At 39.4% G+C, this 57,671-nt stretch carries 55 protein-coding genes and 4 pseudogenes (1 of these 59 running past the window's edge); 26 read left to right on the top strand and 33 right to left on the bottom strand.

All coding sequences use genetic code 11. From position 1 onward, the window contains the following. The 8 genes and pseudogenes from leuB to arr all read left to right on the top strand — a co-directional run. Positions 1-147, top strand: the 3' end of a protein-coding gene (gene leuB / locus B154_RS0110555; RefSeq protein ID WP_026260105.1) for a 3-isopropylmalate dehydrogenase. The gene continues 924 nt to the left of window position 1, outside the view; the window shows 147 of its 1,071 coding nt (coding positions 925-1,071); its start codon lies off the left edge, out of view; the stop codon is at positions 145-147. A gap of 990 nt (positions 148-1,137) precedes the next feature. Further along, positions 1,138-2,238 (top strand): NAD(P)-dependent alcohol dehydrogenase, encoded by a 1,101-nt coding sequence (locus B154_RS0110545; RefSeq protein ID WP_018614016.1) that lies wholly within the window; start codon positions 1,138-1,140, stop codon positions 2,236-2,238. Between the two features lie 7 nt (positions 2,239-2,245). After that, positions 2,246-3,022, top strand: a complete 777-nt coding sequence (locus B154_RS0110540) for an SDR family NAD(P)-dependent oxidoreductase (protein ID WP_018614014.1) — start codon at positions 2,246-2,248, stop codon at positions 3,020-3,022. 103 nt (positions 3,023-3,125) lie between these two features. Next, a complete protein-coding gene (locus tag B154_RS0110535) occupies positions 3,126-3,521 on the top strand; it encodes a (R)-mandelonitrile lyase (protein WP_018614012.1) in 396 nt (131 codons plus the stop codon). Between the two features lie 691 nt (positions 3,522-4,212). Next, a complete protein-coding gene (gene uvsE, locus B154_RS0110530) occupies positions 4,213-5,127 on the top strand; it encodes a UV DNA damage repair endonuclease UvsE (protein ID WP_018614010.1) in 915 nt (304 codons plus the stop codon). A gap of 281 nt (positions 5,128-5,408) precedes the next feature. Further along, complete coding sequence (locus B154_RS30675; RefSeq protein ID WP_018614009.1) at positions 5,409-6,653, top strand: 5'-3' exonuclease; 1,245 nt, start codon at positions 5,409-5,411, stop codon at positions 6,651-6,653. 69 nt (positions 6,654-6,722) lie between these two features. Continuing rightward, complete coding sequence (locus B154_RS30100; protein WP_157580657.1) at positions 6,723-8,018, top strand: DNA polymerase; 1,296 nt, start codon at positions 6,723-6,725, stop codon at positions 8,016-8,018. An 803-nt stretch (positions 8,019-8,821) separates the two neighbouring features. Then, positions 8,822-9,199 (top strand): annotated as a pseudogene (arr, locus tag B154_RS33840) (NAD(+)--rifampin ADP-ribosyltransferase); the annotation flags it as partial. A 270-nt stretch (positions 9,200-9,469) separates the two neighbouring features. Here the strand turns inward: arr and B154_RS33835 are convergent. Beyond that, entirely contained in the window at positions 9,470-9,727 is a 258-nt protein-coding gene (locus tag B154_RS33835; RefSeq protein WP_425423109.1) for a DUF4130 domain-containing protein, read from the bottom strand. A 486-nt stretch (positions 9,728-10,213) separates the two neighbouring features. After that, the gene (locus B154_RS0110500; protein WP_245542582.1) at positions 10,214-13,900 is read right to left on the bottom strand and encodes a HEAT repeat domain-containing protein; all 3,687 of its coding nucleotides are present in this window, start codon (positions 13,898-13,900) and stop codon (positions 10,214-10,216) included. A gap of 443 nt (positions 13,901-14,343) precedes the next feature. Here B154_RS0110500 and B154_RS31825 point away from each other — a divergent pair, with 443 nt between their 5' ends. The 7 genes and pseudogenes from B154_RS31825 (at position 14,344) to B154_RS0110470 (ending at position 16,981) form a co-directional block, all read left to right on the top strand. Beyond that, positions 14,344-14,574, top strand: coding sequence for an Arm DNA-binding domain-containing protein (locus B154_RS31825; RefSeq protein WP_018614000.1), 231 nt, complete (start codon positions 14,344-14,346; stop codon positions 14,572-14,574). A 21-nt stretch (positions 14,575-14,595) separates the two neighbouring features. Then, a complete protein-coding gene (locus tag B154_RS31820) occupies positions 14,596-14,808 on the top strand; it encodes a hypothetical protein (RefSeq protein ID WP_018613997.1) in 213 nt (70 codons plus the stop codon). A gap of 89 nt (positions 14,809-14,897) precedes the next feature. After that, positions 14,898-15,020 (top strand): annotated as a pseudogene (locus B154_RS33830) (hypothetical protein); the annotation flags it as partial. 12 nt (positions 15,021-15,032) lie between these two features. Next, entirely contained in the window at positions 15,033-15,656 is a 624-nt protein-coding gene (locus B154_RS33025) for a site-specific integrase (RefSeq protein WP_425423108.1), read from the top strand. Further along, positions 15,631-16,095 (top strand): class I SAM-dependent methyltransferase, encoded by a 465-nt coding sequence (locus B154_RS30095; protein WP_018613992.1) that lies wholly within the window; start codon positions 15,631-15,633, stop codon positions 16,093-16,095. The genes B154_RS33025 and B154_RS30095 overlap by 26 nt, the downstream gene beginning before the upstream one ends. A 141-nt stretch (positions 16,096-16,236) precedes the next feature. Next, positions 16,237-16,665 carry a universal stress protein gene (locus tag B154_RS0110475; RefSeq protein ID WP_018613991.1) on the top strand — a complete coding sequence of 143 codons (429 nt, stop codon included), beginning with the start codon at positions 16,237-16,239 and terminating at the stop codon, positions 16,663-16,665. A 67-nt stretch (positions 16,666-16,732) separates the two neighbouring features. Next, positions 16,733-16,981, top strand: a complete 249-nt coding sequence (locus B154_RS0110470) for a DUF2061 domain-containing protein (protein WP_018613989.1) — start codon at positions 16,733-16,735, stop codon at positions 16,979-16,981. A 78-nt stretch (positions 16,982-17,059) separates the two neighbouring features. Here B154_RS0110470 and B154_RS0110465 read toward each other — a convergent pair whose 3' ends face one another. Continuing rightward, a complete protein-coding gene (locus B154_RS0110465; RefSeq protein WP_018613987.1) occupies positions 17,060-17,446 on the bottom strand; it encodes a DUF302 domain-containing protein in 387 nt (128 codons plus the stop codon). Positions 17,447-17,673: 227 nt separating this feature from the next. On the opposite strand from B154_RS0110465, the gene B154_RS0110460 reads away from it, so the two are divergent. Then, the gene (locus tag B154_RS0110460) at positions 17,674-18,741 is read left to right on the top strand and encodes a cytochrome-c peroxidase (RefSeq protein ID WP_018613985.1); all 1,068 of its coding nucleotides are present in this window, start codon (positions 17,674-17,676) and stop codon (positions 18,739-18,741) included. 717 nt (positions 18,742-19,458) lie between these two features. Here B154_RS0110460 and B154_RS0110455 read toward each other — a convergent pair. The 18 genes from B154_RS0110455 to B154_RS0110370 all read right to left on the bottom strand — a co-directional run bounded on the left by B154_RS0110455 (position 19,459) and on the right by B154_RS0110370 (position 35,816). Continuing rightward, positions 19,459-20,655 carry an NAD(P)/FAD-dependent oxidoreductase gene (locus B154_RS0110455; RefSeq protein WP_018613982.1) on the bottom strand — a complete coding sequence of 399 codons (1,197 nt, stop codon included), beginning with the start codon at positions 20,653-20,655 and terminating at the stop codon, positions 19,459-19,461. 118 nt (positions 20,656-20,773) lie between these two features. Continuing rightward, complete coding sequence (locus B154_RS0110450) at positions 20,774-21,337, bottom strand: TlpA family protein disulfide reductase (protein WP_018613981.1); 564 nt, start codon at positions 21,335-21,337, stop codon at positions 20,774-20,776. A 54-nt stretch (positions 21,338-21,391) separates the two neighbouring features. After that, complete coding sequence (locus B154_RS0110445) at positions 21,392-21,976, bottom strand: TlpA family protein disulfide reductase (RefSeq protein ID WP_018613978.1); 585 nt, start codon at positions 21,974-21,976, stop codon at positions 21,392-21,394. 117 nt (positions 21,977-22,093) lie between these two features. After that, positions 22,094-23,191 (bottom strand): efflux RND transporter periplasmic adaptor subunit, encoded by a 1,098-nt coding sequence (locus B154_RS0110440; protein WP_018613977.1) that lies wholly within the window; start codon positions 23,189-23,191, stop codon positions 22,094-22,096. A gap of 111 nt (positions 23,192-23,302) precedes the next feature. Beyond that, positions 23,303-26,506, bottom strand: a complete 3,204-nt coding sequence (locus B154_RS0110435; RefSeq protein ID WP_018613975.1) for an efflux RND transporter permease subunit — start codon at positions 26,504-26,506, stop codon at positions 23,303-23,305. Positions 26,507-26,523: 17 nt separating this feature from the next. Then, complete coding sequence (locus B154_RS0110430) at positions 26,524-27,909, bottom strand: TolC family protein (RefSeq protein ID WP_026260102.1); 1,386 nt, start codon at positions 27,907-27,909, stop codon at positions 26,524-26,526. Between the two features lie 319 nt (positions 27,910-28,228). After that, on the bottom strand, positions 28,229-28,567 hold the full coding sequence (locus tag B154_RS0110425; RefSeq protein ID WP_018613972.1) for a hypothetical protein: 339 nt from the start codon (positions 28,565-28,567) through the stop codon (positions 28,229-28,231). Positions 28,568-28,658: 91 nt separating this feature from the next. Next, entirely contained in the window at positions 28,659-29,207 is a 549-nt protein-coding gene (locus B154_RS0110420; RefSeq protein WP_018613971.1) for a DUF6691 family protein, read from the bottom strand. Positions 29,208-29,222: 15 nt separating this feature from the next. Further along, positions 29,223-29,786: a YeeE/YedE family protein gene (locus B154_RS0110415; RefSeq protein WP_018613969.1), complete on the bottom strand. Its 564-nt coding sequence runs from the start codon at positions 29,784-29,786 to the stop codon at positions 29,223-29,225. A 113-nt stretch (positions 29,787-29,899) separates the two neighbouring features. Continuing rightward, positions 29,900-31,306 (bottom strand): OprD family outer membrane porin, encoded by a 1,407-nt coding sequence (locus B154_RS0110410; protein WP_026260101.1) that lies wholly within the window; start codon positions 31,304-31,306, stop codon positions 29,900-29,902. A 359-nt stretch (positions 31,307-31,665) separates the two neighbouring features. Beyond that, on the bottom strand, positions 31,666-31,983 hold the full coding sequence (trxA, locus tag B154_RS0110405) for a thioredoxin (RefSeq protein WP_018613967.1): 318 nt from the start codon (positions 31,981-31,983) through the stop codon (positions 31,666-31,668). Further along, positions 31,964-32,179 carry a DUF6132 family protein gene (locus B154_RS0110400; protein ID WP_018613966.1) on the bottom strand — a complete coding sequence of 72 codons (216 nt, stop codon included), beginning with the start codon at positions 32,177-32,179 and terminating at the stop codon, positions 31,964-31,966. Before B154_RS0110400 ends, trxA begins: the two co-directional genes overlap by 20 nt. Beyond that, a complete protein-coding gene (locus B154_RS0110395) occupies positions 32,154-32,396 on the bottom strand; it encodes a hypothetical protein (protein WP_018613965.1) in 243 nt (80 codons plus the stop codon). The genes B154_RS0110400 and B154_RS0110395 overlap by 26 nt, the downstream gene beginning before the upstream one ends. Position 32,397: 1 nt before the next feature. Then, positions 32,398-32,706 carry a rhodanese-like domain-containing protein gene (locus tag B154_RS0110390; RefSeq protein ID WP_018613964.1) on the bottom strand — a complete coding sequence of 103 codons (309 nt, stop codon included), beginning with the start codon at positions 32,704-32,706 and terminating at the stop codon, positions 32,398-32,400. 6 nt (positions 32,707-32,712) lie between these two features. Next, the gene (locus tag B154_RS0110385) at positions 32,713-32,979 is read right to left on the bottom strand and encodes a rhodanese-like domain-containing protein (protein WP_157580655.1); all 267 of its coding nucleotides are present in this window, start codon (positions 32,977-32,979) and stop codon (positions 32,713-32,715) included. Between the two features lie 85 nt (positions 32,980-33,064). Further along, positions 33,065-34,486, bottom strand: a complete 1,422-nt coding sequence (locus tag B154_RS0110380; protein ID WP_018613962.1) for an MBL fold metallo-hydrolase — start codon at positions 34,484-34,486, stop codon at positions 33,065-33,067. Between the two features lie 226 nt (positions 34,487-34,712). After that, positions 34,713-35,528, bottom strand: a complete 816-nt coding sequence (locus tag B154_RS0110375; RefSeq protein ID WP_245542581.1) for a sulfite exporter TauE/SafE family protein — start codon at positions 35,526-35,528, stop codon at positions 34,713-34,715. 72 nt (positions 35,529-35,600) lie between these two features. Next, positions 35,601-35,816 (bottom strand): hypothetical protein, encoded by a 216-nt coding sequence (locus B154_RS0110370; RefSeq protein WP_018613960.1) that lies wholly within the window; start codon positions 35,814-35,816, stop codon positions 35,601-35,603. Positions 35,817-36,390: 574 nt separating this feature from the next. On the opposite strand from B154_RS0110370, the gene B154_RS0110365 reads away from it, so the two are divergent. The 3 genes from B154_RS0110365 to B154_RS33340 all read left to right on the top strand — a co-directional run bounded on the left by B154_RS0110365 (position 36,391) and on the right by B154_RS33340 (position 38,724). Continuing rightward, entirely contained in the window at positions 36,391-37,542 is a 1,152-nt protein-coding gene (locus tag B154_RS0110365) for a YdcF family protein (RefSeq protein WP_018613959.1), read from the top strand. 26 nt (positions 37,543-37,568) lie between these two features. Next, positions 37,569-38,201, top strand: coding sequence for a hypothetical protein (locus B154_RS30090; RefSeq protein WP_245542580.1), 633 nt, complete (start codon positions 37,569-37,571; stop codon positions 38,199-38,201). Positions 38,202-38,472: 271 nt separating this feature from the next. Further along, entirely contained in the window at positions 38,473-38,724 is a 252-nt protein-coding gene (locus B154_RS33340; RefSeq protein WP_018613958.1) for a hypothetical protein, read from the top strand. Here B154_RS33340 and B154_RS0110350 read toward each other — a convergent pair. The 4 genes and pseudogenes from B154_RS0110350 to B154_RS28245 form a co-directional block, all read right to left on the bottom strand. Next, a complete protein-coding gene (locus B154_RS0110350; RefSeq protein ID WP_026260099.1) occupies positions 38,708-39,070 on the bottom strand; it encodes a TraM recognition domain-containing protein in 363 nt (120 codons plus the stop codon). The genes B154_RS33340 and B154_RS0110350 overlap by 17 nt on opposite strands. A 25-nt stretch (positions 39,071-39,095) precedes the next feature. Continuing rightward, positions 39,096-39,260: pseudogene (locus B154_RS33825) on the bottom strand (helix-turn-helix domain-containing protein); the annotation flags it as partial. A gap of 158 nt (positions 39,261-39,418) precedes the next feature. After that, on the bottom strand, positions 39,419-40,570 hold the full coding sequence (locus tag B154_RS0110345; RefSeq protein WP_018613955.1) for a DNA polymerase domain-containing protein: 1,152 nt from the start codon (positions 40,568-40,570) through the stop codon (positions 39,419-39,421). Next, positions 40,567-41,046, bottom strand: a complete 480-nt coding sequence (locus tag B154_RS28245; protein WP_018613954.1) for a DNA polymerase ligase N-terminal domain-containing protein — start codon at positions 41,044-41,046, stop codon at positions 40,567-40,569. The genes B154_RS0110345 and B154_RS28245 overlap by 4 nt, the downstream gene beginning before the upstream one ends. A 274-nt stretch (positions 41,047-41,320) precedes the next feature. Between B154_RS28245 and B154_RS0110335 the strand changes: the two genes are divergently transcribed. Together B154_RS0110335 and B154_RS30080 are read left to right on the top strand one after the other, a co-directional pair. Then, entirely contained in the window at positions 41,321-42,592 is a 1,272-nt protein-coding gene (locus B154_RS0110335; protein ID WP_018613953.1) for a hypothetical protein, read from the top strand. A gap of 518 nt (positions 42,593-43,110) precedes the next feature. Then, on the top strand, positions 43,111-43,545 hold the full coding sequence (locus tag B154_RS30080; protein WP_018613952.1) for an MFS transporter: 435 nt from the start codon (positions 43,111-43,113) through the stop codon (positions 43,543-43,545). Positions 43,546-43,906: 361 nt separating this feature from the next. Here the strand turns inward: B154_RS30080 and B154_RS28240 are convergent, their stop codons facing one another. After that, complete coding sequence (locus tag B154_RS28240; RefSeq protein ID WP_018613951.1) at positions 43,907-44,461, bottom strand: 5'-3' exonuclease H3TH domain-containing protein; 555 nt, start codon at positions 44,459-44,461, stop codon at positions 43,907-43,909. A gap of 259 nt (positions 44,462-44,720) precedes the next feature. Between B154_RS28240 and B154_RS30075 the strand changes: the two genes are divergently transcribed. The 4 genes and pseudogenes from B154_RS30075 to B154_RS33595 all read left to right on the top strand — a co-directional run. Further along, positions 44,721-45,257 carry a helix-turn-helix domain-containing protein gene (locus B154_RS30075; RefSeq protein ID WP_211217481.1) on the top strand — a complete coding sequence of 179 codons (537 nt, stop codon included), beginning with the start codon at positions 44,721-44,723 and terminating at the stop codon, positions 45,255-45,257. Between the two features lie 10 nt (positions 45,258-45,267). Further along, on the top strand, positions 45,268-45,510 hold the full coding sequence (locus B154_RS33600) for an SDR family NAD(P)-dependent oxidoreductase (RefSeq protein WP_211217480.1): 243 nt from the start codon (positions 45,268-45,270) through the stop codon (positions 45,508-45,510). A 53-nt stretch (positions 45,511-45,563) separates the two neighbouring features. Then, positions 45,564-45,764, top strand: coding sequence for an SDR family NAD(P)-dependent oxidoreductase (locus B154_RS33820; RefSeq protein ID WP_425423107.1), 201 nt, complete (start codon positions 45,564-45,566; stop codon positions 45,762-45,764). Next, a pseudogene (locus tag B154_RS33595) lies at positions 45,713-46,099 on the top strand (SDR family NAD(P)-dependent oxidoreductase); the annotation flags it as partial. The gene B154_RS33820 and the pseudogene B154_RS33595, both read left to right, overlap by 52 nt. Before the next feature lie 107 nt (positions 46,100-46,206). Here B154_RS33595 and B154_RS28225 read toward each other — a convergent pair. From B154_RS28225 to B154_RS30060, 7 genes are all read right to left on the bottom strand, one after another. Then, on the bottom strand, positions 46,207-47,049 hold the full coding sequence (locus tag B154_RS28225) for a class I SAM-dependent methyltransferase (RefSeq protein ID WP_169337658.1): 843 nt from the start codon (positions 47,047-47,049) through the stop codon (positions 46,207-46,209). Positions 47,050-47,884: 835 nt separating this feature from the next. Then, positions 47,885-48,307: a DinB/UmuC family translesion DNA polymerase gene (locus tag B154_RS33710; protein WP_026260098.1), complete on the bottom strand. Its 423-nt coding sequence runs from the start codon at positions 48,305-48,307 to the stop codon at positions 47,885-47,887. Further along, positions 48,283-48,522: a hypothetical protein gene (locus tag B154_RS33705; protein ID WP_018613948.1), complete on the bottom strand. Its 240-nt coding sequence runs from the start codon at positions 48,520-48,522 to the stop codon at positions 48,283-48,285. Before B154_RS33705 ends, B154_RS33710 begins: the two co-directional genes overlap by 25 nt. A 93-nt stretch (positions 48,523-48,615) precedes the next feature. Next, on the bottom strand, positions 48,616-48,876 hold the full coding sequence (locus tag B154_RS33700) for a Y-family DNA polymerase (RefSeq protein ID WP_018613947.1): 261 nt from the start codon (positions 48,874-48,876) through the stop codon (positions 48,616-48,618). Positions 48,877-49,204: 328 nt separating this feature from the next. Further along, the gene (locus B154_RS0110280; protein ID WP_018613944.1) at positions 49,205-51,055 is read right to left on the bottom strand and encodes an alpha-1,3-galactosidase-related protein; all 1,851 of its coding nucleotides are present in this window, start codon (positions 51,053-51,055) and stop codon (positions 49,205-49,207) included. 139 nt (positions 51,056-51,194) lie between these two features. Continuing rightward, on the bottom strand, positions 51,195-53,180 hold the full coding sequence (locus B154_RS0110275) for a hypothetical protein (RefSeq protein ID WP_018613943.1): 1,986 nt from the start codon (positions 53,178-53,180) through the stop codon (positions 51,195-51,197). Positions 53,181-53,609: 429 nt separating this feature from the next. Beyond that, positions 53,610-55,766, bottom strand: a complete 2,157-nt coding sequence (locus B154_RS30060; RefSeq protein ID WP_018613942.1) for a carbohydrate binding family 9 domain-containing protein — start codon at positions 55,764-55,766, stop codon at positions 53,610-53,612. Positions 55,767-56,153: 387 nt separating this feature from the next. Between B154_RS30060 and B154_RS33005 the strand changes: the two genes are divergently transcribed. Then, positions 56,154-57,179 carry a hypothetical protein gene (locus tag B154_RS33005; protein WP_018613941.1) on the top strand — a complete coding sequence of 342 codons (1,026 nt, stop codon included), beginning with the start codon at positions 56,154-56,156 and terminating at the stop codon, positions 57,177-57,179. Positions 57,180-57,671 lie beyond the last annotated feature (492 nt).

The following is a 57,671-nucleotide window of genomic DNA, read 5'->3' as shown; positions in this document are numbered from 1 at the left end:
AAGGAAGAATCTGAGGCTGTAATCAATGCAGTTGACAAGGTTTTAAAAGAAGGGTACCGCACACGCGATATTGCGGATGCTCAGACTGCTACAAATAAAATACTTGGTACGGATGCCATGGGTGAGCAAGTATTGAAGTTTATTTAGATTTTGTAATGATTTAATAAGTTGCATTTGTAAAATAACAAAGACTAACAAGTTAAAGATAAACGACTTGAACCAGGCAAAGTTACAATGTGTGATGGCTCTTTAAAAAAGAGCCATTTTTAGTATTTATCGTTAGCCTTACGGCATTAAACAATTCATAAGTTTTTAAAATACCGGTACGACAAACTGAGGTACTGGATTCCTAGTCCAACCTTTAAATCAACAATTTGCTTGGCCTTTTTAACGTTGGTTTTGCAGAAATTCATGTGTTAAACCCTTGCATTTGTAACATTGCTTATTTTGCTGCTTCTCACCTTTAGCCTCTGAACCACCACACCATATTTGAAGTCTGCACAGTATGGTTTCTGATGTAATGCGGTCTCTTTCCAGTTTCTTTACCGGCATATCAGCAGCTCAGTGTTGTCTGGTCTGTTATTGGAAGAAAGAGCCATTGTATCCACGACTTTTTAGAGAATGAGGTTAGTTGGGCAAGTATGAGAAGAATCTATGCCTTGTAACAATCACGCAAAAATAGATGTATGAGTCAATCTGCTAAAGACATATTTGATAGACTAAAATCAGGAGAACTTATCGACTTGGATGACCCTGAATACCCCAAAGTATGGGAGGTTGTATTTATCACATCGGCGACCCTTTAGGATTAGCTGCCGCTTTGGGTTCACAAAATGTAACAATCACGTTAGAATTGGAATAAATGTAAATCAATTGACAATAATGGCAGTCGTCTGAGTGATGTTAAGACAGGCTCGCGCTAGGTGTTTGGTTGTGGAAACACAGCTATATCACAAGAATGTAACACTACAGCAAACTGTCAAACTATAACAGCAGGTAAAAATGAAATCTTTGTAGAATTAAGTAAATAAAAAAAGCAGTTAAAATAAAAGGCAGTACGGTTATTGGAGAGATTTACAGTGCAAGCATTAATGATTTGAAATTGTCTTTTTACATCAAACAACAAAAACCTTTTATATGGAAGCAGTAAGAACAACCGCAGAAGGAGTAATTACCCTTAAAACAAAAAAAGTAAACGCATTTGGCACAGAAGCAGCCGACGCACTATTGGAACAGTTACATATTCAAAGAAGAACACCTAAGTCTCACGACGTAGAAATTGAAATATTGTACTGCGGTGTTTGTCACTCAGACCTGCACACAGTACGAAACGAGTGGCATGGTACAATCTATCCTTGCGTACCGGGTCACGAAATCGTTGGACGAGTTATAAGTGTTGGCAATTATGTTTCAAAATTTAAAGCAGGTGATTTGGCGGCAGTAGGTTGCATGGTTGATAGCTGCCGCGAATGCGATTATTGCAAAGAAGGCCTCGAGCAATATTGCGAAGAAGGAAACACCGGAACGTATAATTCGCCTGATAAACACTTGGGCACACAAACTTATGGCGGTTATTCAGAAAGCATAGTTGTGGATGAAAGCTTTGTTTTACGCGTACCTGAAAATCTTGATTTGGCAGCTACTGCACCGCTGTTGTGCGCAGGCATCACAACTTATTCACCGCTTAAGCATTGGAATGTTGGTCCCGGCAAAAAAGTAGGTATTGTTGGTATCGGTGGTTTAGGACACATGGGTGTAAAACTTGCTAAAGCTATGGGCGCAGAAGTAATTGTATTTACTACATCAAGTTCAAAATTTGAAGATGCAAGGCGTTTGGGTGCTGATGATGTGGTGCTCTCAAAAGATGAAGACCAAATGAGCCGTTATGCAGGCAAGCTTCACTTTGTTCTCGATGCTGTTTCTGCACAACATGACATCAATGCTTACCTAAGCCTACTAAGAGTAGATGGTTCACTGGCACTGGTAGGTGCACCTGAGCATCCGCTTCCTGTTGCAGCATTCAGTCTCATTCCTTACCGTAGAAGTTTCGCAGGTTCAATGATTGGAGGCATTGCTGAAACGCAGGAAATGCTTGATTTCTGCGGCAAGCATAATATCGTGTCAGACATAGAGATGATCAACATTCAACAGATTAATGGAGCATACGAACGTTTGCTGAAAGGTGACGTGAAATATCGCTTTGTAATTGATATGGCATCTCTAAAAAAACAGGCTTAGACAATATATGGCAAGAATATTTATCACTGGATCGGCAGATGGACTTGGTCAGTTGGCAGCAAGGGAATTAGTTAAGTTGGGGCACCAGGTTGTGCTTCATGCGCGCAATGCAGAGAGGGCAAAGCAGGCATTAGATAAAGTACCTGGCGCTGAAGATGTATTGACGGCTGATCTTTCCAGTATTGAGGAGACAAAAGCATTGGCTTCAAAAGCCAATGCGTCAGGAAAGTTTGATGCGGTTATTCATAACGCAGGGGTTTATATCGTACCCAAAAATAGTGTGAGTAAAGACGGTTTGCCATTAGTATTTGCTGTAAACAGTCTTGCGCCCTATATCTTAACCTGTCTTATAGTAAAGCCGAAACGTCTTATTTACATGAGTTCCGGAATGCATCGGGGAGGTAATTCAAACCTTAACAATTTACCGGTTAGTGCAAATGATGGAAATCATCATGTAAGTTATTCTGACACGAAACTTCATGACGTGATCCTGGCTATGGCTGTAGCACGTAAGTGGACGGATGTGTATTCCAATGCAATTGATCCTGGCTGGGTACCAACAAAGATGGGCGGTGCCGGTGCTCCCGACAATCTTGAAAAAGGTTTTCAAACACAGGTATGGCTGGCTGTAAGCAATGATGCTGAAGCCAAAGTAAGTGCTTGTTATTTCCACCATAAAAAACAAGACCGGTACTTGACAGCAGCTTCAGATGCTGTGGTACAGGATAAATTTCTTGCACTATGTCAACAGATTACGGGAGTTAGCTTTAATAATATTCATTAAGCTACATCCACCAACCCCGAATTCTAAACTTTCAAAAAAATTACTAATTATATTTCATCAAGTCCATCTTTTCCATTAAAAGATGAGGACAAAGCAATAAACAATGCAAATAACAAGAATGGGCTCAAAGCCTTCAGCTAAAGGACCGGAGGATTGGTTCACCGGAGCAGTACGTGTAGATATGTTATTCGAAGCAAATGATGCAAGACGAGGTGCTGCAGCAAGCGTTACATTTGAACCGGGGGCAAGAACCGCATGGCATACACATCCGCTTGGACAAACATTAATTGTGACATCAGGTTGCGGGTGGACGCAACGTGAGGGTGGAGCAATCGAAGAAATTCACCCAGGCGATATTGTTTGGTTTGAACCAAATGAAAAGCACTGGCATGGTGCTACAGCAACAAATGGCATGACACATATAGCCATACAGGAAAATCTAAATGGTAAAATGGTAGAATGGATGGAAAAGGTTACAGATGAAGAGTATAAGCCGTAAATAAGAATTTGCCACAGGTGTAAACTTAATAAGCCGTTATGCCGAAAGCCCAAGACAACTGGGCCAGAAAGGTTTCCGGTTATAGTTACGAAATAAGGAACAAGTGTAGCACACCGCTCACAACGGAAACGCCTGAACTAGCAGCTGTTCGACTTCTGTTAGCATGACAAAAACAATTTAAACGTAAATTTTTAAGAAGGGCATCTTTGTAAAAAGATTAAAAAAGATGCATAATAAATAAATTATTCAGACTGTAAAAAGGTTGATCCATATCAGCTGCGTTTCTTTTTTAGAGTACAACAACAAAGCCGATATTATTCTTAACCTAAAAGGTACCGTTTTAATAATTCTGTATTTTACACTATTAATTTCAATATTAAAAAACGTAGTAAAAAACTTTTATTACTACTTGAAAGTTTCTTTATTTATCTGTTTCATTTGCCGGAACAGTAAAATTCAATATTACAAAAACTTTCGCGGACAGTTTGATTTACCGTTTCAGATGAATTTACTAGTGATTTGATGTTTATATATTAAAGGGTTTAAAAAAACTAAAAAAATGAATTTGATCAAAAGAAGGCAATTTTTAGCTGTTCGCGCTTGTATGTAGAGAACCTTAAACACTAAGACAACTTAAAATAGCCCTCGTCTAACGCGTTTCATTAAGGTATGATTTTTAACGGGGTACTATATGCGATATGGATATGCAGCAATTAACCTGACACTTGGCGCCCAGAAAATTGTGGTAAACCGTTCGATGATGAAGGCAACATTCACAGCGAAAGGGATAGCTTATGCATCAGAACTTGCGCTAGCTAACTTCATTGATCTTGAAAAGTTTATTGATTGGAATATACAGAATAACATCCTCTTTTACAGGATGAGCTCGGATATGATTCCCTGGATGAGCGAGTATGAAATCAGTGACCTGCCGGACTATGAAGCCATCAAAATTATTCTTACCCGTTGCGGGGAAAAAGCAGCGGAAGCTTGCCTCAGGCTCACCTTTCACCCAGGCCCATTTAATGTTTTAGCAACCAATACGCCAACTGTTTTAACCAAAACAATTAAAGAGCTGCGGCAACATGCTGAGATCATGGATCTGCTTAACCTTCCTGTTTCACCCTTTGCTAAAATAAATATACATGTTGGCGGAGCGTTTGGCGATAAGGTTTCTGCCCGGGCAAGGTTTGCTGAAAGTTATGTCCGCTTACCCGCAACTACAAAACAAAGGCTTACTGTCGAAAACGATGATAAGGCAAATATGTTTGCCATTAGTGATCTTCTGTGGCTGTATGAACAAACAGGTATTCCTGTTGTTTTTGATTATTTTCATCATGAGTTTTGTACAGGTGGACTAACTGAACAGGGAGCATTGTTTGCAGCAATTGGTACCTGGCCGGCTGGTATAACACCGGTAGTGCATTTCTCAAGTTCTAAGAAAAAGTATGAGGATCCATCTTCGTCGCCAACGTCTCATGCAGATTATGTATACGATGAGGTAAAAACGTATGAGCAGGATATTGATATTATGTTTGAAGCTAAAGCAAAAGAAATGGCAGTGATAAAGTATATGGAAATGCACAGGATGTTGAATGAAGTCTGACTTCTCATCAGTCCGGAAATTGCGAGGAACGAAGCAATCTGCTTTTTGCTCTTTATGCTTTTAAATGAATAATAAAGCTATTGCCGTTGTTGATCATCTTTTCTTTTTTGCTTGTCCAAAAAAGAAACAAAAAAAGACCCCGGAATACGATAAGAGCCCGTTTCCGGTTGGTATTTGAATGTAGCTTTTGTACTACTGTGGTGAAGGACACTCCTCCTGATGACCAATAGATTTCCAGATGCTGGTTACAAAAAATAAATTACAAACAAGATATTGTCCCTATGCAAGATAAACGCCTCTTCCTTTTCGACGTGATGCCCTTATTATACCGGGCGCATTTTGCGACTATGGGTAAAACGTTTGGCACGACCACGGGTATTGACACACGAACAACGCTAGTGTTCTACAATTATATTTTCCAGGTATTAACCGAGGAAAAACCTGATGCTGTTGGTGCGGCGCTTGATTCAAAACCGAAAGGTAGGGTAGAGGTATCTTCCACTTATAAAGCAAACCGTGAAAAGATGCCGTCAGAGATCTATAATGCATTTCCTTACGCAATGCAGCTTTTAGATGCCCTGCAAATACCCGTATTAAAAGAAGAAGGACTTGAAGCGGACGATATAATTGCTTCACTTGCAAAAAAGGACGCAGCCTTGGGTTACACGGTTTTTATTGTAAGTCCGGATAAGGATTTTGCACAACTGGTAAACGACAACATTTTTCTTTTCCGTCCTGCTTATAAGGGAGCGACAATGGAGACCCTCGACGTTGAGGGCGTGAAAAATAAATATGGCGTAGCACCCCACCAGATTGCCGATTACCTTGCCCTGAGAGGTGACAGCGTAGATAATATTATTGGCGTAAAGGGGATTGGCGACAAAACTGCTGCACAGCTTTTGTCACAATATCAATCTGTTGAAGAACTGATCGGGCAACTAGAATCTATAAAGCAACCGAAGATTAAAGAGTCGATATCAGCCTACAAAGACCAGTTGTTAGAAAATAAGCAGCTTGCAATTTTAACCGATGATGTGGATGTTGCCGTTGATTGGGAGGACATCAAAGTAAAAAAGCCAGACGAAGGCAAGTTGCTGCCGTTGTTGGAAGAATTACAATTCGTAAAGATCAGGGAGCGGTTGGCGAAGCTGAATTTTATTAATGCTGTAGAGAATGTAAATGCTGCATCTGAAACATCGGACGTAGCTGTTGAGCCAGTAAGTTTGGAGGCATTTAAAAAAGTGGCCGCATCAAAAGACATGGCAGTCGGGTTTTTAGAACAGCATGCTGTTCGTTTGTTTGTAATGCAAGCCAGCAATAAAACAATTCATGAATTGGTTGTCGCCGATGATGCAACATGGAAGGAGCTTATCCAATTTCTAGACCAGCCCCATTTTACAAAAGTTGGCTGGCAGCTAAAGCCCTTATTGAAAGTTATCAGCCGCTTAGGTATCCACTTAAAAACGCATTGGATCGACCTGACACTTGCTGCTTACCTGCTCGAACCTGACTTGAAGATAGAGTGATCGTTTATTAAAGACAAGTACCAGTTACCCGCATTTACTGTTGCCGCACCACATACTGATTTAGCTTATTTGCCTTCATTAATTGAAGCACATGAAAAGATAATAAGGAGGATCAATGAGATAGAGCTCTCCAAATTACTCTTCGAAATTGAACTGCCTCTACAGTCGGTCTTAGCTGATATGGAACTATATGGAATAAGGATTGACTTAAATGCATTGATCGAGATTGACAAAGTACTTTCGGTACAATTGAAAGACCTGGAGAATACATTGTATGAAATGGCAGGAATGAAGTTTAACATTAATTCTCCATCGAAGACAGCGGAGATTCTTCAAACGATTTGTGATTCTTCAGAACTTAAAAAGACAAAAACAGGACAGGTGTCCACTGCTGAACCGCACGTTGCAGACCTTGCTCCAAAGTATCCTTTTGTAGCCTATTTGCACAATTACAGGAAACTCAATAAGATCATTACCACGTATGTTTATTCGTTGCCAAAATATGTTGATGCCCGCACCAATAAAATTCATCCAACCTTTTCACAGCTTATTTCAGGTACGGGCAGATTAAACTGTACAGAACCAAATCTTCAAAATCTTCCCATACGCAGTGATGCTGGCCGGGAAGTTCGCAGAGCCATCGTTCCTTCGGCTGCTGGTTACAGTATTTTGAGTGTAGATTATAACCAGATCGAACTTCGCCTGCTTGCCGCCTTAAGCGAAGATAGAGTGATGGTGGAGACCTTTAGAAGCGGAAAAGATATTCACACAACCACAGCCAGCCGCGTTTTTCATGTTGACGAAAGCGCAGTTACAAAAGATATGCGGGCCAAGGCAAAGGGCGTAAACTTTGGTATCGCTTATGGCATTATACCCTGGGGACTTGCCACACAAATACGTATCTCCCAAAAGGAAGCAAAGCAAATCATCGACGCTTATTTCGAAGAGTTTTCCTCTGTAAAGAAATACCTTGAGAGATCCATCAATGAAAGCCGTGAAAGAGGCTTTACCAAAACGAAGTATGGACGCATCAGGTATATCGAAGGCATCGATTCGAAAAATGGCACGACTCGTAAGATCGCCGAACGTGTGGCGGTGAATGCGCCTATACAAGGCCTCGCTGCCGACATTATAAAAGAAGCTATGGTGTCTATTCACCGGTACATAGTCGATCACAACTTACAATCGCGTTTAATTCTGCAGGTGCATGATGAATTGGTGTTTGATGCTGCCGATGATGAACTCCATCTGCTTGCTCGAGAGGTTATCAAAATCATGGAAATGAAGTCAGACTTATTGGTACCACTAAAAGTGAACGTAACGGTTGGTAAAAACTGGTTGGAGCAGACGGAGTATGAATTGTGAATTATAAATATGAATTATAAGTGATGTTATTCACTTTCCCCCATAGTCCGTTGCCGTGGTTTGCTTTGTTTTTATGTAACTAACAGGAGAGTCTTAATTCAGCATCGCGCGAGGTCCCGCGCTTGTACTGTAGCAGTTGTTGGCATCGAATAAATTTCAAAAAAGCAGGATTGGTTTTTCAAATGCGAGACAAAATCTGCATTTCATTTGCCTCCGTAGGCGTCTTGTGGAATACAACGGATGGGCGGCTACAATTTAGGTTTTATCGGCATAGTTGATCACTAAAATATGTTTTGTACTTTAGTTATTCGGTTTCAGTGGTCGGCTGACGTAACCGGAATGCTGCTATGGCAGTGATCCCTGTTAGTTGTCTTTCATTGGGAGCATTCTAACAGTCTAAGGACAAGCAACTAAATTGATTTTAAAATAAACAGTAAATGGAATTCGATCCAAACAACCACGTAATAAAACTGTGTGTTCAAGGCATGGGCATGGAAGAAAAAGGCAAACCCGATGAAGCGAGCAGACTATTTCTTCAAGCCTGGAACGAAGCGACAAATGACTTTGAAAAGTTTACTGCTGCTTATTTTGTGGCTCGACATCAAATGAATGTTTACGGCCAATTAAAATGGCTCGAAACATCTATGCAGTTTGCATTAAAAATAAATGATGTCACTGTTAAGGCGGCTTTTCCTTCCCTTTATTTAAACATTGCGAAATGTTATGAGGACTTAAACGACCTTGCCAACGCAAAAAAGAATCACGAGTTAGCAAATTCATTCACTGATAATCCAGCTGACAATGGTCCCTTTTATCACGGAACGAGAGCAGATTTGCAGGTGGGCACTTTGCTCACGGCAGGGTCCAAGTCTAACTACAATTCAAAAATTATAATGAATCACATTTATTTCACAGCCCTGATGAATGGGGCGGGGCTTGCCGCAGCATTAGCTAAAGGTGATGGACGTGAACGTGTTTATATCGTTAAGCCCATGGGAAGTTTTGAAAATGACCCAAACGTTACCAACAAAAAATTTCCGGGCAATCCAACTCGTTCCTACCGCAGCAAAGCACCATTGAAAATCGTTGGCGAAGTCGCCGACTGGGTAAGACAAACACAAGAGCAACTTCAACAATGGCGCGAAAAGTTGGCCAATAACAAAGGAGAGATCATTAATTGATTTGACTTAACAGTCGGCAAAAAATTGGTTGGAGCAGGTGGAGTATGAGGGAACGATGAGTAATAAATGATGTGTTTTTTATGTAGCAGACAGAAGAGATGCAATTAGACATCGTTGCCATAAAAACAATTTCTGATAACCAAAAAAGAAAAAAACACCTTTTACCGGTTCAACGCATTCATAAACATTTCGTGATAACGCTGCCTGATACAATGCCTGCCAGCATAATGCCTTCGATACTTTGTGGGACGTTTAGCGATAAGATGACATTTATCGCGGTCGCTTTTCAGGTAAGAACTTCCAATACCTTTTGGGCATGTGCTGTACGTGGAGTTTTATATTTTTCCCGGCGGCAATGTTAACACTTGTAAAGTATTGTCGCCGCAACTTTTGATAGAGCTTTTCTTTTTTATCGGCAATAACGGCGCTGTTTTTTCCATTATTGGTTTGCTCGTCAAATGACAACTGTATTGTTTCAACCTTAGTAAGATCGTAGTAAATGCCATACTTCCTTTGGCTGTCGCAAATCAGCCAACGCTGGTCGGCGAACCTGTTTTTAAAATGTTTTTCAATAAGGGCAAAACATTAAAATCGGGTTGACAAATGGCATACTAAAAATTATCTCAAGTAAGTTGAAACCTGATGAAAACTTCCATCAGGTGCTTTTCTCGGTTCTCTTTTTTGCAGTCTGAACTAATTGTAACTGCTTATAGCAACAGAGTGACAACCGTTTAATTGTCAAGACTTTTTAGTATCCGCCTCAACCGACAGATTTCTTCCTTTTCTTAAATTTGACTTCAATTAATCCAGTAAACTTACACAGCCGTCTTTTATTGTAGCATGGTCAACTGTTAATTCCCAGGTTGATAATGATTCTTCTCACTTCAATAGCTGAAGCTACATCATAATTCAGAAGGTACAGCTTAAAGAATAATGTCTTTAGGAAAACAATCACCCTTAAACTTCCCAATATTTAGACCGAAGACTAACAAGATCAATTGCTCATTCTGCCGGTCACTTATTCTCCTTCAACGTAGATAAAAAACTTACCACGTCTCTGATTTCTTTTTTGGTAAGTATATATCTCATCTCGGGCATGCTGGAGGCAGCATTGGTCCTTTTCTCAACCTGACCTTTCGCTACAGCTATATTTTGCCGGTCACCTGCTTTAAGTATAAGGCTGTCTTTGGTCTCCGTTTGAAGCACGCCAGACGTTGTTTTTCCGTCTTTAAGTTTGAGCGTTACAACGCCAAAGCCAGGTGCAAGCCGGGCACTTGGATTGATTAACGCTTCGAGTATTTGAGCTCGCGTTATTCTTGATGCAACACCGTTTAAACGTGGGCCTGCATTACCCCCCATGTCGTCATAAGAATGACACCTCATACATTGCGCAGACTCGTGGCCAAAGAAAATTCTTTTTCCACGTTCAGGATCACCGCCAAATAAACTTCCTGCATACGCGGCAGTTAAATCATCTTTAGAAAGTTTAGAACTGATCTGTTTAAAACGGCTAATCAATTCAGGCGAGCGTGTACTATCAATTGCATCGGCCAATTCCAAATAGACATCCGAAGAAAGTTTTCCATTATCCATTTGTTGCAGTAAGTTTTGAAAAACTTTTCCGGAATTTTCAACCGGTAACCTACCAAGTGTTAGCAGCGCTGCTTGTTTTTCTTCCGGTGTTTTTGTATTTATCACATTCGACAATAAAGAAACCATCAGGTCTTTTGGTATGTTCAATTTTTCTATAAGGTCTACACCCGCAATCCGAACAGCTTTGTCCTTATCGGTGAGTGCTCGCTTTATGGCTTCACTTATATGTTCATCCTGCATAGACGCTAAAGCTTTAAGCGCTTCTACCCGAACAGTAGCCTTTGGGTCATTTTTCAAAAGTGCAAGTAAAGCGGGAGAAGCTTCGCTTATATGAAGCCTGTTAATTGATTTAACAGCACTTACCCGTACACTTGAATCCTTATCGTTTAACAACCGAGCAAGCACATTACCGGCTTTGTTTTTTAAAGGTGCAGCATCTCTTTGGATAACGCCCCTGTATCTCCCGTCTACTCTATCTACAACAGAAGGCTTTGACCAGGTGCTTAAAGCATCTACCGCTTCCGCACGCATCTTTGCCGGGTTGCCGGATGCCGATGCATAGCTAACCAGGTTTTGCATTGCTTCCTCACTTCCTACCCTTAAGTTAGCATTGATGGCGCGTCTGATGAGCGCCTCGTTCGTAAACCTGGTATTTTTAAGTAAATTTCCTAATGCCGGAATGGCATCTTTAATGGAAAGATCATCGTTGATAGCACGAGCAGCTTCGGTAACAATGTATTCGTCCTTATCATTCAGGAACGTGGAAACACCGGGATGGCTCATCCTTCTGAGGGCTACGACAGCTGCAATGCGCACCTCCCGGTATGGGTTGTTTGCTAGGGCAATGATGGGATCAGCTTTTCCTATTCGCGCAAGCGCTAAACTTCCTGCATGCCGCAAATAAGTATCAACATCATTATTTTCTTTTAGCATTTCAATAATGGGATTGATGGCAGGTTCAAACGCTATTCTACCCAAAGCTTCTGCAGCAAAAAAGCGGGCACGGCTAGATGTATCTTTTAATAAAGGAATTAAATTGCTGGCGGCTTTCTTATAGCGAATATCGCCCAGCCATTTAGCAGCCTGTGCCCTTATTTCCGGATCGTTATCCCTAAAAAGGGGTAATAACAAATCTGCATACTTTTCTTCCTGCCTTGCTAACTGGCTGATGCCCCAGATGGCATGAACTCTTGCCAATTGGTTGTTTGTTTGTGCTAAGGCTTTCTGAAATGTGGTTGCTCCGTCCGTACCACGTTTTACCAATTCAAATTGTGCTTTAAGCCGAACGCGCATATCCTCATTCATCAATAATGAACCAAGGTCATCTTCCTTACGCTTACTAAAGTCAGCAGCTAGTAAAGCTTTCGTTTGCGTGCGTTGGGGCAGTGCTGCTCCCCTCTTATCGTCCATTTTCCAGATACGTCCATAACTTTTTGTACCCCACCCGTCAATCCAGTCAGCTACATATAGTGTTCCATCCGGAGCAAAATCCATTCCCGTAGGTAAAATGCCGCCAAGAACTTTTTTGTTTTCGCCCAACTCAAAAGTGGCTCCCTTAGGATTTAATTTAAAACCATATACACCTGATTGAGCCGGGTTGCCGACAAACTCAGCAACAAAAAAAGTATTTTTATATTTAGGGCTTAACGCAGTACCAGGATTATATACGAACCCCGCCGGACCGCTAACATAATTGGCGATGCAGGGCGTGATATAAGCCGCCTGTCCTTCAAACCTCGGCATCCACATTTTTTCATCCATCCATACTTTGTATTTGTTATTGTCCGGGTCCCTGTATTTGCCGTATTGCCAATTGCTACGCCAACCTGCATCTGATCCGTTTACAACATATACGAGCCTTTCCTTTTCGCCAGGGTGGTCGCCATCGTTGTCTTCGCTGATCAGGTTGCCATATTCGTCAAAAGCAAACTCATGTACGTTTCGAAGCCCCGAAGCAAATATTTCAAAATCACTTCCGTCCGGATTTGACCGCGCAACAACGCCGCTGTTGGGATATTCCCATTTTTTGCCGTTCTTATCTGTACCATTAAATCCAATGTCGCCGATTTGCCAATAGATCCTACCATCAGGTCCCATTTCAACGCCGGACATTCCGTGACCGGAAAATCCAATGTGCACACCATACCCATGAGAAAGTGAGGTTTTCTCGTCTTCTATACCATCACCATTTTTATCTTTCATTCGCCATAAGTCTGGACCTACCGCTACAAACAGGTTATCGTCATGTGCAAGAACGCCACCGGCAACATCCGTTACCTCATCGTGAAAGTCATCTACTACTAACTGCGACTGGTCAGCTACGCCATCGCCATTGATGTCTTCTAAACGATAGACATTTTCTTTTTCCACCGTCATATCCCGCCAGTCGTGCGAACTATCTCCGTTAAGATCTTTCAGCCAGGTATTTTTTTTACTGTTTTCGGGCGATAGTTCCTTATGCAAAAATGCCCGTTTGTCTTCTACTGTCTGCAGTTGTATAGAAGGTATCTCCCAATCAGGATGAGCGCGGATATCAAACTCAGAATTCTTTTGCCGGTTTGTAGTAGTATAATAAAGTCTTCCTAGGTCATCTATATCAATAGCGATTGGAGAAACAACAAGTGAATCTATACCCCATAAGCGCAAAGTAAGGCTGTCGGCAAGTTCAGGTTTGACAAGGGACTCAATGGATGTAGCCAACTGTGCAGTCCGGACTGTATCCATCTGTTTTAGCTTTTTATCAGGCGCTTCTTCTTGTTTGCACGAAGGCAAGGTTGCGGAAACCGCCACCACGATAAGAACGAGGAAATTGAGGAGGTTTTTCTTTGCAGCAATGTTATTTATCATTGTCGATCTTTTAACGAACGTTTTTATAAAAATAGGTTCAAAACTTATAGCTGGCTCACGTTTAGCAAAATAATTCAAAGAAAAGATCAATTGAAGCGATCGCTTATTCATGAGGGATAAAAATGCGGGTTTACTGCCTCCTGGTTCGATTTCGTTAAATCCAATCATCTTGTATGGCTTTTTGAAAAAAAGCTTGTTCCCGGTTGCATAGCTCTTGGTGGTTAGGTTCGTCACAAAAATTAGTCCTCGGATCCTGCTCATAGACTGATCGTTCTTATTTAAATCCGCATGTTGGAATCTTAGGATATTTTCTTTGTATGAGATTCGACCTGGCTTTCCCGGCGAAATCATTCATCCTTAATCTCTTTTTTCAGGTCGTCTATTGCAAGGTAGTTCTCCTTTTAAATTGTCTGTTATAGCCTCGGAAAGATAGTTTTTGAAAATCAAGGAGTAAAAGTAAGGCTGAGTAAAAATAAATAAGGATCACATTTCTGTAATCCTTATTTCAGAGGTCCCGAGCGGACTTGAACGTTTGTTAGTTTCGTTTAGTTAGAGTTACTTATAAATATTCTAATTCCTTAAAATACAAACCTTTATATAAAAACTATATCTACAAGCCCTATCCTGACTAAAGATAAATTTGCTACCTTTTTTGCTACCCTTTTTCTGAAAACTTGTAACTTTAATGTTAAACAATAGTGCTAATGAGAACGATACATTATGTGCTTTGCGCTGATAAGCCATTAAAGAATGGCACTTCTCCAATTGATTTAATTTACCAAGTATCCAGCCAGAGAAGATATTATCGAACAAATATTCGGTTATATCCACAGTCATGGGACTCTGATGCGCAAAAAACAATTTATTTCGATAAAAAGCAGGCAAAGAAGCTGCGGCCCGAAGTGCACTATGATTCTTTTCCGACCTATAAATAAGTTGAAGTTATTGAAGCGACGATGAAAGCATTTTCTTTAAAAATAGCTGAAATTGAAAAACGTTTTGAGCTGGATAAAATACCATACTCATCACAAATGGTAGTTGATAAGCTAAAAGAACAAACTAAGGTTGCCACCAAAAAAGAAGTAGTGTCAAACTTGCTTTTTGATTTTATGGACAACTTTATTGAGGAAAATAAAAGTTCCCGCGAAAGGGGGAGTCTTTCTGTTTAAAAATCTGTAAAAAAACATTTAGAAAATTATCGTAGCTTAACCGGTAAAAAAATAGATTTCGGCGATATCGATTATTTTTTCTCCAGTCCTTTCAGAGTTTTCTTATTGATGTTGAAAAACTGAATAATACAACTACTGCAAAACCACTTAGTACCCTAAAAACGTATCTTAATTATGCTCGGAAAGCAGGGCATGTAGTTTCTGAAAAGCATAAAGACTTTAAAATAAGGCGTGAAACTTTAGAAGTAATTGCACCTACTAACGAAGAATTTGAATGTCTATATAATCTTGACCTTTCTAATAATAAAAGACTTGCACAAATTAGAGATGTTTTTTGTTTTGCCTGTGTTACCGGGCTTAGATATTCAGATTTAAATCTATTGAAACGAGAACATATAAAAAAGGATGAAATAAAGATTACTGTTAAGAAAACAAAAGATTTGCTTACAATACCATTAAATCATTATTCTAAAGCAATATTGTCAAGATATGCAGGGATGCTTAGGCCTTTACCCGTTATATCCAATCAAAATATGAACTATGCTGTAAAAGACGTATGTAAGTTAGCCGGCATCGGTGAACCAACGGAAATAGTTCGTTTCAGAGGAACAAAGCGCGAAGCGATTACTTATCCAAAATATCAATTAATTGGTGTACATACTGCCAGAAAAACGTTTTGTACATTATCGTTAGAAAAGGGGATGTCAGCAGAAGAGGTAATGTCAATATCGGGACATTCTGATTATAAAAGCTTCAAGCGATATGTAAAAATCACCGAGCAGCGTAAAAAAGTGGTTATGGTTAAAGCGTGGGGAGGATTAAATGAAGAACATCGTTTATGCCGCTAAAAAAGGTTGGAAAGTCGACGCATTTGATTTTAGCCCGGTTGCACAACAAAAGGCTTTGCTGAGGGCAAAACAGGAAAAGGTACATATCGATTACATGGTAATGAATATTGAAGCGTTTAAAGCCGCAAAACAGTATGATGCGGTCGCCCTCATTTATGTTCATCTTGAGCCCAACCTGAGAAAAAATTTTCATGCTGAAATTGCCCGGTCGCTTTCACCTGCCGGCTATTTAATTTTTGAAGCTTTCGCTAAAGAACAAAAAGACAAGACATCCGGCGGACCAAAAGAAGAGGCTTTATTATATGATGCTCCCTCTATTTGTAATGACTTTCAATATTTACACATTTTATCGTGCGGACAGAAAGAAGTTGAATTAAATGAAGGAGCCTTCCATCAAGGAAAAGCGCATGTACTGAGATTAATAGCTCAAAAAATATAAATGGAAATGGATTGGGGAAACTTCCCCCTCTTCTGTATTCATGATCATGCAAGGTTGATATCTCTCAGTGCACTTGCTAATTTATATCATAACATTTTCCTGGTACAGATGATAACTTCATTTTAATAAAAGCTTAAATAGATGGAAATAAAGAAAATCTTAATAGCCATCGATGAAGGCCCTACTTCTGAAAAAGTAATGTCGGATGGTTTTCAATTAGGCCAGTCACTTAAAGCCTCCATGGCTTTATTAAGTGTTGTGGATAATACTCTGGTTTTTACTGATGGAGGAGTAACGCCTCAGGAAATGATTGCGCTTACAAAAAATGACTTCAAAGAACGCCAAAAGAAGCTTATAAAGGAGATCTGTGACGGTGAAAATATCTGGACATTTGTGGAAGAAGGGAAGCCTTACGAGGTTATTCTTAAAGTAGCTGATGAATGGGATGCGGACCTGATTGTATTAGGTACGCACGGTCGTACCGGAGCTTCTCATTTATTGGTGGGCAGCGTAGCTGAAAAAGTAATACGTCATTCTCCAAAGCCAATTTTAGTTATTCCTACGCGGTAATAGTTTGCAGGTGATTATGTGCACCTTTCTATCAGCAATGGGGGACGTATTTTAAAGCCGATAAAAGATGGAAAAGCTTTCTCCGCAAATACATTATTCAGAAGAAAAACTTTCCAGAACGATTGTAAAGACAGTAACCTACCGGCTTTTCATTTTACTTCTTGACTTTACGACCATATTCCTGTTAACACATAAAACTAAAGTTGCACTTGGTTTTATGATAGTTAGTAATATTTATACAACGATTGGCTATTTTTTACACGAGCGGACTTGGGATAAAATAAAATGGGGAAAAATGATATATAGAAAGAAGTAATGAACAATCAGTTATAAGCAAAAGAACCAGGGGATAAAGTCACGTTTGTTCATCCTCAATAGTTCTTTTGCATGTTTATTAAAGACGCTCGATTACCATTTTCAATTTTCCACTCACTTCTGCCGCTATTGATTGCAGGTTTGCATTATTTACTGCACCCATCGATTCTAAGGGATTAATGGCAGATACTTCAACCCCGCCCGTTTCATGTTCCTGCACGAGGATGTTGCATGGCAACATGGTTCCTATTTTATCTTCCTGCTCAATGGCTTTATAAGCAAGAGCAGGATTGCATGCACCCAAAATTTTATAGTTCCTGAAATCGACATTCAGCTTTTCTTTGAACTTATCCTTTAAGTCAATTTCACTGATGATTTCAAAGCCTTCTTTTTTCAATTCTTCTGTTACTTTTTTGATGACTTCATCAAAAGTACCGTCCATTTTTTTACTGATATTATAGCTCATAAAAATAATTTTAATTTTAGTGATTTAAAATAAGATACACACTTCAAAATACTATTACTATTTGTTTATTCGCAATTTTTTTAATTATGCAGTTCCTTTCAATATTTTGTTCCAATATAATAGGGCAATACTTTAGTCTTACTAACCAAAATCATTCGAAGGGATAAATTTTGTCAGTGTTTTTCGTATCCCCGCATTTTACATTTATAATGTAAAAACCTATAGGTATGAAAAAGCAAATGACAATTATTGGATTTTGTATCATAGTTTCTATCTTCTCTTGCAAAGAATCCGGCAACAAAAAAACGATGGAAACTGCCGGAAGCAACACAAAGGCAGATGACTCTTTATTAAATTCAGCCCACAATTTTTTTAAACCATTACCACCCGTCGCAGATAATAGCAATAATAAAGTCACTGAGTCAAAAGTGAAACTTGGCAAGTTACTTTATTATGACAACCGCCTTTCGAAAACCGGAAACAACAGTTGTAATTCCTGCCATAACCTTGCGAATTTTGGAGTAGATAATAAAGCAACTTCCACAGGAGATGCAGGAAAACAAGGTAATCGTAATTCACCAACTGTTTTTAATGCTGCGCTACACAATATGCAATTTTGGGATGGACGTGCAAAAGATGTAGAAGAACAAGCAGGAATGCCAATTCTCAATTCTGACGAAATGGCTATTCCTCATAAAGGATTTTTAATTGATAGATTAAGTACAACCAAGCCGTATCCTGATATGTTTAAAGCTGCTTTTCCAGAGGATCCCAAGCCGCTTACTTATGATAATTTACAAAAAGCCATTGCAGCTTTTGAACGCACTTTGCTAACCCCATCAAAATTCGACAAATTTATGCAGGGTGACAGGAATGCGATTACACAAGAGGAAAAACAAGGTCTTAAAGTATTTATTGCATCAGGCTGCGTTAGTTGTCATAATGGAGTAGGTATCGGAGGAGGAACTATGCAGAAGTTTGGTATAGTAACAGATTACCGTACACTGACCCGCAGTACAACTAACGATGAAGGCAGGAAAGCTGTAACTAAAAACAAAGGCGATAAAGATGTCTTTAAAGTACCAGGATTGCGAAATGCGCAAGGAACGTTTCCATATTTTCACGATGGAAGTATTGCAAATCTCGATTCCGCAGTAATAATTATGGGAAAGGCTCAGTTAAACAAAACTCTATCTGCCATACAAGTAAAACAAATTGTTGCATTTCTAAATTCAATAACAGGAGATGTAAATCCCGATGCAAAAACATTTCCCCCGGAACTGGTAAAAAAATAAGTTGCTGTCATTTTCATTTTTGATCTATTTACCAGCGAACTCTCGCCCTCTCATTTATTTATATAAAAGAAAAACCAGCACATTTGACCTGGCAAGGCGATATTAAGGTATGTGATTATGAATTGCAATTTTATGTTATTGACTTAAGCGTTCGTTACCCGGAAAGGGTAGAATTTGAATAGCCGCCTGGTGAAACCTGCGGTAAATAACCGTCTGATTGCAAACAACGCTAAAAGGGTTGGACAAAGCAATGCCAGGCAGTCTACAAACAAATTTAACCCATTCAGGGTTGAATTCATGAGACGCACTATTCCACCTGTTTCACAGTCGGCTATTCATATTTAAGCCCTCCAGGCTTAAGTAAATGACATTGAACTGCGATTAGAGAATAGATCAAACGTAACGTTTATCAGTTTAGGTATAGTTTGAGAACAAGTAATTATTTCCTATAACGCCGGCAGAACCATGAATACGTTTTGTAATAGATAGAGCTTCACAAACTTTTTCTTTATCAATAGGTCATAAGCTACTGATAGTATTGACAACAGTAGTCTACTCAAACCCCCAGGAATTCAAATGAAATCGCTAGCTTTCATAACGTAACTCAGCAAATAATGTAAGGCTGGAATTAAATTCAGACAAATAAAATATGTGATGTTACATATCCATTCAGATGCGGATAAAAAAACTTGGTTTAACTGAACGCGGATTTTTTAATTATGCAGTTCCTTTCAATATTTTGTTCCAGTATAACCAAGGCAACACTTTTGTTTTAAGCTGGTACATACTCCATCGCTCTTTACTCTGGTCGATCGGGAAGGTTTCCATTCGCTTGTTATTGTAGTCAAACTCGGCCAAAACCAATTTGCCATAACCTGTAACCAAAGGGCAGGATGTATAACCTGAATATTTAGCCCTTAATGGTTTATTATCCATTAAGGCAAGTAAATTATGTACTAGAACCGGGGCTTGTTTTCTTATGGCCGCTCCGGTCTTTGAAGTTGGTAATGAGGATGCATCACCGAGCGAAAAAATATTATTATAACGATTGTGTTGCAAGGTGTCTTTATTTACGTCAACCCATCCGACAGCGTTGGCAAGGGGACTGCTTTTGATGAAATCGGGAGCACTTTGCGGTGGCGTTACGTGTATCATATCAAAGTCTACCCATTGTTCCTGGTCTTTATTCTTTTCTCCAAAACCTACAAATTTTGCTCTTTTGTTTGGTCCGTCAATCTCATCGAGTCGGTAAAAGAAATTGAGTTTTATGTTTCCCCGCCTTACTACATTTAATAGAGTCTTTTCGTAATCCTCCACAGCAAAAAGCCGGGTGCCGCCTGACCAATATTGAATATTTGCTTTATCTAACACCCCATGTTTTCTAAAATAATCCGCAGCTAAATACATGATCTTATGAGGAGCACCACCACATTTAACAGGTGTATTCGGGTTTGTAAATAGCGCATTACCACCTTTGAAGTTCTTTATACACTCAAAAGTATACGGCGCATACTTAAAGCTATAATTAGAGCAAACATTGTTTTTGCCTAAAGTGTCTTCCAGCCCTTTTATTTCTTTCCAATTCAGTTGTATGCCGGGTGCGACTACGAGGTACTGGTAGTTTACTGTTTCATTACTGTCGAGAACAATATTATTTTGTTCCGGACGAAAGCTCACTACCTTTTGTTTTATCCAGGTAACACCTTTAGGCATCACTTCTGCTTCAGTTCGTTCTGTTTTCTTTATATCAAAAACACCTCCACCGACTAGCGTCCACGCTGGTTGATAATAATGTTTATCGGCAGGATCAATCACAGCAATATCAAGTTTCTTATTTTTCAACAGCAATTTAGCTGCTACTGAAATACCTGCATTGCCTCCTCCCACAATTACAATTTGATAAGTATGTGACATCGTATTTAATTTTAGTCAAAACTATTTTATTCCAAGACTAAAAAAGGTGACATTAATCACACATCCGATCTTTTATAATAAAAAAATTTAGATTTTTCTGTAAAGACCATATTTATTACTACTTCAGCAATTGAACATACTCATTTGTATTATAATCCTCTGCACCGATGTTCGCTTTAATCAATTCACCTTTTTCATTAAAGATGAATGTGGCCGGAATGCCATCTGTTTTAAAAATACCAGGAAGGCCTTCAGCAGGATAAAATACTGGCAATTGAAGTTTATTTTTTAGGGCAAATTGCTTTGGAAGGTTAATATTTTCGTCCAACGACAACATAACAAAAGCAACTTTTTGTTTATCCAGTTTGCTGCTTAGCGCTTCGATAGATGGGATCTCTGCCCTGCAAGGCGGACACCAGGTCGCCCAAAGATTTACAAACACTTTTTTGCCTTTTAGGTCAGCCAGGTTCACAGTGCTGCCATCCATTGCCATTACTTTAAATGTTGGCAACGTTGGAGTTACAGCCTTTGTCTCTGCTTGGTTAATAGCTGTTTGTGCAACTTCTGCTGCTGTTGCTTGTTCTGAATTTTGTTTTGAGGTATCTTTTTCTTTTGCAGTGTTAGAACATGCTGCAAATGTTGCCATTGTTAATCCAACGATTGCCATTAATTTAATTTTCATATTATTTGTTTTGATGTTTTCTGTTTGTTTTATTAATCAAATCTTTTGTTTTGTCTATAACAGTTCTTTCAACTGTCTTATAAATTCATCGGTATTATAACCTGCCATTCCGGTGTGTTGTAATACTATTTTTCCTTCTTTATTAAGTACAATGGTGGTGGGTAGCGTGCCGCTAAAAATTTCAGTGGGAACATATCCTGAACGGCTAAATAAAGGAATATTAAAGCGGTTTTTATCGAGGTATTGTTTGGCTTTCATCTTATCGTCATCTTCGTTCATGAACAGGAAAAAGAAGCGGTTATCATCTTTTAACTTCTTGTACAACTCGTTTAATGACGGCATTTCTGCACGACATGGAGGGCACCACGATGCCCAAAAGTTGACGAACACAACCTTGCCTTTTAAAGAAGCTGTAGAAGCTTCGACGCCTTGAGCATTTGTAAAACTGAATGTAGTATTGGAAGATGCATTGGCCATGCCTTCCTTCTTTATGTCGGCATTAAACACTCCGGTTGACAGCAGTTGCTGCATAACCCACGACTTAGCCGATGGACTAACAATCAAGACTACCAGCAATAACATCATCAAAAACGTAAGCCAGTTTTTTCGAAGCCATGTTTTTATTTTCTGTAAAAGCATATTATTTAAATTTTTACACGTTCTATGGTGAATGCTGATTATAGCGATAACTGTACAAGTGAGTGACACAACGATGTTGCGCAATGATACAATGTTAGCTACCAAAAAGAACTTCACTTATTCTGCAGGTTTAATTTGAATTCCTTCCTTGATCTCTTCGCTTCCTTTTTGAAGTATTTTATCCTGTGCCTGCAAGTCACCAAATACTTCGGTCAGTGTATCTTTAACTACGCCGGTTTGTACCGGAATGCGCCTGGTAATATTGTTTTCTACTTTAATAAGAAATACCCCGGATTGCGCCTGTACTATACTTGTTGTGGGCACCCATAAGGTAGGCTGCAACCGCATCAATTGAATATTTACTTTAGCATATTGGCCTGCTCTTAATTCGGTTCCTGCGTTATCTATATCGAATTCAGCAATAACAGAACGTGAAGCTACATCCAAAGCGCCGCTGTTTCTCGATAAGGTTGCATTAAACTTTTTACCTGGGTAATCAACTACTGAAAAAGTTGCTTTTGTTTTTGGCAATAACGCCTGCGCCTGTTTTTCGGGCACGGCAACGGTAAGCCGCAACCTGTTTTGCTGCGCCAATTGAAACAACGGCTCATGACTTGCATTGTCTCCAACCAATGCGCCTTCCGATATAAACCTGCCTGTAATTACGCCGCTGAATGGTGCGGTTATTCTTAAGTATTTATTCATTTGTCCTGATGCTGATGCTTCTGACCTGCTGCTTTTATAGGTGGCGCTGTCGCCTAACAATTGCGCATAAGCTCTTTCCAATTCTATCGTAGCCACTGCACCATTTTTCTTTGATGCTTCTTTTAACCGGTTATACGATTGTTTGCTGAACAAATATTTTTGATAAGCTGTGCCTGATGCTGACTGTCTTGCCGAGTATTGTTCGCCAATTTCAGGCGCCTCCAATTGTGCAAGTACTTGTCCTTTGTGTACATAACTTCCCCGGTCAACATAAATCTTTTTTATAAAACCCTTTATCTTCGGATAGATGCTTACCTCCTCGTAGGGCTTCAGTTCCCCAGGCAATACAACGGTAAATGCAGGCTTGTCAGATACCACTGTTGCTACCTTAAATGTCGGTGTGGCTGTTTGCTTTTCTTCAGTTTCATGTGCAGGTTTCTCTTGTTTGCCGCCGCAACTTTGCAGTACAACAAGGCTTACAACTATTGCAGAATATATAAACGAACGCATTGTTTTTATGTTTTTATTTAATGGAGATACTATTATTTTTTCTTTTTTTATTGGACCAGCTATATTTCATTATTCGACATCGTTGTGTCACTCACTTGTACTATTGATTCATTATTCAACATGGACTAACCGTTCTCTAACTACCAATTCTTCTGTATGATAACGGCTCGATGGATCATCGGGATCAAGCGAAACACCTTGCAACGTTGCCTTCTTACGAACAACAGTAAACAGATGCGGCAACACCAAAAGAGAGGTAAGTGTTGACATGATTAATCCCCCAATTACTGCCTGTCCTAATGGAGCTACCTGCCCGCCTCCTTCGCCCATTCCTGCTGCCATTGGTATCATTCCCGCTATCATGGCGAGGGTGGTCATCACAATAGGTCGAAGCCTTGAAGAAGCCGAGAGAATGGCGGATACTTTTACATCAATCCTGTTGGTGAACCGGCTCTTTTCAGCATAATCCACCATTAAAAAAGCATTCGATACTGATACTCCGACCGACATGATCATTCCCATATATGATTGAAGATTTAAGGTGCTGCCAAAAGCGAGCAACATCATTAAACTACCTGCTATCACAGCCGGAACAACCGCTAATATCATAGCCGATAATGCGAACGATTGATAGTAAGCAGCCAGCATTAAAAAGATAACCACTATGGCTATTACCAAGCCTGTTTGTAAACCATTCAATGTATCTGCTAACAATTGCAATTGACCTTGTATAGAAACGATTATTCCTTTAGGTTTTTCGCCGGCTTCTGCAATCGCCTTCGATACTGCTTTAGATGCGGCACCTAAATCTTTTTTGTGAATGTTGGCAGCAATGGTAACATAACGGTTTGCACCCTGCCTGTTCACCTGTCCCGGTTCTTCGCCTAGTGTAAGCTTTGCTACATCGTCTAAAATGGGTCTTGCCTGTCCCGCTTTTAAGGGCAGCATTTTTAAATCATCCAACGCCTGCATACTTGCTTCAGGCACCTGCACTTGTACCTGGAACACTAGACCAGATTTTGGATCGCGCCATAACGTTTTATTTACAAACCTTGTTGACGAGGTTGCCATTGTAATTACCTGTGTTACATCCTGCATGTTCAATCCAAACGGTGATGCCCGTTCACGGTCAACATCAATTTGAACGGTAGGATAGTGCAGTGGTTCCTCTATTCGTATATCACGCAAAAAATCAGTTTTCTGTAAACCGGCTTCAATCTTTTTAGCATAGTTTTCTGCTTGTGGCAACTGCCCTGCAGCTACTCTTATCTGAACAGGAGTATTGGTTCCCTGGCTCATGATTTTTTCAACCAGTTCAATGGGCTCGAATGATATTTGCAATTCAGGAAATTGCTGCTTTACTTTTTTACGGATATTCTCTTTCAGGTCTTCTATAGAAGTGGTAAGCTCCTCTTTGTTAAGCGAAATCTGCAACACTGCTTCGTGTGAACCACTCGTAAAAAGAAAGATAGGATTGATGGCTGTTCCCGAAGGCTGCGTACCTACATAAGCCGACGAAATGGTTATCCCTTTTTCGCTGGTTTCTTTTCTAATAACATCTGTAACACCATGCAGGTATTGTTCTGTTTTCTCAATCCTTGTTCCTTGTGGCGCATCAATTCTAACCTGTAAATCCCCTGACCCGCTCGACGGCAAAATATCGGTACCGATCAAAGAAAAGCCAATCGCAACCATTACGATAACAACTGCTGCATAAACCGACAGCACCACTGCAGGTCGTTGTTGCAATTTGCGTGTAATAATTAAATAGCGCTTTTTAAATTTTTCAAAACGGGTAAGTTTATGTTGACCCTTACTGTTGAAATGAGGTGTATGCTTTTTCAATTTCATCAGCCAGTTTGCAACAACGGGGACAAACGTTTGCGAAAAAATGAACGAAGCGATCATTGAAAAACCTACCGCCAATGACAATGGCAGGAACATATCCTTGGGTATTCCCGTCATAATAAATGAAGGAATTAACACCGAAAGAATACATAGTAATATCAATAATTTAGGAATGGAAATTTCAAGCAACGCATCTAAGATGGCTCGTGACTTTTGCTTCCCTTTTTCAAAGTGCTGGTGAATGTTTTCAATGGTAACGGTTGCCTCATCTACCAGTATTCCAATCGCCAAAGCAAGCCCGCTTAAAGTCATCATGTTAATGGTTTGACCAAACGCATAGAGCAACAGCACTGCCGATAAAATGGAGATAGGAATGGTGAGCACCACAATCAAAGCACCTCGTTTATCACCTAAGAAAAGCAACACCATTAAACCGGTTAATATCGCCCCTAATATCCCTTCGTGTACCAGGTTTTTGATAGACCTTTCGATATAAATGGACTGGTCAAAAACATAATCAACTTTCACATCATCAGGCAGTGTTTCCTTCAGCATGGGAAGCGCTTCCTTTAAATTGTCAACTACTTTTAACGTAGATGCATCCGCTTTTTTAATAACTGGTAAATACACTGATCGCTTCCCATTTACAACGGCATAACCGGTTGTCACATCTGCGCCGTCTTCCACGGTAGCAATATCTTTTATAAAAACAGTAGAGCCATCATTCACTCTAACCGGTAGGTTTAAAAATTCTTCAGGTCCTTTTGCCAAAGAGTTTACAGGGCTCATGTAATTTTTATCTCCCATGCGAATATTACCTGCGGGCGATGGCAGGTTATTTTTTGCAACCGCCGTCATTACTTCTTCCTCCGACAAACCAAACGACTGCATTAAGTCAGGATTGACCTTTATAACAATGGAACGGATATTTCCGCCAAAAGGCGCAGGAGCAGTAATGCCCAGAATGGTGACAAACATGGGACGTATCCTCGTCATTACCAGGTTTTGAATTTCACTGATGGAACGTTTGTTACTTTCAAAAACCAGTTGACCAATGGGTAACGAACTTCCGTCAAAACGTACTACCTGTGGCGGTACAGAACCCGGCGGTAAAAATCCCATTGCACGGGATACTTGCGTTGACACTTCTCCCGCAGATTGCGCCATGTCTGTTCCTGCATAAAAGCTAAGTTTAATAAGCGTAAAGCCCTGGATACTTTTAAATTCAATGTCCTTTACGCCGCTTACGAAAATCAATACTTTTTGAAATTCATTCGCCATAAAACCATCCATGTATGAGGGCGTTAATCCACCATAAGGCATGGCAATGTAAATGGCAGGACTTTCAATTTCAGGGAATATATCTACATTGATTTTTTTAACCGTTAAAAAAGAAAAGTAACCAACGGCCATCACTACCACCATTATGGCAATTGGTTTTCTAAGTGCGAAACGAATAATATTCATTCAGGTTAGTTTTAGAATTAAGGATTGATTTGAGATAGCAGCATCGACAGGCTACCTGTGCTTTCGCTTTGGTTGATTAACTCATTCCAATAAGCAGCAGTGGCAGTTACGTAATTATTTTCAGCATCCTGTAGAGTCTTTTGCAACTGCAATAATTCTATGAGGTTGATTAACCCGCTTTCATATCTTGTTACATATAATTCGCAAGCTTGTTTTGATGCGTTCAATGCTGTGTGCGCATCCATTACCCTTTCTCTTTGTTGTTTCCACCTGCTTATTGCAGCAGCATAAGATGTTTTTACTTGCAGGTTTGCATCTTCATAGTTTGCGTTCGCAGCCTGGATTTCTTTTTCTGCAATCCGTTGCCTGGTCTTGTTTTGATATAACCAAGACAGTTTCCATGTAACGCCAACACCTACCAGGTAACCGGCTGTATTGTTTTTCCACGGTTCCGCAAAGCCGTTGTTTGCTTCCCCTACATTATTGATACCCGAACCTCTTAACCCGGCGCCCGCTAACAAACCAACCGACGGATAAGGCAGTCGTTTAACTGCCGCCAACGATGCATTTGCATACTGAATATTTGCTTTTAAATACTGCAGGTAAGGATGATTGCCAAGGCTATCATCCAGTGGCAATTCAAAAGCAATGTTGTTGGCATTATACACCGACGTATCTATTGAAAAACTGGAAGTATCTTCTCCAAGCAGCGACGACAACTGCAACATAGCTGTTTCAAACAAAGCCTGTTGTTGATTCACCTGACCTCTAATTTGATAGTAATTTGATTTGATTAACAATGTATCCGCGCCTGGTCGCAAGCCTGCATCCGCCTGTGCTTTTGATAATTCAAACAGTTCTTTTAAACGCTGTACATCGGCTTTTGCAGTCAATAAAAAGGCAGTGCTTTGCAACACGTTGAAGTATTGTTCCGCAGCAATGGATTGCAATCGCAATTCCTCCTGCGACAAAGCCGAGGTGCTTACCTTGATGGCAGCGTCTGCAACCTGCAGTTTCGATTTTATTCTTCCGAACTGCAAAAAGTCCCATTGCAAAACAGCAGAAGTGTATGCGTTTGAAACAGAAGAAGATTGCCCGTTCACGCCCTTGTTGTTGCCACTTGTATTGTATATCCCGGCGAGTGGGAAAAACGCTCCTGAAACCCCCTGGTATGAACCATAGCTTTGTTGCGCCTGGAAATTCACATCGGGTAACTGCTCCTTTTTTACAAGTTCTTTTCGTAATTGCTGCTGTTCAATATCATATTTTTTTGATGACAGCGAAGGGTATTGCTCAACGGTTTTTTGCAACACTTCCCGTAACGAGTAGACTTTCTTTTGAGCAAGTATTTGGTTTTGCAAAAGGCATAATGCTATTGCCAGCATAAATAATTTATGTATCATTTTTCTTTCCGTAGTTGATTAGGTGAAAGCCCGGAAAGCACGAAAGAATGTAAGAGATAAAAAGTGTGGTGATTGTTTTTTTGAGCCCGGCAATATTGCTACTATGAAGCTTTACTTGCGTCGCACTCTTGTACAGTAGCAACTATATTCAGCAACAACCAAAAACACCCAATATCCTTATAAGCCATGCTTAAGGCATTGAGATAAGAATCTTAAAAAAGAAAGAAAAATCAAATAAGCAACCGTAGATGTTGCAGGTAGATAGGAAGTGAAGAAGTGTTAAATGAAACTACATAAGCAGGCTCATCTTTAATTCTGCTTAATGAAAATGTATGTCAAAGCCTCTTTCAGTAAAAAGGTTTGAAACGTACAAGGGAGATGAAAGTTTTACCTTTTGAACAAGGTTTGTTTCTGCGAAAACAGTCCTTTTCTTTAAAGCACAACAATTTTCAACAGAGGCTCGCTGAGTTGAAGAACTACTGCTAATATTCGTTTGATTAGTCCTCGTTGTTGTTGCAGTACTAACTATATCATTGTTCTGCAGCAATCGTTTTAACGGACACGAAACAACCAGCAAAATAACAGCAAGCGCAAACAGCAAAGCAAGCGACAGCTTGGCTTTTCCGGTTGAATAAATCTTGTTTGTGCTTGTGTTCATTGTGGCAAAAGTAAGGGTTGCAATCTAAAGACAGCAACCCTATTATACAATTTGTGGTTAAGAAAATTTACTTCTCAAGTTAAATGAGAAATTAGTGCGGCAGCTTTTCCCGGAAGTAGCCATACGTCCTGCCTGCAATAGCGCTTAGGATAATAACGGCAACTACAAACGCACCTGTACCTATTTGAGCGAACAATGGTCCCGGGCAAGCGCCTGTTAAAGCCCATCCCAAGCCAAAGATTATACCGCCTATAATCTGCCCTTTGTTGAACTTTTTAGGTTGAAAAACGATAGGTTCACTATAAATCGTTTTGACCTTAAACTTTTTAATTAATGCAACTGAAATCATTCCAACTATGACGGCAGTACCTATTACACCAAACATGTGAAAACTCTGTAACCGGAACATTTCCTGTATTCTAAACCATGAAATCACTTCAGCCTTTACGAATACAATACCAAATATAACGCCTACTGCAGCGTATTTTAAATTATACCACCAGGGGTGTTGCTTTTGAGATTCATTCACACACATCGTGTCCAAAGAACGCACTTCAAAATCTGTATTCGCAACACCCGCTGCTGTCTTTACGACAGTTGTAGTATAATCGGGGGATTTCTTATTTATTATTTTTTCCATTTTTTTTATTGTAGTTTATAAGCTTAGGATGAATGGCAACAACAGGTTAGCCATAATAAAACCTCCTACCATAAAGCTGATAGTCGCTATTAATGAGGGTACTTGTAAATCGCTCAATCCCATTATTGAATGCCCGCTGGTGCAACCGCCGGCATATCGTGAGCCGAAGCCAACTAAAAAGCCACCACCGACTAACATGGTAAAACCTCTTAACGTAAACAGCGATGCAAAAGAAAATAGTTGCTTTGGAACCATGTTGCTGTAATCATTAATTCCGTAACGAGAAAGTTCTGCCACCAGCTTTGGATTTACATGAATAGGAGCAGGATTGTTCAGCAGCGTGACTGCTATTAAAGCACCTATTAGTATGCCAGCTACAAAGAAGAAATTCCATATTTCTTTTTTCCATTCGTATTTAAAGAATTTAATATCAGCCGGGAAACAGGCGGCGCACGCATGTCGCAGGTTGGCAGAAATACCAAAGTGTTTGTTACCTATTATCAGTAAAGCGGGTACTATCAAGCCTATTATACCACCGGCTACATACCACGACCAGGGCTGTTTTAATAATTCTAACATAGTTGTTTTAATTTAATGCAAATTTCTATTTATTGTAAATGTCCAAGTGTGACAAATGTTACCTAAATCATTTTTCTGCTACTTCTTTTTGTTAATTATACCTAAATAGTGATTTAAAACCCATAATTTAATATTAGGCTGAACGATGACATGTTTACCTTATTAATGATGAAAGATTTGTTAAGTGCTGCACCCTTACTGCCTTTATAAACATATAACAACTGTAGGTCTAATCCTTTTAACATACCTTGAGGCTTATACCTCACGTCCGCATACACCTGGTTGTATGAAGGCATCCCGTACTTATTTAATGCATAATTATTTACATCAGGTAGAATGTAATGACCAAAGCCGAGTGTGGTAATTAGTCGATTGCTCAAAAAATTATAACTGCCTTTTGCTACGACTGCATGAACATCTCCTAAGCCTTCGTTTCTTTCTCTTGGTAATTGAGTAAATAATGGTTCTATTCCCCATTCCCTTGGCATTTGAAACCGCCCGTCTTTTGTTATACGATTGTAATTGATCGTAGATTCAAACTTTGTATTTCTAATTCCTATCTTGGCACCGAACGAAAGCGATTTACTTCCCTGATTAAAATATGTTTTTACGGCATCCTCATTGCCTCCGTCTTTTAAAGCCGTTTGTTTTATAACCTGTACCGCTGAAAATATTTTTAATTTGGAATCACCAGGGTGCACATAATCTAATTGTACCAGGGCAGTGTTAAAGATATTCTCTACATATTGATCCCATACCTGCAGTTTCATTGCTCGATTTGGATTGTAAGAAATGCCGGCCAAAGCAATGCCGGCACTTTGCAAATTGCCCGCATATTGCGCTTTTTGGCCTTGCGTATTTACCCCTGAAGAATATACGCCGATTGACCTGCTTATGGAATACCACCTGGTGGTACTCCGGGGCGACAGACCATTAAAAAAACCAGCATTTATTTTTACATTTTTTACCCCGTTTAACTCTGCCCAAATTCCCTGAACTTCTGTCGCTAATATTCGGCTATCCTGGCTATTAATAAAGGGAGTATTTATATTCTGTTTTCCTACAGTTATATGAGATCGCCCTATATTATACTTCAGGTATAACTCATCCAGCCTCTTTATGTTATTTTTATTTGAAACGTCGTCAACGTCAAATAAAGACAGCTCATACCGGCTGAGTTGTTTGGTTGTTTTATCTGGTTTGGATAACTCAGATGAAATAACATTAAAAACAAAGGAACCGCTAACACCTAACTGAAAATTTTTAAAAGGAGCCGTCTTTATTTCAATTTTACCACCTATTGCGTTGGCGTAAAAGTCTGAGAAGGGGGGTGCATTGTTGGTAAATGCCGCAAAATTGCGGAAGTGTCCGTGCACCTGTGCCTTCTTGAATGCACTTATCAAGGATGCAGTATCTAAAGGGTCATCTTTAACTTCTGTCAAAAGCTTTTGTCTCTGCGCTACTGCATGGAACATGGTTAGAAGAAGTCCCAGGAATACCAAGACTATTTTTCTTCTCATAGGGAAATATTTAAATAAAAAGGTAGAGTTTAATTAAGCCAGTTGCAACGCAACCGGTCTGAAAACAACATAGTTGATTGTGAAGAAGATGGGCAAGGCAAAGACTTAGTACAGCTGCATTAATAATACAGTTACATCTTTTTCTTACGGAAGGAGAACAAAAGTTAAAGACTGGCTTTAGAGTTGCTTTATATCAAAAGAAGATATACAATAGTCCTGCACTTAGTATTGCCCAGTCGATCTTTTAAGGCTTATGTTATGCTTCTAAAACTTTAATTCCTTAATCGAGGTTTGCACCTTGGCATTGTGTAAAATTTAATCTACATACGGTTTGTTTTACTAATTTTTAGATATAGCATTTAGTCAACCAGGTTAGTTAAAACCGACTGCAATTGTTTTGCGCCAACCACCCCGGACTGCCTCCATTTTACTTGACCACTTTTAAAAACGATAAGTGTAGGCACGCCCTGTACCTGGTATGCTGCCGCAGCTTGTGGGTTCTTGTCAACATCAATCTTTAGGATGGTAACGTCGTCGCCCATTTGCTTTTTCAAATCCTGCAGTATGGGCGCCATCATTTTACACGGTCCGCACCATTCGGCAAAAAAATCAACCAGTACAGGCTTGTCGCTATTAATCGCTTCCGCAAAACTTTTATTAGTTGTTTGAGTTTCCATATTTATTTTCTTTTTTAAATGAACCAATAATTAATGCGCCCAACACAGCAAAGTAAATTGTACTTCTGAACGGGTTAGATGTAATCGCACAAGTGCCGGTTAAACAGCCCACATATTTCCAATAAAGAAAGCCGCCAAGAGCTCCTATGGTCGCTCCTATAAAGTAGCGCTTATTTGTTAGAAACCACTTCTTCATATTCGATGTCTTGTGTTTTATTGTTACTGTTACGTGGATTAACTGCGCATCCACCGGTACCGCAACAGCCTATGTTTGCCATTGCCATTCCACCGAATACGACCCCTAAAACGATCGTAACCGTATCTCTTGCTACAATGCCTTGTACTAAAATACCGATGGCTAATACCAATCGTAGTATTCGCTTAAAGTTCCATCCCTGTAATATCGCTTTCATACTATGTCAGTTGTCTTTTTAAATTAGTCCACGCACCACCGTTATAAGCTACTATTCCTGCTGATGAGAGGATGGACTTTGCCATTGCGCTACGATTGCCACTACGGCATACGGTAACGAATGGCTTGTTTAATTTCTTCAATTTTTCGACTTCGTTTTTAACTGTGTCGAGCGGTATATTTTTAGAGCCTTCAATATGACCAGCCTGGAATTCGCCTGTGGTGCGTACATCAACTATCACCGCACCTTCTTTCACCAGTTTAGCAAAATCGGCTGACGGCTTAAAGAGGTTTTTTAAAAATGTAAACATCTTTTTTTATTTGGCTTTTAGTAAGAGGTCATCTAATCCGCCGGCATTTACAGCATCGGTTATTCCGGCTTGCTTGAGCATAGAAACAGCCATGCCGCTTCTGTTACCACTTCTGCAATACGCTATAATTGGCTTTGGCATTTCTTTAAATTCATTTACTTTTTGTTGTACCTGTTCCAATGGAACATTGATTGCATTTGGAAAATGTTCACCTGCAAACTCCTGTGGTGACCTTACATCTACCACTGTTCCTTTATTGATTAAATCTTTCATTTTTTTATATTTTTTGGAAGCGGCTCCGGCAATATTTACCATCCATCGAATCATCCGCATCTATTGCCAGGCCTTTCCGGTTTTTTTACTTTTTATTGAGTGTTGTCGGACAAACAAAATCGGTTGTTTTAATCTGCCCGTTTTCTTTAATGGCTTTAAATCCTCCATTGATGTCGGCCAGGTTATCGAAGCCTCTTGCTTTTAAAACAGAGTTGTAAATCATTGAACGATAACCGCTGGCACAATGCACGTAATAGGTTTTGTTCTTATCCAAGGCTGTCATACTATCGTTGAGGTTATCAAGCGGAAGATTGGTTGCGCCATCCACGTGTTCGCTTTGGTACTCGCTTTCTTTTCTTACGTCAATAATGTTTGCCTCGCCCTTATTTATTGCCTCGCCAATGTCTTTTGCACTAACTGACTTTATGATATCTATTTCTTTACCGCTACTTTTCCATGCTTCAAAACCACCTTTTAAATAACCGATGGTATAATCATATCCAACCCGGGCTAACCTTGTAATTACTTCTTCCTCCCTGTCTTCATCGGCTATGATTAAAAGCTTTTGTTTTATATCCGGTATCAGAGCGCCTACCCATGGAGCAAAGCTGCCATCGATACCAATGTTTATTGAGTTAGGAACAAAGCCTTTGGCAAATACTTCCGGTGCTCTTGTGTCAAGCATTAACGCATCGGTTTCGTTTGCTGCGGCTTCAAAGGCTTCGGGTGAAAGGGCGTGATTGCCACGTTCCAGCACTTCATCAATGCTTTCATATCCTTCTTTATTCATCATCACATTCAACGGAAAGTAAGCAGGTGGCTGCGCTAAACCCGTTGTTACTTCTTTAATGAATTCCTCTTTGGTCATGCTGGCTCTTAACGCATAATTGGTTTGCTTCTGGTGGCCTAATGTATCTGTTGTTTCCTTACTCATGTTCTTACCACATGCACTACCGGCTCCGTGAGCAGGGTACACAATGATGTCATCAGACAATGGCATTATCTTGTTTCTTAAGCTCTCATACAACGTGCCTGCAAGGTCTTCCTTTGTCATAACCCCTGCTTTCTGTGCAAGGTCAGGACGACCAACGTCGCCAATGAACAAGGTGTCGCCACTAAACAATGCCACCTCTTTTCCTGTTTCATCTTTCAACAAATAACTGGTACTTTCCATCGTATGGCCTGGGGTATGCAGTACCTTAAAAGTTACTTTGCCCACTTTAAATTCCTGGCCGTCTTTTGCCACAATCGCTTCGAACGAAGTGACTGCATTAGGACCATAAACAATAGGTGCGCCGGTCTTTTTAGAAAGGTCAATATGACCAGAAACGAAGTCGGCATGAAAGTGTGTTTCGAGCACATACTTAATTTTTGCATTGTCTTTCTCTGCCTTGTCAATGTAAGGATACACTTCACGAAGCGGGTCAATCACCACTGCTTCACCATCGCTTTCAATGTAGTAAGCGCCTTGCGCCAAACAACCTGTATATATCTGTTCAATTTTCATTTTATTTAATTTTGTAGTGTAAATTTCGGTTAGATAACTTGCTTACTTGGTGACATTTGTCACGTTACCCGCATGCTGTTTATAGTTTTAGTATTCATTAATATTTTGTGTTTTTTTATGATTCCAGCATTCGTTTTTCATAGTATCATCCTCGCGTCGCAATCACTTCACCCGTAAACCTTTTGGCATCTTCAGCTTCCATTTTAAAACGTGTCGTTTTATCTTCTTAGCTAAAAAATATTTCTTTAGTAAGAATGTATATGCCCATAATTAATACAAACCAACCGAAGCCTTTTTTTAATTTATTTCCTGATATTTTCTTCGCAATTAGTCCACCTACAAAGGTGCCTGCAATAGCGATGGTGGTTATCTTAATAAGGAAAAACCAGTTCATGGTAAAGTGTCCCAGATCACCTGTAAAGCCTATTAAAGAATTTAAAGCAATGATGAACAGGGAAGTTCCTACGGCTTCTTTCATGGGAAGTTTTACAAGTAACACCAGTGTTGGTATCAACAAAAATCCTCCGCCTGCACCTAAAAGACCTGTTGCAATACCAATAGCAACGCCGTACATCAGTAGTTTGGGGAGATTGATTTTTTCGGGGGCACCAATTGCGTTTTCATTGTCGTTTTTTGCTGCGGCGGCTGCCTTTTGTTTGCTGCTCTTAATCATCGATAAAGAGGCCGCAACCATTAATATGGCAAAGAGGACCATGGTAACAATTGGCTCGGTAATATTGAAACCGCCAATAGTAGCAATGTGATTAGGAATAAAGGGGATTAGAAACTTTCGTGTAATAAATACTGTAGTGATAGACGATATGCCAAACAGCAAGGCTGTTTTTATGCGAACCAGTCCTTTCAGGTAATTGCTGAAAGCACCTACGAGGCTGGTAGAGCCTACTACAAACAATGAGTATGATGTGGAAAGGATCGGGTTAATTCCAAACAAATAAACCAGTACAGGTACGGTTAAAATAGAACCGCCGCCACCGATTAATCCAAGTGAAATGCCTATAAATAACGCTGCTATATATCCCATGATTTCCATAATTATACTGCAAATTTGAAGCGATTGCAGAAGGAATATGGTGATATATGTCACACAGCTACATCAATCTTTTTTACTCCATCCTATAAAATTTTTATTAATGATTAACCAGCTTTTATCCTTCATTTCATTAATATCAACTTTTTTATTTTCAATCATCATGAGTTTGCAGCTTGAAGGAATTTGAATGCCATCGAATACGCAGGGTACAAATTCATGTTTTGTTTTATCGTGATTGGCCGCTGTCGAGAAGAATTGAATATTTACATCTTCTTTCAATATTTGCGTTAATTGCTATGACAGCAGTCGTCATGATTGTTTGTTTTTTTAATCGGAACCTAAAAAATTTGTGCTGGCTGCAGACACTTTCATCATCTTATTCCTGTATGACGTGCTAATGATGGTGCTGTATAATTTAATATACTTTCTAAGTCAAATTCTGCTCAATAATGAAATCACCTACCATTCACATGGGAGAAATTTTCGAACTGCTCATTCAATGGATAAGTTGTCCTACTACTGAACAAAAACAACTGGAATAAGGGCGAATTGATTACTGGAAAAAAAAGAAGAAAGTTTTCTGGCGCTATGTTGAAGTAAGATGCCCAGATTTCGACAAAGATTTAAGTCAACAATTTTATAAGCTATGAAACAGGCTCGCTTAGGGCAATTAATTCCAAAACCTGTACGTAAAGATCTGTAACGAAAAGCACATTTGGGAGGTGCGCAAATAGTACCTACCATAATAGAAGCATAGCTCACCAGGAGAAGTAAACTGAGCTCATAAGTTTGTTTAATTTAAAAGCAAGTAGTAACAATGACTGCGCGAAAGTGATTAATATAGGACTATTATTTGCTGACTTTATTTGAGGAAGTGCCTGATGTAAAAAAATTACTTGCTACCGACTCTATTCTCCGCAACATCGCAAAGAATAAAACTGATGATTTAAAAGAATCTCTGAAAAGCTCCGATAAAACTGCTCTGTGTTATACTTCTAAAATGCTGTTTACACTTAGTGAAATAAATGAAGTAAGAAATCGCCTTAGAGTTTTATTTAAGCCAGGAAATGCATTAGATAAGCTGGTTCAAAATGATTTAGTGCCGTCGGGAAATTATATTTTGTATCAACATTTAGACGCTAAAGAATTTTTGGTAAAAGCCTGGGAACAGGATGCCAATGGTATCAATTATACACTTGGTGTTTATGCAGAAGGAAATAAGGCTAATTACCCCAACATAGATTCAATAAGCTTCAGAAGAAAAGACCCGCTAGACAGCACCATTTATTTGCCGGGCTATTTGAATTTGCTTTACAATTCAGCTGCTGTAGTCGCTGCAGAAAGCGAGCAAAATAACTTGTTTTTTCATCCGTCTCTTACTGCTGCTTTGCTGTTTGTTGAGATGAATGAAAGAGAACAGGCAGCAGACTTCGAGCCAATGCTAAAAGGTGAAAATAAAGCATCCTTTGAAAAAATAAAGTCTGTTAATTGGAATAATTATAAGTACTCCGTAATTCTTGTTCCAGGCGCAGGGCCGGAAGAAAGAGATGTGCCATTAAGTGCAGAAGGAATGCTTCGTTGCCGGTTAGCTGCTATGCAATATGCAAAAGGTATGGCTCCCTTTATTGTTACTTCCGGAGGAAAGGTGCATCCCTACAAAACAAAATTTTGTGAAGCGATTGAGATGAAAAAGTATTTGATGGATAAACTTCATATTCCTGCAAATGCGATCATTGTCGAACCTCATGCGAGGCATACAACAACCAACATGCGCAACACAGTCCGTTTAATCTTTCGCTATGGTATTCCTTTCAATAAAGCGGGTATTACTTGGACAACAAAGGGTCAAAGCACCTATATAACCACCACTTTGATTGACAGGTGTAAGAAAGAACTAAACGAAGTCCCTTATAAAAATGGAGAGCGATTATCCGAGACAGAAGTTGAATTCTATCCTTTAATCGAAGCGCTCCAAATTAATCCCTTCGAGCCGCTTGACCCCTAAAGAATTTTGTTTTTAATCTGACAGTTATGAAAATATTTACTGCTTTTTTTATTGGACTATTTGTTTTGTCGACTTCATTTACTTCAGAGGTCTCCATGAGAATTAACCATTCATTCACCCTTGACTCGTTAGGTGCTTGCCAGGGAGTTTCTTATCAAAATGGAAAAGTTTTTTTGTACGGTGACAGGGAAGTAGGCGTGATAAGAGAATATAAGACAGAAGGTGACAGTCTGATTTACCAAAACAGAGAAATGAAATTGACGGTGGATGATACTGATGTCATAAATCATCCGACAGGCATCGCTTACCATGCTAATAATCCTGTATTTATCGGCAACAGTATTAGGTTAAATAAGGAAGGCACCCTATGGACAGCAATGATTTATTGCATTGACTGGAAAGGACTGCAACGAACGGGGACGCTTGAGGGAAACCTGATAAATACTATCGAAGATGACGCATGCATTCAGGGTACAAGACCAGAATACGTAGAATATAAAAAGAAATGGTTTGTTGCCACTGCAGATTACGGTGATAAACGAAATGAAGTGAGGTTGTACGACCCTACGGTTTTGAAAAATGCAAAGAGGACTTCCGACAAAAAGGTTGTTTACAAAACATTTACCTGTACACCCTGGTTCAAAACCTTCACTGGGTAGCAGACAAAGGCATATTGGTGTTGATACAAAATCAAATCGAGGGCAGAAAATGGCGATTTACTTATGTTGATTTAGCCAAATCTATCCAGACAGGCAAACAGCAAGTTTTGAAGTCGATCGACATTGATAGGGATGACGAACTGGAGGGATTGGCGTTGGTGAGTAAGTCTAAGGGTATTGCTGTGACCTCCTCCAAAAAAAATAATGTAAATGTGATGAATATTAATTGGTAACAGGATCCGAATGAAAGACAGACATAAAATTGAAAATTATGAAACAAAAAACTCTACAAGCTTTCTCTACAAAAAAGCTAAAGTTGATTAAAAGCATTGTTATTGCTTTCTTTTTATTTTCCATGTTGACGCCTTCTGTTAATTATGCAGGTATTGCGGCTTCAAGCTGTTTGGATTGGCTAACCGATGTTTCACTACTATTTATTGAAAAGCTTTCCCTGTCCTGCATCGTTTTTCCAATTCTATCTGAAAGGGTTTTCGCTGTTGTTCCGGTTACCTGCCAGAGATAACGTTTCCAGTAATATTCATTATTACTTCTGCCTGTTCCTTTCCATAATGAAAAATCAATTGGCTTGCATCCTGCACAGCAATAGTGGTGGCCACTTTATTGGATCTTGCTGTAGCTATCAGGTTATCAATACCGTTAAAATAAATCGTTGCAAATTCATCGAAAACAAGACTGCATTTAAGATGTCCTTTCCTGTTTATCAACCTTGTAAGCGCTGCAATATATAGTGATATAACTGCTCCATACACCTGTGTTTTTTGCGGATTATTTCCCATGCATACTATCTTGGGATCTGGCGAGTTATTAATGTCCAGAGTAAAATCATTTCCCGAAAGGGTATAATACAAATGCGGTGAAGACAGCCTTGCCAGGCTAATCTTTGCACTTGCAATTGAGCAACTCTTTGGTAGGAATATTAAGTGCTTTTGCAACTTCCCAGAGATAATAAGCTGTTGGATTCATGCCTCCTTTTTCCAGGCGTTGAATACTTTGCCTGTCTTTATCGCACTTCTCAGCAAGCTGAGTTTGGTTTAACCCTGCTTCTTTTCGCTATTTATTAGAGAAAAGATAGATAGAAACAAAAGCACTTGGTGTTGTTGTGCTTTACAAATTCGACGTTTTTGTACTCACGAACCTGCCTTTTAGAGTTTACGGCAAATACGTAAGCATTTAAAATATAATTGACAAACAAATGTTTATAAAAATTGACGTAAAATTTTAGAATTGCCAATTGCTATTTTTTTATCACACACCTTTTCAAACAGGTCTCCCTTTTGCTCAAGCCTTTTAAAAATTGTATTTATATCAAAAGCCGATGCATTCAGTTTGTCATTTATCTCTTTCCACTGTAAAGGTGTAGAAACCGAAGGGTGATGATACGGACGAACTGAATAAGGGGCAGCAACTGTATCTGCTTCGTCATTTTGGTTTGGATCAATATACAATTTGTTGCCACGCTTAGAAATTGTTACGTCTGTTGTCGTTATATGTGGCACCAGTAAATGAACTTCTTCGCAAATATGTTCAGCTATTTTTCGCGCTTCAGGAAAGGAAAAGCCTTCACATGGAACATATAAATGAATACCTGTTTTACCAGAAGTTTTAGGGAAGGCTTTTAACTTGTACGCATCGAAGAATTGTTTTGCTGCATTTGCCGTATCAATTGCTTTTTTAAAGTCTTCATCCGATGGGTCGAGGTCAATGATCACAAAGTCTGGTTGTTGATAATTGCCGGTTCGGGAAGTCCATGGGTTGATATCAATACAACCAAGGTTTACCATGTATAATAAAGTTGCTTCATTATTGCAAACAAGATAATCAATCTCACTTCTTTTGCCTTTCTTCCTATGCTTCCTTGCGGTGGTAAATATATCTGCCCATTCAGGTTGCCTTCCTTCCATGTCTTTTATATAAAGTCCCGGAGCGCCTGCATTGATGTTTTTTATATGAAGTGACTGTGGCCGGTCTTTTAAATAAGGCAGAATATAAGGTGCAATATTGTGATAGTAAATGATGAGGTCACTTTTGGTGACATTGCTCCAAAGTTGTTTTTCAATATTAGTGATTGTAATGTCCTTCCCTTCAATATTAAATACCTCTTTGCTGGTGATTGCTTCATTTTCTATAATCGGCCAATTGCTATCTTCCGCGGTTTCTATAATTTTCCGCTTTGCCAGAGTTTGCGATGTTGTTTTTTCTTTTTCTAAATTCGATTGCGGCTTTTCATTTATCACCTTCTCTTCATCTTTAGCAGATATGGGCACTTCGCGCACTACTTCTTTCGGATCCTTATCGTCCCTGAAACCTAAAAAAATAGCGGGTTTTCTTATTTTACCACTTGCTGTCAAGTCGGAAACTTAAAAATGCCTACTAATTTCGGTTCAATCCAATGAGGAGGTGTGTCATGATCGACTTCATCAACAAACGGTTTCTTTTTTATTTCTAACAGTTTCAGCCTTTCCATCACTTCATTCATTACTTTGTCCTGGAAACCGCTGCCCGAATGACCAACAAACTTTAATTCTCCATTATCATAAGCGCCGAACACTATTGACCGGAATGGCCGCCCTTCAAAATCTTTATAATCGTACGGATGATCTTCGGTTATCATTGCTAAACGTTTTTCATCGGGGTTTAGTGAAGGGCCTTTAGGAACTGCCCAACTTTTCAAAACACCTTTCAGCTCAAGCCTGAAGTCGTAATGCAGATGGGATGCAGCATGCTTTTGGACAACAAAATGAAGTTTGTTATCAGTAATTTCCCCGCCCGTGGGCTCAGGTGTTTTATCAAATCTTCTTTTCTTTTTGTATTCTTCAAGAGGCATAAAAACATTAATTCTAATCTTATGCCAGCAGGTATAAAATTTGAATGGCTTGTTTCCCTACCTTGCTTGCATTTAGCATAAACCTTCTTTTCTTTTTTTTCCTATATAGGTGAACGGAAGTATAAATAAACAGGATGGAAAACAGCATAAAATAGATTTGATTTTGTCATAGAAATCAAGGGCAAAAGGCAAACGGCCTTAATCATCTTCTTGATAGGTTTATTAACTTACATTTGGCGTTTCTAACTAACCTCTGAATGTCACTTACTTGATTATGTGGAAAATTACTGCTTTAGTAGTGTCTTTTTTAATTGTATCAGTAGCCAATGCTCAAAATGAAGTTGCCGGAAAATTAAAAGTCTATATCGACTGCCGGGTAGGATGCGACTTTAATTATTTTAAATCTGAAATAAATATTGTTGATTTTGTTTTAGACCCGACTACTGCTGATGTTCATGTTCTGTTGACTGCACAGGCCGCTGGCAGCGGGGGAGCCCAATATCAAATGAATTTTTATGGCCAAAACCAGTACGAGAATTATTCAGATACCCTTCTATTCAACACACTTCCTAATGCCACACCTTCAGATGTTCGAAAAACTATACTACGGTATCTGATGTTCGGCTTTTCTCCACTAATAGCTAAAACACCTTTTGCATCACAAGTGAAAATGGTGATGAAAGAAGATTCTTTAAATGCCCGGCCCCCTTATGAAAACGATCCACGGGACAAATGGAATTTTTGGGTATTTAGAGTGGCTGCAAGCGGACAATATAATGCGGAAAGGGTGTACAAAAACAATGTGATTAGCTCAGCAATATCGGCAAACAGAACAACCAACAAGCTGAAAGTAGAATTTTACTTGAATGCGAACCTTCGCAATTCTGTTTATACTTACGAGGACAGCGCTACCACTACTCAATACAAGGTAAAAAATACTGATTACAGGCTTTACCATAATTTGGTAAGATCATTCAGCGATCATTGGAGCTACGGGTATCAGACTAATTTGTCAAATAGCACGTTTGATAATATCAAAAGAAAAATATTTTTTAGCCCTGCTATTGAGTATAATGTATACGATTATAAAGAAGTGAACAACAGGTTTTTTGTTTTGAGATATGGACTAGATATAAGCAACAACAATTATTACGATACTACGATTTATTATAAAATAAGAGAGACTGTATATGGTCACCGGTTTTCAGCAGCTATTACCCTAAACAAAAAATGGGGAACTTTTAATGGGGGTATCTACTACCGTAATTATTTTCAGGATTGGGCATTAAATGCGATGGGGCTAAGTGCTAACGCCGACGTAAGAATAGGCGGCGGCTTGTCTTTTTTTGTACATGCGAGCGGCAGTGTATTTCACAACCAGATCAACCTTGTGAAGGGTGGTGTGACAGAGCAGGAAGTACTTACCCGCAAACGCCAGCTTGCCTCCAGTTTTAATTATTACACTTCGTTTGGACTTGCTTTTAGGTTTGGCAGCATTCTAAACAATTTTGTTAACCCCCGTTTCGACGGATATGCTGGTTTTTAATATGCGGGGCGACTGACCTTAATCAATTATTGTATTAACCCTTATAGGCATATCTTTGTTTACTTATAGCCTGGCTGTACAAGTGCCGCTTCTGAAAGGATAACATTGAAGAACGGGAAGAAATACTTTGCAGCCATAAACAAATTTTCACTAACCTTAAAATGAATTGTATGTCAAAAAAGACAGCTCATCCTAAAAAGAATAAGCCTACCAAAAAGAAAAGCTCAGCCCAGAGGAAACCGGGTAGAAAGAAATAAGTACGGTAAGGTCAAAACGCAGAGAGCCCGGTTCACAGAGCCGGGCTTCTTTTTACGCCATTGTCGATATTTTGGTTAAAGACGACTTCTAGCATCAGGTTTTCCTCACCAACAACTTGTCCTATCAGTCTCGCTTCGCTAAGACTTTGAACACCCAAGCGTACGACGGAACACTTAGGGAGAACAGTCTGGCTGCGCTAAGACCTTGAACAACTTTTACTTATTTGGGAACACCTAGGGAGAACAGCAGGATATTGATACTTGCTTATAGGGCGCATTGCCGACCGTATAGACAAGTTTACTTTATATGCTATTGCATCCGCATGGATGATGATCGTAGTGGTTTTTTATACCGATATGTCAGTAACACCGCTGTGGTTAGTAATGATCGTAAATGTATTGATGATGATGGGAATACTAAGTCGCATGGTTCCTGCCGTTGCATTAACAACAGCCATACCCGACCTCGCAGACCGTGGGGCATTCATGAGTATCAATTCATCATTACAACAAATAGCCGGTGGCGTAGCTGCTGCCGCTGCAGGAATGATCGTACAACAAAAAACTGATTTCAGTCCGCTCGAACACTACAATACGGTTGGCTATGTAATGGTGTGTATTTCCCTTTTGAGCGTGTTGCTTCTTTATCGTGTGAGTTTGATGGTAAAGAGAAAACTGGGGGAGAAGAAGGTATAGAATTTCTTTTGTTGGACCGGCTTTAGTTCCTTGATTTTACATCGTGGAGTTTACCCTAAGGAATCGAAGGGTTACTCACTTGTACTGATAGTAGTTGATTCGGCAGGCTTAGCAGCATTCCAAGGCTCTGCTTCAGTTGCTGGTGACAAAAATATGCAACGGCACTGCTATAAGGAACATTAATAAAGGGTAAGTGTGCCTTGTTTCAACTTGTACACGCCCACTTACCCTCAAGAATTAATTTCTTACTCTTCTTCGCTTCCATGAATATGTGGTAAATCTATTCCAACTCTATAACCGTAACTAAATGCTTCATTCGAAATTCTTTGAGCATAGTTTTCCTTTAGTGATGTGATATATGTTAGATTGTAGCTTTCATCAGCATAAGAAAGAGCAATCTTATCAATGGTTGCTGCAATGCTTGTTCCCGTTGATGTCGGAGCACCTCTGGCGGGAAACTTTCAATTGGCCCATATTGGTTTAACAGCCTGGCAGCGCCTGTTTTGCCAATACCGGAGATACCCGGATAACCATCGGCACTATCACCAACAAGGGCAAGATAATCAGGGATCAGTATTGGAGTAACACCAAACTTTTTGATGATTGCGTCTTCATCTCTGATCGCTTTCGCCCGGCTGTCGATTTGCACTACCAGATCTTCCCGTACGCACTGGGCCAGGTCTTTGTCCGGGCTCCAGATACATACTTTCTCAACCTCCCGCTTCAATGCAGCCAGTTTTGCCGCAGATGCCAGTGCATCATCCGCTTCCAGCTCAATCATTGGCCACACTGCAACACCCATCAATGCCAGCGCTTCTTCCAACGGATGAAATTGCGCAAATAGCACCGGCTCTATGCCTTCCCCGGTTTTGTATTCCTGCCGGAGTTGATTACGAAACGATTCAATTACGTGCAAGTTTAATTTTCACTACGCTGATAAGAGCTTTGAAACAGACGAAACTTTTCTCTTTTTTGCCAATCCTCATACACCTTATTCCTGTGAGGTTATTTCCTCTGTTCACAGTGGCTACACTTGTTTATTTAGCGAGGAGTTTTTACAGCCTTCAGACCGTTCTGAAAGTGTTCTTCAATCACCATTATTTAAGATAGGAGGTACACCCATTTTTAAGGTTTCAGGGGAACAAAAAGAGGCTCTTACCGCTATATTTCAAAAGATGATTGCAGAGCAGGACAGCAGCTACACGTATAAAGATGATTTAATTCGCAGCTATATCAATCTCATTATTAATGAGGCACTGAAAATGCAGCCTTCGGAAAACTATTCCCAACAGAAGAACGCAGCAGTACGGATTACCTCTGTTTTTCTGGAACTCTTAGAGAGGCAGTTTCCAATAGAAAGCGTACAACGTTCCCTGGAGCTAAAGACTGCCCAAGACTTTGCCAAGCAACTATCCGTACACGTTAACTATCTAAATAGTGCCGTAAAGGAAATCACCGGCAAGACTACGACCGCCCACCTTAGCGATCGGATTATAATAGAAGCAAAGGCACTTTTGCAGCACACGGCTGGAATATTGCTGACATTGCTTATGCCCTTGGTTTTGAATATCCTACCTACTTCAACAACTTCTTTAAAAAGAAAACTGGCTATATCGCCAAATCAGAGAGAGCAGTTCATCTTTGAAATTTATACTTTTTCATTTGTTTTTCATTATTTCTGCTTATTGTCTAAGGTGACCTTTGCATTCTAAAGGTAAGATCATGAATAAGAAAGTTTGGTTCATCACGGGTGCCGGACGTGGCATGGGTGTAGATATTACAAAGGCAGCTTTGAAAGCAGGTCATAAAGTGGTGGCAACAGGTCGAAACACTGAGAGTGTTGCAAAAGCATTGAACGAGAATGAAAACCTTTTGATTGTAAAGCTGGATGTTACGAAGCAGGCTGATGCGAATGCGGCTGTTGATGCAGCAGTTGAAAAGTTTGGCCGTATTGATGTATGGTAAACAATGCCGCCAACTTTATCGCAGGCTTCTTTGAATAGTTAACGCAACAAGAGATTGAGCAACAGCTACAGACAAGTTTATACGGTCCAATGATTGTGACACGAAGCGTCGTGCCTTTGATGAGAAAGCAAGGTTCAGGTCATATCATTTCAATTTCTTCAACTGCCGGTCTTGCCAGCTATAGTTCTGTAGTGCCTATTCTGCTTCTAAATTCGGAATCGAAGGATGGATGCAAGCATTGCAGGTTGAAGTAGCACCGTTTGGTATTCATACAACAATTGTAAACCCTGGTTTCTTTCGGACAGAATTACTAACAGAGCAATCTACAAAATATGCAAACAATCCAATCGAAGACTACAATGAGCGGAGAGAACAGCAAATGATATTCTGGAAAGGTGCAAATGGTCAGCAATCAGGTGACCCGGCGAGATTGGCAAAAGCATTGGTGACAATTGCGGCTGAAGAAAAGCTACCCCTACGTTTCCTTGCAGGTGCTGGTGCAGTCGCCACAGCAGAACAAGTTTCTTCAACACTTCACGAACAAGCGAATGCATACCGGGAATTATCGAGTTCCATGACATTTGAATAATGAAAGCAAAAGATTAATGGATGAAAGCTACTTCGGTAGCTTTTTTTATGTAACCAGTAGTATAGTTTCAATTAAAGCATCGTTGATGTTTGGAAGTATCTTAAATTTTATCTTTTTCGAAGAGGGATGGCTGTTTGGTGGTCATGTGCTGCGGGTGTAATAGAAACAATTTCTAAAAACTTAGACCATTTATTTACAAGGTAGTCCCTGTTATAAAATACTTGTGAGGCTGGATCTGCAAATATTGAAAAATAGGCATAATTGTGAGTTGCAACGTCAGCTTTTTGGTAGAAGTCGCCAACTGCAGTTACGAAATCGTAAAACAAAGGATCGTCTTTATACTTAGTAAATATAAGCTCAACAGTTTGTTGGTCGTGAATTGTAATGTATGCATAGCCCCCTTTGCGGATAATGCGCCTTATTTCCAGCAGCCAGGCATCGGCGGTATCAGTGATATGAGTGAAAACTGATCCACAATAAACAAGGTCTAATGTATTATCTTCAAAGGGTAGGTGAGGACTGGTAGAATTAGTAAAAAAGTAAAAAGGCAGATCAAAATTTTGCTGGCACCAGATCATATATTTTGAATTGATATCACATCCCCACAGTTCCGACTTCCCTGGTACTTGTGGATAGTGCCTAAGCATTCTTCCGGCGGCACAGCCCAAGTCCAAAACCTTTGTCAATGTTTCAGCTGATTCGTTAGCATTGCTTAGAATATTAAGTATTGTTCCAATATCTTTTTTACCACATTCAATATAATTCTCCTCTGTTTCTGCGTAACCTTCCCAGTATTCGATGGGAGGTACCGGAATGTTACCTCCTGGGACTTTTTCACTACCCTGATACTCTACTATGTAATCGGTAGTATCCATATTATAAGGAAATAGTTTACCGGAAGTAAAGGGGTTGTTAAGAATTTTATCATGAGTTGTACTTTCGTCTATCATTGGTTCTACAACATGAATTATCTTCTTTCGTATGTAACTTTTAGCCCAGTTTAACATAAACGAATAGAGTTGACTTTCTCAAACCTAAACAAAAAAGTTTAATTTGAATAGAAACACAACCTATTTTTTTATAATTAAAAGAAACTTAAGAATATAAGCAAAGTGTTATACTTAAAACTGCAAGCAGTCCAACGTCCTGGTTTTGACTTATATTTAAGAGCTTTTAAGTCAGGATTAACTTTTTTCAATTGCTACTCCTTCTTCTAGAAACGTATAAGTGAGTGACACAACCATGCTTTATAGTACCACAAAAGCTAAGTGCAAAAACCTCCTAAGTCCTCAATTCGCAACTGCAATTTCATGGAGCCCACTTACTGCTTTGAAAATTGGGAAAAATGATTTGTGTCCTTCAAGTCGGTTCATGAGCAATTTCGCTGACTGCTTACTGTATTGCAATATTTTCTCTTTGGCAATATGAATCAACTTTACTCGTATATGCTCTAGCACTGGTTGGGCGGTTTCTTTCTTAATTAAGTCGCCAAAAAATTTGCTGAAAGATGAAGTTTAGCAGGAAACCAGGCAACAGAAGGAATGCATTGGTTGGGCGCTTTTTTGATTGTAGATACACATTTAATAAGGTTCAAGCTTTTCTACTACACCTGGATTTTGATATACTTGCGATGATAAACTATCGGTCGTAAAAATGTCTAAATATTCCTCTGCACTCATTTAAACTGCCGTAACCATTTTTCTACTTTGGGTTTATCGTTTCTCTTTCCGTCAAAGCCTGCTGCACGTATTAAAAACTGTTCACCGTACTGATGCTTAATGCTATCTATCGCCTTGTAAAGGCTAACCGTTTCCTCTGTATCATCAAATAGAGTATCTGGTAGTTGCCGGGAACAAGATGGCTGAAACGAACACCTATTAGCCTTACAAGTTGCCGCCTTTTGTACAGTTTAGTAAAAAGTTCTTTTGCTTTGGCTAACAACACATGATCTGCTGCAGTATATGGTATTGTTGCCTGTATTGTTTCTGTTTGAAAATCACTATAACGAAGCTTAACTGTTATGCATCCTGTAAGTTTGTTGGTGTCACGGAGCTCAAATGCGATCTTTTCAGTCATTCGCACCAATTCCTTGTGTAGAAAATTGATATCAATGGTATCACTTTCAAAGGTGTTTTCAGTGCCAATGCTTTTTTGTTCATGATAAGGGACGATGGGTGTTTCATCTACACTTCTTTTGCCCTTCTCCATAATTCTATGCCTTTTTTGCCTAACAGGTTTGTCATCATCTTAATTGGTATCTGGTTTAGAATTCGAATGGTCTCGACACCCATTTGTCTTAGTAATTCACTTGTTTTGGTTCCTGCCATTGGGATTTTATCCACCGGCAAAGGAGCTAAGTATTCTTTTTCTTCTCCAAACGGTATTTCAATCTGTCCATGAGGCTTTACCTCGTTGGTCGCCACTTTACTTATTAGCTTGTTAGACTAAAGCCCGTAAGAGATACTTAAAACACTTTCTTTTTCAATTGTATTTCTTAATTGAACAGTGTATTTGGATCAGCCAAAAAACTTGTCCATTCCACTCATATCTATGTAGAACTCATCAATAGAGGACTTTTCGAAAAGCGGGACTTGGGCTGCAACAATATCAGTAACGAGCCTTGAATACTTCGAATAGCTATCCATATCGCCGCGAACAATAAAAAGCTCTGGACAAAGTCTTTTAGCCAGTCTGACAGGCATAGCACTTTTTACTCCAAACTTTCTGGCTTCATAATTGCACGATGCAATTACCCCCCGATCACTGTGTTCACCCACTGCGATAGGTTTTCCTTTGAGTTTGCTGTTTTTTTAAACACTCAACTGAAACTAAAAAGCTGTCCAGGTCGAAATGAGCAATATGGCGGATGGACGATTTAATAGCGGTAGTTTTAAAAAGTAAAATTACTAAATATTTTAGCAATTCTTCTGTCATAACTTTTCCCCATTTTACTTAGGAGTCAAAAGAATGGAGCTTTTATTAATTTTACTTATGGCAGAACCAAAAACTACAAAGGATTTTTTGGAGGAAGGAAAGGAAGCCGAAGGCGCACAGAAATTAGAGCTGGATATTGAAGGATGACAGCTTAAACGGTAACTGAATCCCCTACTCACCCACAGTAATATCCTGCTGCTTTTTTAAATGCAACTCTGTTTTTGATGTTGCAACAAGCTTGATATTTTTTCCAAGTACATCACCTTGTAAATGATTATTTGAAACTTCGACCTTTTTACAATATTCAAATGTAAACATGTATTTTCTGTAATGAAAACGTTTATAGCGTGTTGAACGTATGATGTTGTTGTTATTGAAATACAAACCTTCGACTGATTTTGCATACAATACAGAATAATCAAAAGGATGAAATACGTTGTTGTCAATATGGATGTTCCTGTGAAAAGGCTTGTTTATGTCAGGTCTTGGTATTTCAGGATATATACTGATAATGCCATCGCAAAACTGGTAAAGCGAAGTAAGGCAGGGATCATTAAAAATATTGTTACGGATGGTTACATCTTTTACAGCGCCTGATTCGTACCAGCCGTTGGCATCGCCAGGAATTAAGATGGCCGAGCCACTCGATTCAAATACATTATTTTCTATCACTACTTTGCCTGGCGTTGAAATTAAAATACCCCTTGCACGGTTGCTTCCAAAAAAACTGTTTTTAATTAATACATCAGGTGTGCAAGTTAGATTTTCCAATGCATCGCCTTCTGTAATAGTTGTAGGTACTGGTTTTGAAAAGCTGATCTCAAATTCTTCCGGGCTATTAAATTGTATTGATTCGGTCTTACGGGTATCAACCGTATTCATCGCTTCATTTTCAATAAAGCCGATTGTTTCGCCTTGCCTTGCCCAAACAAAACCAATGCTTTGCTCATGCATAAACCGGCATAACAATTTTGTATCACTTAACTTTTTAATGATGCGAACAGATGTTCCATGAACGTTTACTGGATCATCCATCAACGATAAAAAACGACAGCTATCAATGGTTATCTGGCCGCTGCAATTTGAAAAATGCGTACCATCATCATGGCCTGAAAGAATCCTGTTTTTTGCAGCATTGGGAACGACATTCACCTTTTTAAAATGAAGATCTCCGGAATACTGTGATAGTATGCCTAGGCCTGCACAGTGATACATGTTCATGTTTTCAATAACAATATTACGGCTGTTAATGATAAATGTTCCGGCATGATCCCTTGCACTGTGCCGCAACACCAGCCAATTGCCTTTAAGCGGTTTATGCTTACCTGTATATTGCAGGCGCACAACGCCTTTCTTTAATTCTATGGCTTTATAATTTTTGAAGTTATCCCCCATGCAGCCCGCATCCCCTGTTTGTGGTGAAACCTGTTTTGTATTCTTATCAAACTCCATAGCGCCCCACCACTCGCTTTTCCATCCTTCACCAACAAAAAAGAGTTTAGTTTTTTCAATAATGTAAGGTGATTCATACGCATTGATGGAAAGATCGATATAATCATCACTAACATTAGCTATTTCGGCCTGTGCTGTTAAAGGTATATCCCAGTCAATATTTACGTTCCGGATCGTTATATTTTTACTGCTATCAATCGTAAAGGGTTGCATCCTGTCGTGAAAAATGAAATCAGCGTTATTACAGTTTATTTCAAGCTTATTAAAGCCTTCGATTAGTATAGGACATCTTCTCAACGGGATCACATCAGTATTGCTTTCATAGTATAACTTTTCAGTTACATATTGTGGCCAGAAATCATAACGTCCCTTGGGAAAGACAAGAACAGCGGCCTTTTTTGTTTTGCAATCGTTCAGCGCCTTTAAAACATAAGGTACCACATTGACCCTCGAGCCTGCTACATATCCATAGTCGGTTATGCGGACCGTATCTTGAGAGAAGCATATCGTTTCAAGCGACATGGCCAAAAACAGGAAAAGCACCTTGTACTTAATTACAACTCTATTCATCAACAAAAATGGTTTTATATGAGTGAGGTTCGGTGATCGTTGTGAATTTATAGGAAAATACGAGGTTACAACAAGCGAAAGATAAACAAATAAGAAGAAGCCTTTTCATAATATCTATCGATGTATAAGGTTTGTAAAACTATTTTAGCTTGACGGTTATTGGTTTAAGCCCCTCCCATACAAAATGCTGCACCGGTCCTTTATCCTGCCGAATGGTAATCTGATACTGTTTGTTTATCTTTTCTATATAAATGTCAAAGTTATCCTGTAGAGCACGTATATGTCTCAACGACATCTTCTTCCAGCCTTTAGGCAAAAAAGGCTGGAATTGAAATTTATTAAAACTGGTAATCTTTATCCCAAACAATCCTTCAGTTATAACACGGCAATACAATCCACTTTCAGCAGCAAGATGGCGCTGGTTACCTTCGGGCCATGCTTCTATAGCATAAGGAACATGTTCACCAAGCAATCTTTTACGAGAATATTCCTGCAGGTATTTTGTTGCACTGTCGGTAGCGCCTGCATAAAAAGTACCACGTAAATCATAAAGTAAAGCGCGGTCCCAATAAGTTTTTGAACCAGCTTCTGTGAGCATTCCACTTTTAGTCCATAAATAAGGGGAATATAATGCTTTTAATGTTCCTTCTTTACGCTCGAAAATACCCATGGTCAAAGGCAGCCCTATCCAGGAACGCAGCTTATCATTGCCATCATAATACCTGTAAGTGTTGTATCCCTGCACGGTGCTGCCAAAATACTTTTCAATATTTTTTCTTAATTCTGCAGCTTCCCTCAGCAAGCTTGCTCCAGTAACTGAATCTTTCAAAGCGATAGCCAAGTCCCCAGCACTTGTCATTGCTCCGTAAGCCAAAGTGTTAGTTGATAAATTAATTTTTCCAGCAGGAAAACGTCCTTCAAGTTCATCAGCATCTGATTGAATGACGCCTTCATCTGTTTTCCTTCTTCTTAAATATTCAAAGCACCATTCAATTAAGGGCCACAACTGTTTTGCTACGAATCGATCCGCGTAAGCTAATGCAAATCTTGATGCACCATAAGCAATCATGGCCTGATCACCCCGATCACCAGCACCGTTCCATATATCTGTTCCTTCAGCAATAATTGAACTCGGTATCGGCTTGTAATCCTTATTCATATATTTTGCAAAAAGCCTGAAACTATTTATTGCCGATTCGTTGCCTTCTGCATTACCAAGAAAAGGGAAAAAAGGGTTTGCATATTCGGCCTGGTCGTTGGCCCAAATTGCTGCGTAGTATGAACCACCACCAGGCCCATGCATTAACCCGTTTTTTGTATCATAAATACTTTCTGTTACCCTCAATTTAGCAAAATCAAACATTTTATTAATTATTGGATCTGGCGTTTCCAATACAAGATTTTGCGCTATGCTGCTAACCAACTCAGCACGCTTCTGATATTCGTATGATGCGGAATAAAAATATGGCTGATCGCATAATTTACGCCCGGAGTAGACGACGGCATAATTGACATTATCACCAGGCTTTAGTTCAAACGTTCCTGCACCATAAGTAGTTGTAGTTAAAAGATAGCTTCCATAACCACCTTTTTCAGCGCTTGTAGTGTCAACATGATTCAAATATGGGATACGTATGGTTACTGTTTCAGTCCCTTTATTTACAACTCGGCATTCATCCATCAGCGCTGCCTTTTCTGTGGAAGGGAATATGGCATGTATTACTTTAATATCTTTTGCAACAGTTGAAGTTATACTCAATATGCCAGTCAGCTTAAATGATGCGACCTTTTCAGTTACTGGCTTATCGTTAATATATAAAAAGGAATCTTTTTGTTGATTTATATTCCATTGAAGGCTTGCATGTGTATTGTTCGGAATAGTTCGCAGCATCGGGAACACAAGATGCTTTTTTAAAACAAGTTGTTGTTGGCTTCCGGCACCATAAGTAATAATAGCTGACACCTGTTTGCCGCTCATCTCAATATGATCAGCATGGGGTGTATCACTACCGTTAATCTTCCATTCAATACCCTCTTTCCCGATAATATTCCATCTTGACGGCTGACCTGCACAGATAAGTGCCATCCAGCAGCAAAATGAAAGCATTAAAAATTTCATTTCCATAGTTATTTCTCTTTACTTAATAACCCCTACTTAGCGCTGACAAAGCTATTTTTGTCAGCGCTGATTTCTTATAATATTAATCAAATACAATAAATCAACAACTGAATTCCTACCACCCAGGACTCTGTGCAAGATTTGAATTCTTTCGGATTTCATTTTCAGGATTAGGCGGTAAAACCACCTTTTCCTAAAGGAGCTATGTCACGCTCCATATCGTTTTCCCTCTCAACGAAGAGATTCCCATTGGTATATTCGGCAAAGATAATTTCCCCGTTGCGAAGTTTTTATTAACTATAAAATAAAAGACCTACGAAAATGTACGGAGGAAGTTAGAATATTATTTGGGTTATGCTATCAATCCCATCTGTTCCAGTTTAGACGACCCTACAAATTCCACCAATACGTCCATTTTAAAACCAGAGAACGGTTTCAGACAGAAAACGGACTTGGCAGATAGTTGTCAGTATAGACGAAGAATATGTCAGAAGCTGGTTTATATCTCCATTGAAAACGTGTATTGAAATTGATATTATTTTGCTGATTGTTGTACTGCACAAAGGTGGTAAAAAACAATTTATTGGTCATCGTAACATCTATGCGTGGACCTATCAGCCAAAAGGTGCGGTTGCCCCACGGCTGTCGTAAATTAATTTTATTGTAACTGGTACTAAGTGCAAGACTTACGTAAGGTTGAAACCTGTAGCCGAGATCTGAAGTAAGGCTGAGGCGAGTACCCTTTTCATAATAGCCTCCATATAGGGTGGAAAATCCATAAGTAAAAACACTCTGAGGCTTTGAAACAAAATTGGTTCCCCATGCTTTCCACCGGTGTTCGCTGCCACGGGGCAAAGTGTCCTTGGTGAAATTGGTAGGATCGAAGGGTCGCAGCAACTGGACGTAGTCGTAGGTCGCGAATACAGTGAGTGTGCTCTGTGTCCTGAACGTAAATAAATAATTGAGCGATGCCTCGTCATCGGTTTTATGTAACGCAGTGTTGAAATAAGCAACATAATTCAGCAACGGACCATGACTTAATACCGGCCCCCCACCAGGGAAGAAATTGTACCCTACTTGCGGATTCACCTTTAGATATCCCTGCCTCGGTACATAGCCAACTTCAGCATTATAGTTTTTCCCCACGTATTCGTGCTGCCAATATAGTAGCGTTTTGCGCCCCGCGTATTTCAGGTGCCCCGCCTGCACAAAGTCACCGCCAGCCTTACCAGGAGTAAAAGACTTTAGGTACATCATTTTACCATTCCATAGGTTATTTTGGGAGGCAAGGTTATATTCAAACCCCAGGTTGCGGTTGTATTGGGAATAAGTAGGCTTTAACGAATCTAATGCGGGATGATAATTTGTAGATTCTTTATTGATAAAAATGAAGGCGATATTTGAACGCGCGAAAACCCTTCTCTGGACCGACGCAACCGTAAAGTTCTGAGCTGGCAACCCGCTATTATCCACGCCACCGGTTTGCATATTCATTGCGCCTATTCTCCAATCCTTGTTGAGCTTTCCACTTAGTCGTGCACCAAAACGAATAGGTACCCCCAGCCCGATCCTCCTGGAGAAAAAAGGCCGGATAGAAGCGTATCCAAAATTGGCAAAAAGGTCAGCGTTCTCTAAGAAGAACTCCCTTTTTTCAGGGAAAAATAATTCAAAACGGCTGAGGTTGGTTATTTGCTTGTCTACCTCTACCTGGGAGAAATCAGGGTTAACGGTAAGATCCAGGTTAAGGGAGGAGGTTAGCGCAACTTTAGCATCCATACCGATGTCTTTACGGTATTTAGAAGGCAAATTGCTTTCATAGTTTTTTATAACGCCGCCAAGTCCGTAAGGAATCAATGAAACGTTTGCACCGACAGCAGGAGGAGGCTGATCCCACACAACCATGCCCGAGAAGGCAAGAGAAGCTGTAGCGAATTGGCGCGGAACAGGTGCCCATGTACTCTTTTCCGTTGTCTTTAGATCAAGCCTGACAAAATTAAGTCCCCACCTGGTAATGTCTTTTTTATACCTGATACTTTTAAATGGAATGGAAAGTTCAATTGTCCATCTGTCGCTATGCTTCTTCACGGCAGAGGTCCATTTATTATCCCAGTTTAAATCAACTGTAGTACCCCCGAAGATCATTCCGTCCCATTGAGCCCCGGAAGAGTTAGTGCCGAAAGCGAAACCGCTTGTTTGGTCGTCAAAAGGATCAATAAGAATGAGAAAGTTGTCATTTTTGGTAAAGCTCCAGTCATTTCTTAAAGACTCAACGTAATTTGGTCCTGCAACCACCTCAAAACATTCAGCCACCATGTAAATATTATGCTCATCGTACGCGAGCCGTACTTCACTACGCGCCTTGGCGAAACTAGTGTCCATAGGAAGCACTGAAAAAAAGTCTTTGGCGACTTGAACCCCTTTCCATGCGGCATCGTCTGGTATTCCATCTATCTTTATTGCAGACGAGGCTTTATGAATATGATACTGGTACGCTTCATTTTTTTTCTGACCTATTGAAGATTCGTGAACTATACCTATAAGGAATAACGCAGAAGCAATTTTAACTAAGAGTCTCTTGTAACACTGTTTCACAACGATCGAAGATTTTTTTGCAAAGTACTTTAATAAAGATGACTAAATTTTCAGATTGGAATAACACTTTTTTGAAAAGCGGTTTCTGTCCCCTGCTCTCGGTAGGGGTTTATCACGAATGAAAAAAATAGATAGTTCTTTTCATTGCTAAATAAAAGATGATGGTAGGTCTATCAGTAGCGGCATGCAGACGCAGGTACTAAACCACCTGAACGTGCTATATTCCCCTGGCTCTGCGGAGTGTTTTGGAGAACAACTACCGAGGCAAATGAAAACCGAGACTGCGTCTGGTATTTGAAAAGCAAATGTGGCTTATCAGAAAATTTTGAATTTTGACACAAACATCTGGACGCAAATGAGAGACGATGGATACAAAATAAGAGACCAGTGTGCAGTACATTTTATAACATTTTCTGTTGTGGAACTGGAGGTAAAATATTAAATGGCTTAATAATTCAGCTTCGTCAACTTGAAGCAAATAATATTTCAAAATATTCATATAATGGAACAATTGAAATTCGCTATTTAAATGGAGCAATTAAACTAATTTCTGAAGTTAAAAATGGCTATATAGGTGCTCTTAACACCGATCCTTTAGCTCGGCCTCTTGTAGTTCCGCAGGCAAAGGAAGAATACCCTCAGATAATTGTTGATTGGTATTATGGTGGTACACCCTACATAAATTCATCTGGTTTTTTTGGATTTAATTCAGGAAGTCGTTCTGTTAATTATAGCTCAATTGCCGCTAGTGAAAATAATGAAGGGGATCAAGGCTCCCGTTCAAATAGTCAAAATAATAATGAGGATGATGAAGAGCTCGTTGATTTTGAATTTATTGATAATTTAACTCCAATTGATATATCCAAATACCTTAAATGCTTTTCAACTATTCCCGATTATGGCGCCACTTGTTCTATTGCAATTCTAGTAAATATTCCTGTAGATGACAATCCAAATTCGATTTTTGATTTTAAGCAAGGAGCAACCGGTCATACTTTTTTGCAAATTACAAAAACAAATGGTGGGCAAACGGTCACTCAAAATATTGACGGGGAAGCGTGGCGAGGATTTTTCCTTTTATACTTATTGTTAGGGTTACCTTACGGTGCTATTCATTCAGTTCTTGCACTTGTTGCAATTATCATATTAATACTAAACCTTCACAAATACAGAAGAAGAGAAACTATTAAAGCGTGCCTATTGGAAATTTTGGGAGTTCTGTTACTATTACTCTCTCTGTTCCTGTTTTTCTATAATGATACAACACATTATAATTATGGAACATTTTATTTTCTGGTACCCGTAATTACCTTGGGCCTTTTTACAATACTTGCAGTTTCTTCCTTAATTATGAATATTGTAGCTATTTATAAAATATCTACAAAGGAGCATTTTCATAATCTCAATTCCTGAATATTAATCAAAAGGTGGCTTAAAGCATCCAGCAAAAGAAAGATGACACCTGCTTCACTTGATTAAATATTACTTATATCGAGAAATCTAAAGGGAAGCTTTTGAAAGAACAATTATTAAAAGAAGAATAAAAATTCCACGCCTTTTATATAGTTTTTATTTGTGCATCTTCCACTTATTAAGTATTGAAATTATGGTAGTTGCTACTTGAGCACGCCTATAAAATACGTTTTTTCTCTAATAATAAAAAGGTATCATTTGATACCTTTTTTCTAAAATATTGTATATTAATTTTGATACATGATGATGGAGTTGCGTGCATACTCCTAAAATGAACGAGTTATGGAAGCAATACTAAGATTGGTTGACTCCATTCAACCGGCATCCGACGAGGTCAAATTTCAACTAAGAAACGCTCTTAAAGAAAAAACGGTTGGAAAAAATGAATCTATTTTAAAAGCGGGACAGGTATCGAAATATATATACTTTATT

The organism is Segetibacter koreensis DSM 18137 (assembly GCF_000374045.1).
Classification (GTDB): domain Bacteria; phylum Bacteroidota; class Bacteroidia; order Chitinophagales; family Chitinophagaceae; genus Segetibacter; species Segetibacter koreensis.
This window is presented reverse-complemented; position numbering and strand designations above follow the sequence as displayed.

Excerpts from the sequence above, each read along its gene's own strand:
- B154_RS0110545 (WP_018614016.1), top strand. The coding sequence starts at position 1,138 with ATGGAAGCAGTAAGAACAACCGCAGAAGGAGTAATTACCCTTAAAACA.
- B154_RS0110540 (WP_018614014.1), top strand. The coding sequence starts at position 2,246 with ATGGCAAGAATATTTATCACTGGATCGGCAGATGGACTTGGTCAGTTG.
- B154_RS0110535 (WP_018614012.1), top strand. The coding sequence starts at position 3,126 with ATGCAAATAACAAGAATGGGCTCAAAGCCTTCAGCTAAAGGACCGGAG.
- uvsE (WP_018614010.1), top strand. The coding sequence starts at position 4,213 with ATGCGATATGGATATGCAGCAATTAACCTGACACTTGGCGCCCAGAAA.
- B154_RS30675 (WP_018614009.1), top strand. The coding sequence starts at position 5,409 with ATGCAAGATAAACGCCTCTTCCTTTTCGACGTGATGCCCTTATTATAC.
- B154_RS0110500 (WP_245542582.1), bottom strand. The coding sequence starts at position 13,900 with ATGAGCAGGATCCGAGGACTAATTTTTGTGACGAACCTAACCACCAAG.
- B154_RS31825 (WP_018614000.1), top strand. The coding sequence starts at position 14,344 with ATGAGAACGATACATTATGTGCTTTGCGCTGATAAGCCATTAAAGAAT.
- B154_RS31820 (WP_018613997.1), top strand. The coding sequence starts at position 14,596 with ATGAAAGCATTTTCTTTAAAAATAGCTGAAATTGAAAAACGTTTTGAG.
- B154_RS30095 (WP_018613992.1), top strand. The coding sequence starts at position 15,631 with ATGAAGAACATCGTTTATGCCGCTAAAAAAGGTTGGAAAGTCGACGCA.
- B154_RS0110475 (WP_018613991.1), top strand. The coding sequence starts at position 16,237 with ATGGAAATAAAGAAAATCTTAATAGCCATCGATGAAGGCCCTACTTCT.
- B154_RS0110470 (WP_018613989.1), top strand. The coding sequence starts at position 16,733 with ATGGAAAAGCTTTCTCCGCAAATACATTATTCAGAAGAAAAACTTTCC.
- B154_RS0110465 (WP_018613987.1), bottom strand. The coding sequence starts at position 17,446 with ATGAGCTATAATATCAGTAAAAAAATGGACGGTACTTTTGATGAAGTC.
- B154_RS0110460 (WP_018613985.1), top strand. The coding sequence starts at position 17,674 with ATGAAAAAGCAAATGACAATTATTGGATTTTGTATCATAGTTTCTATC.
- B154_RS0110455 (WP_018613982.1), bottom strand. The coding sequence starts at position 20,655 with ATGTCACATACTTATCAAATTGTAATTGTGGGAGGAGGCAATGCAGGT.
- B154_RS0110450 (WP_018613981.1), bottom strand. The coding sequence starts at position 21,337 with ATGAAAATTAAATTAATGGCAATCGTTGGATTAACAATGGCAACATTT.
- B154_RS0110445 (WP_018613978.1), bottom strand. The coding sequence starts at position 21,976 with ATGCTTTTACAGAAAATAAAAACATGGCTTCGAAAAAACTGGCTTACG.
- B154_RS0110440 (WP_018613977.1), bottom strand. The coding sequence starts at position 23,191 with ATGCGTTCGTTTATATATTCTGCAATAGTTGTAAGCCTTGTTGTACTG.
- B154_RS0110435 (WP_018613975.1), bottom strand. The coding sequence starts at position 26,506 with ATGAATATTATTCGTTTCGCACTTAGAAAACCAATTGCCATAATGGTG.
- B154_RS0110430 (WP_026260102.1), bottom strand. The coding sequence starts at position 27,909 with ATGATACATAAATTATTTATGCTGGCAATAGCATTATGCCTTTTGCAA.
- B154_RS0110425 (WP_018613972.1), bottom strand. The coding sequence starts at position 28,567 with ATGAACACAAGCACAAACAAGATTTATTCAACCGGAAAAGCCAAGCTG.
- B154_RS0110420 (WP_018613971.1), bottom strand. The coding sequence starts at position 29,207 with ATGGAAAAAATAATAAATAAGAAATCCCCCGATTATACTACAACTGTC.
- B154_RS0110415 (WP_018613969.1), bottom strand. The coding sequence starts at position 29,786 with ATGTTAGAATTATTAAAACAGCCCTGGTCGTGGTATGTAGCCGGTGGT.
- B154_RS0110410 (WP_026260101.1), bottom strand. The coding sequence starts at position 31,306 with ATGAGAAGAAAAATAGTCTTGGTATTCCTGGGACTTCTTCTAACCATG.
- trxA (WP_018613967.1), bottom strand. The coding sequence starts at position 31,983 with ATGGAAACTCAAACAACTAATAAAAGTTTTGCGGAAGCGATTAATAGC.
- B154_RS0110400 (WP_018613966.1), bottom strand. The coding sequence starts at position 32,179 with ATGAAGAAGTGGTTTCTAACAAATAAGCGCTACTTTATAGGAGCGACC.
- B154_RS0110395 (WP_018613965.1), bottom strand. The coding sequence starts at position 32,396 with ATGAAAGCGATATTACAGGGATGGAACTTTAAGCGAATACTACGATTG.
- B154_RS0110390 (WP_018613964.1), bottom strand. The coding sequence starts at position 32,706 with ATGTTTACATTTTTAAAAAACCTCTTTAAGCCGTCAGCCGATTTTGCT.
- B154_RS0110385 (WP_157580655.1), bottom strand. The coding sequence starts at position 32,979 with ATGAAAGATTTAATCAATAAAGGAACAGTGGTAGATGTAAGGTCACCA.
- B154_RS0110380 (WP_018613962.1), bottom strand. The coding sequence starts at position 34,486 with ATGAAAATTGAACAGATATATACAGGTTGTTTGGCGCAAGGCGCTTAC.
- B154_RS0110375 (WP_245542581.1), bottom strand. The coding sequence starts at position 35,528 with ATGGGATATATAGCAGCGTTATTTATAGGCATTTCACTTGGATTAATC.
- B154_RS30090 (WP_245542580.1), top strand. The coding sequence starts at position 37,569 with ATGAAAATATTTACTGCTTTTTTTATTGGACTATTTGTTTTGTCGACT.
- B154_RS33340 (WP_018613958.1), top strand. The coding sequence starts at position 38,473 with ATGAAACAAAAAACTCTACAAGCTTTCTCTACAAAAAAGCTAAAGTTG.
- B154_RS28245 (WP_018613954.1), bottom strand. The coding sequence starts at position 41,046 with ATGCCTCTTGAAGAATACAAAAAGAAAAGAAGATTTGATAAAACACCT.
- B154_RS0110335 (WP_018613953.1), top strand. The coding sequence starts at position 41,321 with ATGTGGAAAATTACTGCTTTAGTAGTGTCTTTTTTAATTGTATCAGTA.
- B154_RS30075 (WP_211217481.1), top strand. The coding sequence starts at position 44,721 with ATGATTGCAGAGCAGGACAGCAGCTACACGTATAAAGATGATTTAATT.
- B154_RS33600 (WP_211217480.1), top strand. The coding sequence starts at position 45,268 with ATGAATAAGAAAGTTTGGTTCATCACGGGTGCCGGACGTGGCATGGGT.
- B154_RS28225 (WP_169337658.1), bottom strand. The coding sequence starts at position 47,049 with ATGATAGACGAAAGTACAACTCATGATAAAATTCTTAACAACCCCTTT.
- B154_RS33710 (WP_026260098.1), bottom strand. The coding sequence starts at position 48,307 with ATGGAGAAGGGCAAAAGAAGTGTAGATGAAACACCCATCGTCCCTTAT.
- B154_RS0110280 (WP_018613944.1), bottom strand. The coding sequence starts at position 51,055 with ATGAATAGAGTTGTAATTAAGTACAAGGTGCTTTTCCTGTTTTTGGCC.
- B154_RS0110275 (WP_018613943.1), bottom strand. The coding sequence starts at position 53,180 with ATGGAAATGAAATTTTTAATGCTTTCATTTTGCTGCTGGATGGCACTT.